We start from the raw sequence: 57,671 nt of genomic DNA on the forward strand, positions 1-57,671 counted from the left end.
GAAAGCTTATCTCTTTGCTTTTGCCGCCAATAGGGTATATCCTGATAAGATTGATATATTTAACATGTACAAAAAAGTACTCTTTACCAAAAAACAGACTGGAAAACAAGCCGTATATCATAGCCTTTTGGCACGGAAAACTTTTGATGCAGCCGTTTATCTACAATAAATTAAGAGATAAGCCTAAAGTTGCAACTATGATAAGTGAACACTTCGATGGAGAGATCATAGCAAAAGTCATAAGTTATTTTCATTTTGAATCCATCAGGGGAAGCAGTAAAAAAGGTGCCGTAAAAGTTTTAAAAGAGGCATTTAAAAAGGTAAACGAAGGGTATGACATAGCTATCACACCTGATGGTCCAAGAGGTCCAAGGTATAGTATAGCTGACGGTATAGTCGCCATTGCACAAAAAAAAGATATGAAGATAGTGGCATGCAACTTTTATGCGGATAAGTTTTGGAGACTTAAGAGTTGGGATGGTTTTTTGATACCTAAACCTTTTTCAAAAATTTGTCTTTATGCGCAGGAGCCGTTTTCTATAGAAGGGTTGGAAAAAGAAGATGCCAAAGAGAGGATAAAATCAGCCTTGATGGCAAAAGAGGAGAGTTTATGCTGAAAAAAGTTTTATATATCGTGCTTTTTGTCATTTTTTCTTTTTTGATTATTTATTTCTTCTTATTCAATGACTCATATAAAAAATCGCTTCAGGCAAGAGTTTACTTTGGTTTGGGAGAATATGACAAAGCTTACACTCTCTCCAATGAGGCTTATCTCAAAGATCCTTACAACAGAATGGCTCTAACCATACTAAATGCAAGTAAAGCATCCTTAAAATATGAAAAATACATAAAAGAGGCAAAAAAGTATCTTTCGGATATCAAAAAAATCAGTAGTAAAAAAAGTATAACACCGGGTGAACTTGCAAAGATAAAACTCATATGTGAAGTTATGATGGGTCAGTATGAAAAATTAAAACCTATAGTGATAGATGACGGTGATCTTGTAGAGCATTCCACCAAAGAGTATAAAAAATTTAAGAAAATATATGAAGAGCTTTTTAAAAAATAATATCGAGAAATTTTTACGGTACAAAAAAAAGATAAAAGGCTTTAGTGAGCACTCGTTAACAACCTACAGGTTGAATCTTCTAGAAGCTGTAGAGATAATGGAAATTGAAAATATAAATGATGAGATGATTTTGCAAATGATGCCATACAGGATAAAAATCGCAAATAACAATAAAAAAACCATAGCGAAAAAGATAAGCATAGTAAGAAGTTTTGTAAAATTTTTAAAAGAGAGTGGATATAAAATAAAGCTCTTAAATGATGAGAGTGTAAAAACTCCAAAAACGCTTCCCAAACCGGTCGATTTTATACATATAAAGGAGGCTTTGAAATTTGCCGATGAAGAAGAGGAACTTATCGTGCTTTTACTGTATGGGTTTGGTCTTAGGATTTCAGAACTTTCAAATTTGAAGATAAAAGATATCAAAAATGAGTGGATAAGAGTTGTCGGTAAAGGAGATAAAACCAGAAATATACCTGTTCTGCCGATTGTAAAAAGTAAAATCAACTCATTTTTGGAAAAAAATAGAAGAAATATCTATATATTTGAAAAAAATGGAAAAAGATTAAGCGAAAATAGTTTAAGATATAAGATAAATAAAATTTTTAAAAGAGTGGGATTGAAAGTGACCCCACATCAGTTACGTCACTCATATGCCAGCGATATACTCAACTCCGGCGGGAGGATAACGGATGTCAGCAGGCTTTTAGGGCATAGTTCACTTTCAACAACCGAAATATATACAAAATTAGATAGTGAGTATAAGTTAAAAAATTACAAAATGGCTCACCCGCTGTCAATGAAGGAGACTGTTTGATGAATATGTCAAAAGTGATACAAAAAAGATTTTCCAATGTCTTCATAGCGGTTTTGGCTGAGAAAAATGAGTATGTCCTTAGGTATATCGTAGTTAAAAATGAAAAAATCCTGATAAATGAAGATAAAAGATTTCCTATGGATGAGGATAAAAGACTCTCTTCAGATATAAAAGAGTTCCTAACTTCGCTTGAAAAAAATTATAAATTCGTATATATCGCCTATCTCTTGGATGCTTCAGGGCAAAACTGTCTGCCGACTTGTAAAGAAGAAGAGTTTACAAAATACAATATAGATAAAAACAAAATCATAAAAGTCTGTATTGAAGAAAAATGGATGATATACGCTTTAAAAAGTGATATAAAATGGATAAAAGAGTTGTTTGAAGAGAGTGGGGTGGATTTTATATATTCGCCGTTTTTGGTGCTAAATAACTTTATACACAACAAAAAACAAAAAACAAAAAATAATCTGTTTCTTTTATATACGGAAAATTTCATCACTCTTATGATATTTGACGGTGATAAAGTGGTATTTAGTGCATTTTTTAAAATACCTTACAAAGAGTTTGAATTTTCCAGTGAAGAAGATGAACCAAAACCCGAAGAGAGCGATACCGTTATAGAAGGCATAGAACTTGACAATATAGAAAGTGAAGATGAAGAGTTTGATGGATTTGTAGATATTACAAAGCTAGAAGATGACAGTGAACCAGAAGATGATATCCTAGAAAGCGCAAAAGAAGAGGTTGCATCATCTACACTCGAAGACCTCGAGCTTTATGGAAGAGAAGTCGTTATATTCAAGTTTATCAGTTCCGCTATAGAAGAGTACTATAAAAATGATATATACGAGAGTGAATTTTTGGAAGAAATTATCATTTATAATGATTCTAATATAAGTAATGATATAATAACTATGATAGAGAACGATTTGTTTTTGGATGTGGAACTACATTCGATAGATGTTAAAGAGGAGATGATCAATATGTCGATTAAAGAGGCAAATCTTTGAGTTACAGTTTTATAGCGCCTAGAAAAAAAGAGCTTATAGACAATATATCAAAAATGTGGCTTGCTTTTATAGTTGTGGTCGTGGTCATACTCTCTGGTTTTGATCTGCTTATAAAATTAAAGATCCATTCACTTAAAAACCAAACTAACAGTTATATAACAAAAACAAAACAGTCCCGTACAATTTCAAAAAAACTTCAATCCAATATAGTTTTTCTTACCAAAGAAAAATCAGTTGCCGAGGAGATTTACGCTTCAAATACCATACTTAAAGATAGCATAAAAAATCTTTTTGATCTAGTGCCTGATCAGATAACTCTAAAAAAAGTTATCATGAAAAAAGATTCTCTTACTCTTTACGGCATCTCGCCATCCAAAGATACATTCAATTTTCTGCTTGGCTCACCTTTGAAGTCGATATTTCAAAGCAGCAATACTATATTTTATCTAAACAGTGACGGTTGGTATAGATTTGTAAGCAGCAACAAGATAATAAACGAAGAGGATAGGCTTTAAAAGTGAAAAATATAGGAATTTTGAAACTTTTGACTTTTTTGTTTATATTTGTCTTTGTGGTTTTTTTGGTAGTTTTTGTGTTTATAGTACCAAGCATCAAAGAGTTAAGAAATGCAAAGATAACAAATGCAAAAGCGTACAACAGATACAGCTATGCCATAAATGAGCAAAGATCAAAAGAGAGAGAATTAAAAAAGCTAAAACATGACAACCTGAAGATCATAAGAGCATTTGAAGCAAAATTCAAAGAGGGTGATTTTTTAAAATTTTCGAAAAAATACTTCAAGCAGGTTTCATTGAGTAAAGAAAAAAGTAAAGTTTATAAAAAAGACTTCGTTGTTTATGATTTTCATACGGTTTCAAAGATAACTGAGCCAACGGTTTTTTATAAATTCTTAACCGATATCAACAGATATGACAACATCATCCAAACAGATTTTCCTATACAGATGCAAGCAGTACAGGATGATATCAATACAACTTTCAAACTCAAAGTTTATAAACTAAAAAGTTCCAAATCAAACTGATTTTTATAGATATATCCTCTTATTTTGGGAGGGATTTTTTTTACCCTGCATTTTTCTTTAAATTTTTTATCCATAGTAATTTGTATGTATGGCGATATGTAGATAAAACCGTTTTTAAAAACTATGGCAAATCTGTCGCTGATGACCACATCTTTTTTTTCGATGATTTCATCTTTTTGTTTTTTTGAAAGAAGATATCCAAGCTCTTTTAAAACATTGTCTATGCTTCTTATGTTTTTTATATCATTTTTCATATCTTCAACTATATAAAGTTCCTTAAAATTTTTATATATTTTCATAGTAAAAAGTTGATTTTTATCGGTTTGAAGATATTGAAAGCTTTTTAAGATTCCACTTTTGTACTCTCTTAAAAGAGTATTGCTGAAGTTTTTCCTAAAATAGTTTCTTCTATATCTTGTATCAATATTTGTTTCATCTATGAAATACGCTATGTCATTGTAATTTAAAAAATTTAAAATTTCATCTCTTGATATGTTTATAAGAGGTCTTATGAGTGTATAATCTTTTCTCTCTCTTATCTCATCAAATCCCAAAAGCTCAACTAATCCGGCACCTTTGGTAAATTGCATCAAAAACCACTCTAGTTTATCATTTAACTGGTGGGCAGTGATGAGGTGAGTGTAATGCTCTTTTTTTATGATTTCTTTAAAAAAATCATATCTAAAAACTCTTGCGTTATGCTCAAAGTTATTTTGAGGAAGTTTGGCTTTTTTGTGATAAAGCTTTTTTTTATACCTTTTTGCCAACTCTTTGGCATATTTTTCTTCTTGCTTTGACTGCTCTCTTAACTGATAGTCAACCATTATCATATCGAACTCTATCTTATATGATAAAAGTATAAAAAAGAGAGCAGATGAGTCAACTCCGCCGGAAAATGCAAGAAGATTTTTCCCTTTTTTTAACTCTTCTAAACTCTCTTTTGATATATCAGGCAGGTTTTTTAACGGTTGCAAGCAGTTTGTCTCCTACCAATTCATTTACATATGCAATATAGAGTTTGTCACTTTGTAAGCTTACTTCGCTGTCATTTATGAGTATTTCTCCATCTATTTCCGGTGCCCAAACAAGTTCCCTTGCTCCAAAGAAAAACTCTCCTTCACTACTTTCGCCTGTTGTTATGACTTCTATATCTTTCCCTGCTTTTTGTTTAAGACTTTTTATGGTTTTTTCTTCTACGATTTTATTTAATTCTTCAATTCTTTTATCTATAATATCTTGAGATATTTTATCTTTCATTTTAAATGCAAATGTATCCTCTTCATCAGAGTAGCTAAAAAGTGTAACCCTGTCAAAATCAAACTCTTTTAAGAACTCTTTTAACTCTAAAAAATCTTCTTCGCTTTCTCCTGGATGTCCGACTATGATGGAAGTTCTTAGAAAGCTATCTTTGGCTTCTCTCATCTTATAAAGCTGCTCTTTTATCCTTTTGGCATTTGCTCCTCTTTTCATAATCTTTAGCATTCTATCACTTATATGTTGGATAGGCATTTCGAAATAGTTATGGAAAACTTTTGAGTCGATTATCCTTTGGATAAGATCATCGCTTGTGGTAGTTGGATATAGGTAAAGTATCCTTGCACTTTTAACACCCTTGATCTTTTCAACTTCATCTATGAGCTTGATAAGCCCCTCTTTTTCTCCAAAATCTCTTAGGTAAGAGCTGCTGTCTTGAGATATAAAGCTAAAGTCGAAAAAACCATCTTTGGTCAATTTTTCAACTTCATCTATGATACTTTGCAAAGGTCTTGATTTGAGTTTTCCTTTAAACCCTGGTATCGCACAAAAGCTACAGCTTTGATTGCATCCTTCGCTTAGTTTGATATAAGCATGGGCTTTACTTCCTGTTACTACTCTCTCTTCAGTAGTGATAAGGTATGTTTCACTTGAAAATTTAGAGTGTTTCTCTTTTATGATTTCATCGATTTTGTCATAGTCTCCGACTCCAGTAAAAAGATCTACCTCTTTTAACTCCTTTTGAAGTTCATCTTTGTATCTTTGGGTTAAACATCCGCTGACAACCAAAAGAGAATCCTCTTTTCTTTTTGAATGCAGCTCAAAGATTGTATCCAAACTCTCCTCTTTTGCCGCATCTATAAAGCCACAAGTGTTGACTATCAAGACATCGGCTACAGATGCATCATCAGTTATCTCATAATCTTTTAACTTTCCAAGCATAACTTCACTGTCAACTAGGTTCTTGGTACACCCAAGACTAACTAAATGTAATTTTTTTCTCATATTTCTACTTTATTTTCGGAGGTTTGATGATCCTGCCCAAAAAGGCATACTCTCCGCCAAGTCTTGCGATGGGTTTGTATGTTGTCCTCAAGCTCTCATCTATACAGTTATCATCTACATACTCTTTTTTGATCTCAAGTATCAAAGGGATGGTTTTGCTCCCTTTCAAGTTAACTTCTTTGTAAAGTTCACAAAAAAAAGCCAAAGGGGTATTCTTGATGATAGGTGGAAAATCATCAACTATGCTTTTGGTTTCTATATCAAAGATTTTTGCTTCACTCTGAGAAGAGGGTAATTCTTTGGAGCTAAAATGCATAGGTTCAAGAAGAGTTTCATCGGCTATACAAAGAGTACATTTTTTACTCTCTCTTATATTTTTGAGGGTATCTTTTGGCGAGCCGTCACTTTTGTGCCCTATGGATACTATCACTGTGGGAGGGTTTGAAGATAATCCTGTAAAGTAACTAAAAGGAGCGATGTTCAACACACCATTGTTACCCTCTGTGACTATCCAAGCGATCGGTCTTGGTATGATACCCCCGGCCATAAGTTTATACCTATCTTTAGGTTCTATTTTTTCATAATCGATCAACATAATATTTGCCTTAATTTTTAATTTTTTACTTTTAATTTATCATTAAACTTCTATATTGTCTATAAGTCTTGTAAGCCCTACATATGCGGCAACTAAAATCCTGCTGTTTCCCGGTTCTACAGTATCGATTTTATTAAATTCTCTATCTGTTATCTCGATATATTCGATTTTTAATTTGTCCAATGTTTTTTCTATGAGGGATTTTATCTCATCGCAATTTCGCTCACCTTTTGCTATAAGTTTCGCGGCTTTTTTAAGTGCATATGAGATAAGCAGGGCGTCACTATGTTCTTTGTCATCAAGGTAGGCATTTCTGCTACTAAGAGCCAAGCCGTTATCTTCACGAACTATGTCACACTCTTTTATATCAACCCTTAAAAACAGTTCTTTAACCATTTTTTTTATAAGATAAAGTTGTTGTGCATCTTTTTTGCCAAAGTAGGCATTGTCGGCTTTGGTGATATTTAAAAGTTTTAAAACCACTTGCAAGACACCGTTGAAGTGGCCAGGTCTGTGGTACCCTTCCAAAATATAGCCTTTGATCTTCGGTGCCGATATGAGCGGCTCATCTTCAAAGTATATCTCATTAACCGTCGGTAAAAAAAGTATATCCACTCCGGCCGTTTGACATATCTTTTTATCCGCTTCAGTTTTTTTGGGATATTTTTCAAAGTCCTCACCTTCTAAGAACTGGGTAGGGTTAACAAATATGGAAACTATGGTCATGTCGTTTTCTTTTACACTTCTTTGTATCAAAGATAAATGACCCTCATGCAATGCACCCATAGTGGGTACAAAACCGATGGTTTTATCATTTATAGTATCTATATATTTTATCAAATTATTAGTTTTTGTAAATATTTGCATCGATATACAATTCCTTAAGCCGTTTTTTTGTAAAATATTAGTTATTATTATACCAAAATAAACTGAGACAGGAGTATTTTTGGACAATTATGAATACAATGAACTTTTAAAAAAACTACAAATCAAGATAGAAAATATCCAGAAGATAATAGAACCCGAAAAATTACAAAAAAGAATAAAAGAGATAGAATCCCTGGAAAAATCCCCCGAGTTTTGGAGTGATGCGAAAAAAGCCGGAGAACTTCAAAAGGAGAAGAACAGCAAAAAATCAATCCTTGAAAAATTTCAAAATGCCAAAAATGCACTTGATGATGCAAAAGATCTGTTACAGATGGCAGATGAAGAGGGTGATGAAGAGACAAAAGAGATGCTTTTTGAAGATGCGCCAAAACTTGAGGAGCTTATAACCAAACTTGAGATAACCATGATGTTAAGCGGCAAAGATGATGAGAAAAATGCCATCATCTCCATACACCCGGGTGCCGGTGGGACTGAGAGTCAAGATTGGGCAAGTATGATATACAGGATGTATCTAAGATGGGCTGAGAGAGAAGGGTACAAAGTAGAACTACTTGACTACCAAGAAGCCGATGAAGCCGGCATAAAGGATGTAAGTTTTATCATCAAGGGTGAAAATGCTTACGGGTATCTGAAAGTAGAAAACGGCATACATAGACTTGTCCGTATAAGCCCGTTTGACAGTAACGCAAAAAGACATACTTCGTTTTGTTCTGTTATGGTAAGCCCGGAGATAGATGATGATATCAATATAACCATAGAAGATAAAGATATAAGAGTGGATACATACAGAGCCAGCGGAGCAGGCGGTCAGCATGTCAACAAAACAGACTCGGCTATAAGAATCACACACATACCAACCGGTATAGTAGTACAATGCCAAAATGATAGAAGCCAGCACAAAAACAGAGCAACTGCGGAAAAAATGCTAAAATCAAGACTTTATGAGTTGGAGTTGATGAAACAGGAAGCCGAGAAAAACGGAGTGGAAAAGAGTGAGATAGGGTGGGGACACCAGATAAGAAGTTATGTTTTAGCTCCTTACAGACAGGTAAAAGATAACAGAAGCAACAAAGCCTACTCAAATGTAGATGCCATACTTGACGGGGATATCACAAAAGTCATGGAAGATGTACTTATATCAACTAAAAGCTAAATAAACTAAAGGAGAATCATGCAGTACACTATAGATGCGGTGCTGACTCAGCTTGGGTACAGTATCAATGAGAGTGTCAAAGCTCAAATGAAAAATATCATAGAAAATACCAAGAATTTTATGGATATTCAAAAACATATCATTCAGCTAAATGATGCACTAAAGCCTTTTCAGGCTTATATCGCTATGTCAAACTCTAACAGTTACTTAAAAATCAAAAACGAATCTCCAGGAGAGAGTTTGAAAAAAGTTGATGAAATGATAAAAGAGTGGGCAAAAAAATATAAGATCAGTTTGAAAAAAGTTGACGGAAAAGAGACTTACTATATACTTGGTAAGGATTAAACCTTTCTTCTAACTGTTATCTTTTTTGGAGTAAATAGTTCGGTTGCTTTTTTGATGAACGGGTCTTCGAGGATATTTTCCTCTTTTGATTCGTTATCTTTATTTTCAAGATGAGATGCTACACAGGAGGAGGGAACTCCTTCCTCTTTTGGAGCCGATTGTTTTACTTCTGTGTTTAATTCATCGTTTTTTTTTGAGCAGGGTTGCATGGAGATAGTACAGTTTATGCCGTATATCTCTTTGACAAAGTGTTTTATGACCCCTGAAGCAACTCTTAGAGTTTTTTTACATTCACCTTCCGCACAGCTTTCAAGTATCAATTTATCACTTTCGTAATTTATAAAACTAACACTCTCTTCAAAACATTTTCCGGTATCATAATTTCTATCATACAAAGATGAGATGAGCCTTTGCCATTTGTCATCTTTTGTGATTTTTTCTTCTTTTTGAATGGTTTTATCTTCTGTTTTTTTGTTTGAATCTTCAAATTCTGGCTGTTTAACCTCCTCTTTTTGAGGAGATATTTCAGATATATTCATATCTTTTTCGATTGTATTTATAAGCTCGTCTATGGTTTTAATCTTTGTAGCTTCAAGCAGTTTGAAAAAGAGCAAAGACAAAACGAAACCGCTGTCTGCATTTAAAAAGAGAAGATTTTTCGCATCACTTAATATCCTAAAAAATCTATCATATAAAATGGTGGAAAACCTTACATCGTTTTCAAAAAACGAGTTTTTCAAGTATGCTATCATCTCATCTATGACAACTTCACTTTCATAATTTTCAAGTTCTTTTATAACGGATAACAGCTCTTTTTTATCATTTTTAAAAATTATCTCAAAAAGATTGTCAAGAAACTGAGGATCGATGAGTCCCAACATATCCGCTACACTCTTGGTATCTATATAACCTTTCGCATAAATGATAGCTTGATCCAAAAGGGTTAAAGTATCTCTTAAAGATCCGTTTCCTGATCGACTTAGCATATCAAGTGCTTCGCTTTCGTATTTTATGTTTTCGTTATTTAAGATAAATTCCAAGTGATGCTTTATATCTTTGGTAGCGATCCTTTTAAACCTGAAATGCTGAGTTCTTGAGAGTATGGTTGCAGGAAGTTTCAAAGGATCTGTTGTAGCAAGTATAAATTTTATATACTCCGGTGGCTCCTCAAGTGTTTTTAAAAGAGCATTAAATGCCTCACGGGTCAGCATATGAACTTCATCTATGATAAATATCTTGTATCTTGCCATATTCGGCTTGTATTTGGTTTGCTCTATCAAGTCTCTTATATCATCAATTTTTCTGCTGCTTGCAGCATCCATCTCTATGATATCGATATGTCTGTTTTCATTGGTAGCTATGCAGTTTTCGCAAGTTTCGCAAGGGACGGCTGTTGGTCCCTCATCGCACACCAAAGCTTTAGCAAAGATTCTTGCAGTTGAAGTTTTTCCGCTTCCTCTAAGTCCCGAAAAAAGATAAGCATGGGATAATCTTTTGGAAGTTAAAGCCCCTGTCAATACTTGTGTTATAGAGTCTTGACCGATTAATTCTTCGAAAGATTTCGGACGATATTTAAGTGCTAAAACTTCTGACATATGACCTCTTGATAATATTTTTACTATTTTATCCTAATGTTACTTAAAAACTTAACCACTCTTTGGCAACTTCTTTCAAGTGAGCAGGATTTTCTGTGGCATAGTAAGATATGTTGGTATTTTTATATGTTTTTTGCAGTTTAAAATTCTCTTTTAGATACTCTACTATAGCTTCTCCTGAGTGTATAAGCAGAGTCTTTGGAAAATTCTTTTTGTACTCTTTTTTTAAAAGCGGGAAGTGAGTACATCCCATGATAAGAGCATCGATTTGTTTCAATTCTTTAAAGTAGTGTTTCATAGTTACATCAACTATCTCACCGCTGTAAATCTTTTCTTCAACGATCGGTACAAAAAGAGGAGTGGCTTTTTCTATGATATTTTTATATCCCAAATTTTGAAGTAAATTTTTATATTTTTTACTGTTTATGGTAGCTTTTGTTCCTGTTATCAAGATGGAGCTGTTTTTATCTTTTAGTCTGTTTTGAAGAGCTTTTACTCCAGGCTCGATGACACCTACAACAGGAAAAGGTGCAACTTCTTTTAAGTCCGCTATCGCATAAGCGCTTACACTGTTGCATGCCACGATAAGAAGGTCTATGTCAAAGTTTTTGAAAAATTCAAGTGCTTCAAGCGCATATCTTATGATGGTATTTTTATCTTTTGGACCGTATGGAACACGAGCGGTATCACCATAGTAAATGATCTCTTTGAAAAGATTTTCTTGTAAAATACTTTTAACGACGCTAAGTCCTCCAACGCCGCTGTCAAAAACTCCGACTTTTTTCAAAAAATTACCTTGTAATTTTACTCATTATCTAATCAGTCGTTCATTATGGATAGAAACTCTTTGTTGTCCTTTGTTTTTAAAAGTTTTGAGTAAAGAAATTTTAAAGCTTCTATCTCTTCCATTTGGCTTATAGCCGTTCTTAGTGCCCAAATCTTTGGAAGATCATCTTTGTCAACCAAAAGTTCTTCTTTTCTAGTACCTGATTTGACTATGTCAATGGCAGGGTAAATTCTTCTATCTGAGATATGTCTGTCAAGGATGATTTCACTGTTTCCAGTACCTTTGAACTCTTCAAAGATAACTTCATCCATTCTTGAGCCGGTATCTATGAGTGCGGTTGATATGATGGTAAGACTTCCTCCGCCCTCTATGTTCCTGGCAGCTCCAAAAAATCTTTTTGGTTTATGAAGAGCATTTGCATCAACTCCACCGCTTAAAACTTTACCACTGCTTGGAGTGACGGTATTGTAAGCTCTTGCAAGTCTTGTGATGGAATCAAGTAAAATAACTACATCTTTTCCTATCTCCACTCTTCTTTTTGCTTTTTCTATAACAAGTTCGGCTACTCTTACATGGTTATTTGCTGAAAGATCGAAGGTAGAGCTGTAAACATCACCTTTTACACTTCTTTTCATATCGGTAACTTCTTCGGGTCTTTCATCAACCAAAAGGACTATCAGTTCAACTTCAGGATGATTGTATGTGATGCCGTGGGCTAGTTCTTTTAAAAGTTCCGTCTTGCCACTTCTTGGAGGTGCTACTACAAGAGCTCTTTGACCTTTTCCTATAGGGATAAAAAGATCAAGCACTCTGCCGGTAAGTTTTAGCGGGTCATACTCGAGTTTTAACTTTTGGGTTGGATAAAGAGGGGTTAGATTTTCAAAAAGAGGTCTGTTTCTACTCTCTTTCATAGGAAGATAGTTTATGGCTTCTATCTTTAAAAGTGCATAGTATCTTTCTTGGTCTTTTGGCGGTCTAACCTGTCCTGTTACCACATCTCCTGTTCTAAGAGCGAACTTTTTAACTTGAGTGGCACTGACATAAGCATCATTTTGGCTGTCGCTTAGATTTTCATCGACCGCTCTTAAAAAACCGTATCCTTCATGTGTGATTTCAAGAATCCCGGTAAAGAGTATGTATCCTCCTTTGCTTGTCTGGGATTTTAGTATTTCGAACATCAAATCCTGTCTTTTGAACTGATTTGGATTTTCTATGCCCAGATTTTGTGCGATTTCTATAAGTTCTTCTATATTTTTTTTACGAAGCTCCTCTATCCTGTAGCCTTCAACGGGTATGTGGGTTCTTTTGCCATTATATTTTTTGCCATTATTGTTGGCACTGTTTGCAGATTTTGTCTGCGTATTTTGTTTAGAATTGTCTGAAGTGTTCATTCTACCTTCTTTTGTTTATTTGGATTTGTGTAGTTTTAAGCGGTAAGTACTGGTGCTAAAATTTTGATGAGTGTATTTTATAATAAGTTGGAGATTTTGTCAAATCCCGTTATTTTTTATAAAGCGGGTACAGTTCCGATTCTTCAACCTCTATTCTCGATTTGAGAATTCTGCCTATCGCTTCAAGCTCACTTTTAAACAGTCCTAGATATTGATCGTTAAATTCTATATTTTCATATTTTTTCAAAAAAGCAAATACATCTTTATATATCTCTTCGGCTGATTTTGACATATCTTCTATAAATTCCTCGTGCTCGCTGTCTTTATAATAATTTTTCAGATAAAGATAGAGTTGTATTTTTTCACTGTAATTGTGAATTTCAAGATTTACCTTAAAAGCTTTCAGGTACTGCTTTAGAGTTTTATATTTTTTGCTTTGTGCCGCTTTTGCAATTTTACTGAATTCATTTATCAAGTTTTCATGATCTTTGTGTAAATTCTTCATAAGGTCTTCATTGTAAGGAACTCCTACATTTTTCGATAAATGTACAGTATCGGCATTTTTATCATTAGTATCAGTTTTTCCAAAAATTTTTTTTAAAAAACTCACTGTAAAAACTCCTTCTCAAATTTTTATTACATAGTATACTATTTTAATTCTTAAATTACTTTGTTATGACTTTATTATGACTATGTTTGCTTAATTTCAGCAAAAATATCCTATAATGCAAAGCTCAATTATCTGTTTAAGGAATATTTTGGCCAAAGTTGTCTGTGATCACTGCAAGCTTGAATTTGATGAAAAAGTTATGATAAAAGATGAAGTAAACGGTGAAGTAAAATACTTTTGCTGCAAAGGCTGCCAGGGGATTTATCATCTTTTAAGAAGTGAAGGTTTGGATGATTTTTATGATAAAGTCGGCAACAACAAGCTCGAACCTCCTAAAGATATCCATGATGATTTGCACAGGTTTGATCTAGAGGGTTTTAAGAAAAAGTATATCACAGATAAAAATGGACTTTGCGAGATAAATCTTATCATAGAGGGTATCCACTGCTCGGCCTGTGTGTGGCTGAATGAAAAAGTTTTGCACCAAACAGAAGGTATTATAGAAGCGAGCATAAACTATACAAACAATAAAGCCAAAATCGTGTGGGATCCTGATACCATAAAACTTTCCCACATCATAGCTAAGATACGCAGCATAGGATATAACGCCTATCCTTATGATCCAAAGATCCAAGAAGAGCAGGCAAATAAAGCAAGAAGGGATTACTACTCAAGGCTTTTGGTGGCTGTGTTTGCGACCATGAATATCATGTGGATAGCTATAGCCCAATATACCGGTTATTTTACCGGTATGAGAAGTGACATGAAAAATGTCTTGAATATTGCAGAATTCATACTTGCAACACCTACGCTTTTTTACACAGGATGGGTTTATTTCAAAGGTGCTTACTTCGGACTTAAAAACAGATTTGTCAATATGGATGTACTTGTCGCGACCGGAGCTAGTTTGGCTTATATCTACTCTATTTATGCCATGATAACCAAAAACGGTGAAGTTTACTTTGATTCGGTTACTATGATCATCACTTTTGTATTTGTCGGCAAATACTTAGAAGTCTTAAGTAAAAAAAGTGCGATAGACAGCATGGATAGTATGCTTGGCACTATTCCGACTGAAGTGCTAATCGTAAAGGATAATGAAAAAGTTTTAGTAGCTGTTGAAGAGGTAAAACCAAATGATATAGTGGAAGTAAAACCGGGAGATAAGATAGTCCTTGACGGTATCATAGTTTCAGGTGAGGGAAGCTTCGATCTTTCGAGTTTAACCGGTGAAAGTGTACCTGTTTATAAAAAAGAGGGTGATGAGATCATAAGCGGCTCGGTCAGTCTCGATAGTGTTATAAGATATAAAGTTACGAAAGAGTACAGTAAATCAATGCTTTCAAGCATTGCGACTTTACTTGAAGAGTCGATATCCAAAAAACCGCATATAGAAAAATTGGCTGATAAAATTTCAGGGTATTTTTCACTCGCTATTTTATCTTTTTCCGTACTTACTTTTGTATTTTGGTATCTTTTTCTTGGAAGCGGCTTTGAGAGGGCTTTGATAGTATCCATATCAGTCATAGTCATAGCATGTCCGTGTGCTTTGGGACTTGCTACTCCTATGGCTACACTTATAGGTATAGGTGTGGCAACCAAAAAAGGGATACTTTTCAAAGAAGCCGGTTTTTTAGAGAGTATGGCAAAAAGTAATACACTGGTACTTGATAAAACCGGTACTATAACCGAAGGCAAACCAAAAGTTGTAAACTATGAAAAGATTGAAGAGTTCGATCTGAATTTACTCTACTCTTTGGTTAAGACTTCAAAACACCCTGTAAGTAAAGCCATAGCCCGTTTTTTAGAAAACAGATATGATGATCTAAAAGAGTTGGATTTAAAAGAGAGAAAAAATATCGAAGCAAGAGGCATAAGTGCATTTTATCAAGATCAAAAACTTATAGGCGGAAACAAGCGACTAATGATAGAAAATGAGATAAAATATGAAAAAAATTACGAGAACACTGTATTTGTTTTTGCTGTCAATGACCATATAAAAGCTGTGTTTGAGCTAAAAGATACACCAAAAGAGGGCGCTAAAGAAGCTTTGAAAGAGATAAGAAAAAGAGGTATCAAAACTATCATGCTAACGGGCGACAATGAAAAAGTAGCAAAAAAAATAGCTCATGAAATGGGCATAGATGAAGTGTATCACTCTCTTTTTCCAAAAGATAAAGCTGATATCATAGAAAAACTTCACAAAGAGGGCAAGATCGTCATAATGGCGGGGGACGGTATCAACGATGTGTTAGCTCTTGGTCTCAGCGATATAGCTGTTAGCATGGGAAGCGGAGCTGAAGTGAGTGTGGAAGTGAGTGATGTGGTTTTGCTCAATGATGATATAAGAGCATTAAGTGATGCCATAAAAATCAGTAAAAGAGTTTATCTTAGTATCAAAGAAAACTTGATGTTGTCGGTCTTGTACAATGCCATAACCATACCTTTGGCGATGGCAGGGTATGTGATACCGCTCGTGGCAGCACTTAGTATGTCACTTAGTTCTCTATTGGTTGTAGGCAATTCATACAGGATAAAAAGGGGTATAAAGTGAGTAGCGGTATAGTAGCTATAATGATAGGGGTTTCGACTTTTTTGGGAGCTCTTGGTCTGTGGGCACTTTTGTGGGGATTAAGAACAGGGCAGTTTGACGATCAAAAAAAATTTTTGGATGGAGCCAAGTTCGATGGTGAAGATGAGTTAAATGATGCTGTTAATCTAGAAAAAAGAAAAAAGAAGATAAAGAAAGAAAAGGAGCAAAAAAGATATGCTCCTCCAGATTGATTACTTAAGACCTGCTATATAATCAGCTACAGCTTTGATTTGATCAGCGCTGTAAGAAGCTACTTGACCTTTCATAACACCTTTCATAGGACCACCGAATGTTCCGGCTTTGTAACCCTCAAGTGCTTTAACTATCTCGTCAGCTTTCATGCCTTTTACAACTTTAGATACGCCAAGTGCTTTTTTACTAAAATCCGCACCGTGACAACCTGCGCATTTTGCAGTCAAAGCTTTTCCGTCAGCAGCCATCAAAGATAGTGCACCTGCAGTTACTAGTGTAGCAATTACTAATTTTTTCATATACTCTCCTTAAATTTTGTCTCGTTATTATATCTATTTTTTCTTTATAAAAGCTTATTTTTAAAGTAAGCTTTTATATCTTAATGGTAGTAGATATATTTTTTTACTATAATAACAAAACTTTTTTCTCTAGGAGCTTTATGAAAATTTTAAATACTCTTTTTATGATAGTAGTACTGGGTTTTGTCTCCTTGAATGCGAAAGAGAGTTACTGTAAAGAACCGGGTTATTTGGACTTTCAAAACGATAAAAACATAAGTGAATCAGCTCTTCTTGAAATTATCAAAAAAAATCCGAAAGATATGGAGTGTCTTGTAAAACTTGTAAATATATACTTAAAAAAAGGAAAAATTGATAAAGGTTTCGAGCTTTTAGTTAAAGCGAACCTCATAGATCCAGACTACATAAAACAAAGAAAAATACATCAGATACTCGGAATAGCCCTTTATATGACTAACTTGAAAAAGAAAGCCATAAAGAACAATACTACAACATCATGGAATGCCCTCGGTACAGCATACTATAAAATGGGTGTTTTTAGTGAATCCATAAAAGCATACGGTAAAAGTTTGAAAATAGATCCAAACCAAATATCTCCTAGACTTACTTTGGCTCTAGATCTTTCTAGAACTAATCAGGCTTACAGGGCGTTGGAAGAATTGAACAAAGTCATATCCTTGGATAAAGATAACTTTTATGCATACTATTATGCCGGAAAAATACTGAAATACCAGATAAAAGATACAAAAAAAGCCAACAGATATCTGCAAAAAGCAAAAGCATTGTGCAAAGAACAAAAAGAGAGTTTTGGCAAAAACATATATAAAGAGTATATAAAAGATTTGGAAAGTGAAACAAAAAAGTAAAGCTGTTTTTTTTGACAGAGACGGTGTGATAAATATAGACAAATCCTACCTTTACAAGATAGAGGATTTTGAGTTTTGTGAAGGTGTGCTTGATCTCATGAAACACCTTCAGAGCCTTGGATATAAACTTTTTGTGGTAACCAATCAGTCGGGTATTTCAAGAGGTTATTATGCTAAAGAGGATTTTGAAAAGTTAACTTCCTGGATGCTAAAAGAATTTGAAAAAAGAGATATCAATATAGAAAAAGTTTACTACTGCCCTCATGCACCTGAAGATAAGTGTGAATGTAGAAAACCAAAGCCAAAGATGATAAAAGATGCTATAAATTCTTATGATATAGATCCGGTATCTTCATGGATGATAGGAGACAAACTTTCTGATATGCAAGCAGCTAACAATGCAGGTATAGAAAATACTATCTTTTTTTCACCTAAAAATAAGAAAAACCTACAAGCCAAATACAGTGTCAAGTCACTTTATGATATAATAAAAATTATAATAGACTAGTATTTAAGGTATTTCGATGATATACAATGATGTGGATTTTAATGACAAATTTATACTTATAACCGGAGGTGCGGGCTTCATAGGAAGCAACCTTGCATTTTATTTTCAAGAAAACTTTCCAAAAGCCAATGTAATTGTTTTTGATAAATTCAGAAACGAAGAGACTTTTGGTAACGGCAACCTCAAAAGCTTCGGTCATTTTAAAAACCTGCTTGGTTTTAAAGGCACGGTTATAAGTGGTGATATAACGGATAAAGATGATATGGCAAAGTTGAGAGATTTTAAATTTGATTATATTTTTCATGAAGCTGCCATAAGTGACACAACAGTAGCCAATCAAAAGATCATGATAGATACCAATGTAAACGCTTTTGTTGATTTGCTTGAAATGGCAAAAGAGATGAAAGCTGTTATGGTCTATGCAAGTTCTGCCGCTACTTACGGTGACAGTGATAAGTTTAGCATAGGCTATGAAAAACCAAACAATGTATATGGTTTTAGCAAACTTATGATGGACAATATAGCAAAAGAGTACATGAAAAATAATGATATATCCATAGTCGGGCTGAGATACTTCAATGTTTATGGTGAAAGAGAATTTTTCAAAAATAAAACCGCATCCATGGTGCTTCAGTTTGGCTTACAGCTTCTAAAAGGTGAAAATGCCAAGCTTTTTGTAAAAAGTGACGAGATAAAAAGAGACTTTATATACATAGAAGATGTTATTCAGGCAAATATAAAAGCCTGCAAGCCTAAAAAAAGCGGTATTTACAATGTAGGAACCGGTAAAGCAAGAAGTTTTCAGGATATAGTTGACATCCTAAAAAAAGAGCTTGACATAAGAAGAGAAGATATATACATACCAAATCCTTACGAAAAACAGTATCAGTTTTTTACCGAGGCTGATATAAGTTTAAGTCGTGAACTTTTAGAGTATGAGCCCAGATTTTCTCTTGAAGAGGGTATAAGGTCATACATCCCCGAAATTAAAAGAATATTTGAAAAAGAGTTGTAATGTCAGTAGGAATACCACATATATTGGTTGTCGGTGATTTGATGTGTGATCACTATCTGTTTGGAAAAGTTGAGAGGATTTCCCCTGAAGCTCCAGTGCAAGTTGTAGAAATCGAGAGTGAAAAAAAGCTTCTCGGTGGTGCCGGTAATGTCATAAACAATCTGCTATCTCTTGGCGCAAAAGTAAGTGTCGGAAGTGTCATAGGCGATGATGAAAACGGAAAATGGGTTAAACAGAGGCTTGAGAGTAAAGATGTTAACCTTGATCTTTTGATAACTGAATCAGGCAGACATACTTCAAAAAAAACGAGGATCATATCTTCAAATCAACAAATGATAAGGTTTGACAAAGAGAGTAAAAATGATATATCAAAAGAGAGTGAAGAGAAATTGCTTTCATCTTTGAGGGATGATTATGACTTGATTTTATTGTCCGATTATGCAAAAGGGGTTTTGAGTGACTCCCTGACAAAAAAGATCATAGCATATGCTAGCATAAAAAATATACCTGTTTTTATAGATCCAAAAGGCAGTAACTACTCCAAATACTCAGGCGCTACACTTATAACACCGAACAAAAAAGAAGCTGAATTAGCAACCGGTATAAAGATAAACGATGATGAATCACTCAAAAAAACAGGGTTTATGCTAAAAGAGAAATATGACTTGAAAAGTGTCATCATAACTCTCAGTGAAAATGGTATGGCTATATTTGAAGAAGATATGAGCAAGATTCCAACTGTAGCAAAAGAGGTATATGATGTAACAGGTGCGGGAGATACGGTGCTGGCATCTTTGGGATATGCCCTGACTAAAGGAAACACTCTGCAAGAAGCTGCAAGATTTGCCAATTATGCAGCCGGAGTGGTTGTGGGAAAAGTTGGAAGTGCTACCGCAACCTTGAGTGAAATAGAAGAGTATAAAAAGTCACTCCATCAAGAGAGTACCGAAGACTTCATAAAAGATTTCAAATCGATAGAAAACCTGGTAAACTCCCTAAAAGAAAAAGGCAAAAAGATAGTTTTTACAAACGGATGTTTTGATATCTTGCACTTAGGTCATGTCAAATACCTTGAAGTCGCCAAAAAAATGGGTGATGTTTTGATAGTCGGGCTAAACAGTGACGAATCGGTAAAAAGACTAAAAGGCGAAGAGAGACCGATAAATCAGCAGTTTGACAGAGCATATCTTCTTGCGGCACTTGAATGTGTGGATTATGTAGTGATATTTGAAGAAGATACACCATATGAGCTTATCAAGATAGTAAAACCGGATATTCTCGTAAAAGGCGGGGACTACAGGTATAAAAATGTAGTAGGAAGCGATATAGCAAAAGAGGTGAGATTTGTTGATTTTGTTGAAGGAAAAAGTACTACAGGGATTATAAAAAAGATAGGAAACGAAAAATGATACAGATGATAAACAGTGAGATAGACGGACATATAAAAACAGTACAAAAAACGGTGGAAAATTTACAAAGTTATATCTATACCGCCTGCATCATAGCTACCGAAGCACTTCAAAGAGGCAACAAGATGCTGATATTTGGAAATGGTGGAAGTGCGGCGGATGCCCAGCATATAGCAGCTGAACTATCTGGCAGGTATAAAAGCGAAAGAAGAGGACTTCCAGGGATTGCTCTGACAACCGACACTTCAGCTCTCACTGCCATAGGGAATGATTTTGGCTATGAGAAGATTTTTGAAAGGCAGGTCGAAGCTTTGGCAAATGAAGGGGATGTACTACTTGGCATCTCTACAAGCGGTAACAGTGACAATGTTTTAAGAGGTCTGTTTCTTGGCAGAAAGATGGGTTGCAAAACCATAGGCTTAAGTGGAAAAGATGGTGGCAATATGAGTAAATTTTGTGATGTAAACATCATAATACCTTCAAATGATACCCCAAGGATTCAAGAGATGCACATTATGATAGGACACATCATTTGCCAAGCAATCGATGATGCTTTATCGTAGATAAGACATCTTTGTAAGTTATCTCTTTCATACAGTTGTGATGTTTTAGAGGGCATACTCTTTTCATGCAAGGACTGCATTTCAAATCTTTAGACAGTATTATGGCTTTTGGATGTTTCCATGGAGATGTTTCTTTATAATTTGTAGGTCCGAATATTGCAACCGTGGGGACTTTATAAGCTGCAGCTATGTGCATGGGGCCGCTGTCATTTGTGATAAAAAGATCTACCCCCGCAACTTTTTGTATGAGTTCATTTATGTCTGTTTTTCCGGCAAGGTTTATGTAATTTTTCGTATTGAGATTGTCTTCTATCTCTTTTGCGATGTCGATTTCATTTGGACCGCCGAAAATGATAACTTTAAATCCATATTTTTTAGAGAGTTCATTTGCAACTTTTGCAAACTCTTTTGGATACCATCTTTTTGCACTTCCATATGTAGCACCAGGGTTGAGTCCTACTGTTTTATCGGGAAAATCAAACGGTTTATGATAAAGTTTCAGGTCTTTTGGCTCAACATTTAAAAATTTTGCATACTTTTCGACTTGATGTCCGGTATATAGTTTTTTATCATATTGGATTTTTTTATCGGCTTTTAAAAAATAAAGCAAAATCTTACTCATAGATGAACTGCGAAAACTTACAGCCATATCGAAATGTTCTAAAGCCCCGGTATTTTTATAAAGCCAATATATTCTTGAATATGACTTTTTGCTTTCATCATATATAGTTTTTATGCAATTAGGATGAGTTTTTAAAGCTTCAAGAGATACCTTCGATCCAAACAAAGTCAGTTTTGCATTAGGATATCTTTCTATAAGCCCTTCTATAGCCGGAGTGGTCATGATAGTATCACCTAACCAAGTAGGTAACTCAATGAAGATATTCATTTATAACCTTCATAGTCTCTTTTGCATTTTTTTCGATAGTAAAGTCCTGAACGATTTGATAATTTCTCTCTTTTTCAAATTCTAGTTTTTCTTTATTGTTTATCAACTCATCTATCTTGTCAATTATTGAAAAATCATTTGATGATTTCATTATGAATTTACTGTCCAATATTTCACCCCCACCACAATACTTTGTTGTGATCACAGCATTTTTAAAATTCATAGCTTCCAAGATCACATTTCCGAAAGGTTCATATTTTGTAGGAAACAAAAAAATATCACTTATGGTGTAAAAATCTTTAACATCTGTCCTTGGACCTGTAAATATAACTTTATCAAAGATATTTAAATCCATGGCTAATTTTTTGTAATATGCCATTTTTTTTTCTTTTCCGACTATAAAGGCTTGATAATTTTGTTTTGGTAATTTAGATAAAATATATAAAAACTCTTTTACACCCTTCCTTTCATATCCGCTTCCCACAAATAAAAAAAGAGGTGTATTTGGCTTTATATCAAACTCTTTGGAAATTTTAAGATATGATGATTCATAGTTATATTTTTGTAATTTTATACCGTTGTATATAACTTTTATTTTATCTGGATTGATATGATATGTTGAGATTATATCATTTTTTACCATATTGGAAATAGCTATGATTTTTTTAGAAGTTTCAAACATTTTTTTTTCTATATGAAGATACATCCTATCTAAAAGTCTCTCTTTTTTTCTACCGGATATCTTCATATATACTTTGTGTACACCATCGCCGGCTCTATAGATATCCGGACAAGTTACCCTCTCTAAAGAAAAGTAGAATTTATCTTTTTTAAAGATACATACTTGGATATTAAAAAGCAAAGCTCTTGCCCAAGAAGGTAAAAATTTTGGAAAAATTGAATTTATCATAACGGTATTTATATTTTTTGAAAGCAATTCCTGATAAAGTCTTCCAAGGTAGTTTTCCGCCCCGCCAAATTTGGTTTTATTGGCTCTAATTAGATATATTTTTTTCATAGTGCAATTTATAGTGTAAGCCTAATATTATCCCATATAGTGGAAAAAAAAGTTTTGTTTCGCTATCTCCGAAAAAACTTCCAAACATCATAGAGCTGATAAAACCGACAGTGCCCAGCAAAGTAAAAACAGCAAAAACTTTATATGTAGTTATATGTGCAAATTTAAAAACATTGTAGGAAATTTTAAGTTGAAAGTATAACAAATATAAAAACAACAATAATCCAAAAATACCCAAGGCATATAAGATCCCGATGAATTCATTATGTGTCTGGGCATACACGACTACCGGTATATTTTGCGGCTGGTTTTTGAAATTGATTTTTATACTTTTACCAAATAAGAACCTACCGTATTCCTGTGGTACAAAAGGATCTTCCAACCTGTAAAGTATGGCTGATTTCCACATGCTTAGTCTTGTATATGTACTATATTCCATATTTATCTTTTTAAACTCACTCGGTGGATATTTCATAATATTTTCAACATTTTTAACAATATGCTGAATATTGTACCTTTGTGAAAGATTTGATGACTGCCAATAAAATAAGCCAAGTATCACTAAAACAATAGATATGGCAGAGAGTTTTAATTTTCTACTATTTGTAAAAAATAAAAAATTTGTTAATAATATAAAAATAGTTGCTACGAAAGTTGCCCTTGTTTGGTTTGCAATGATGGATGTGATAGAAATAACAAGAAAAACAAAAGCTATCTTTTTGTATTTAGAAAAAAATAATGCAATGCCGGAGGATAACATGTATGAAGCCCAGATTCCAAATCTTTCCCCGCCACCCGAGTCCAAGAGTCCACCTGTTCTATATGGCCATCCCCCATGAGTGTACCATATAAATATATTTATCATAGAGTGGACAAATAAAATAGTGAAGATTATAAAGATAATTTTTTTAAACTTTTCTACTTTGATAAAAAGTGTATAATAAAAAAATATAAACAGCATAAAAAAACTAACAATTATCTCACTTTTTATCTCTTTCAAACTCTCCTTGATATCGGGAGTATTAAACAATGAAATAATGGCTAAAATAAATATTGATGCAAAAACAAATATAATTTTTTTATACTTTTTGATAGCACTAAAATCAATTTTCCTGTAATACTTTATAAGAAAGAATAATATAAAAAGCGAGAGAGATATTGATTGGACGGCAGCAAAGTGAGATATAGGCAAAGAAAAGAAATATACGGTTAAAAAAAACAGATCGATATTTTCCTTAAAAATCTGTTTCATAATCTCTCTTTGATAAATACAGCAGGGATACCGGCATATATCCCGTATGCTTTACAGTTTTTGGTTACAACGCTACCGTATGCGATTACTGCACCGTTATGGATTTGTACACCACTCATAACCCCAACTCTGCTAAAAAGCATAACATTATCACCTATAACTGTTTTTTGAAATATTTCTTTTGAATGATTTACCAGTATATCTTTTTTAGAAATATCATGGTAGTGAGAAAAGATATCATTCTCCCTTCCTATATGCGTATCATTGCCTATAATAACCTCTCCGCTTCCGTCTATTTTTGAGTTGTTCAGTATATTGCTATTTGAACCTATTTGGATATTTCCAATCAATATACAATTTTCTTTTATTGTAGTCCCTGACTTTATAAATAGCTGAGATTTTTTATTTGTTTTTACATTTCTGTATATTCTTATATCTTTTTCTATATGCATATTTGGCATTATATTCAATAATTTGGCTCTCAATTTTGTTATAAATTTGAACCAACTGCTTATTATTAGTTTATCAGGGAGTTTTGAAGACAACAAATATAAAAGGTATCCAATTTCATTTATCATTTTTGCTCCTCGATAGATAAACACTGCTTATAAACATCATTTACGCTTATCATTTCCATTGCCTTGTTGCTTCTTTGTTTTTTTGGCTTATTATTTACAAATTCCCCGTTTTTCTTAATAACATGGTGTAAATGTCGATCTTGGTATGGTCCGGTATAGTTTGGATTGGAAGGTGAATATAGACAAATGGTGGGTATTTTAAGTGCGATAGCCAAATGCATGGTTCCCGTATCCGGTGTTATGACATACTTTAAATTTTTTACAGCATAAGGTAATTCTTCAATTGTGGTTTTTCCACATAGATTGACTATATCATTGCTCTTACATTCTTTTATAATTTTTTCTGCTATGAAACTTTCCTCTTCAATCCCTATGATAGCGATATTTTTGCCATCTTTTAAAAGTAGTTTGGCAAGCTGTACAAACCTGTCTGTAGGCCATGCTCTGTATAACTCTGATGCTCCAACTTGAAATCCGATATAATCTTTTAAAAATTGAAATTTTTTTATCAATTTTGGATTTTCATATGTCGGTAGTTCCATTGTCGTATCTATATGTTGACCTCCGATTTTTCTTACCAAATCAACCCTCTCTTCTATGATGTGCTTTTCTTCTTTTTTAAAATCATAAGAAAGATATTTTTTTAACGGTGAATTGTTTGTATGCTTGAGTATGTATTCACATCCGCTGTATATGGCAAGTTGTACATCTTGCGGTCCGTTACCATGAAATATAAGAGCTATTTGAGGTTTGAACTTTTTGATTTTTCCAATTGTGTGAAAAAACTTTTTCCAACCCCCATAAAAAGGTATGATTTGATCTATGTATTTAAAATCTTCAACCATAGGAATATAGTTTTTATGTATAAGTGCTATTATCTTTGAATCGGGAAATGATTTTTTAAGAGACTTTATAGCCGGGGTTGAAAGTAGAAGATCTCCTAAAGCTGTATTAGAAATAACTAAAAAAGTTGAAGGGATATTTTTCAATTCATCTATATTTTTCAACTGTTTTGGGTGATTTGCAAGATAATATTTTAGATATATTTTGTAAAACAGATCATTGATTTTTATCCTCATATGTTCTCCAAAATTTTTTTAGCTATCTTGCTGTTATCTATATCTTCAGCGATATGACTATCATGTTGTAAAACAAGATCTTTGTAACCCCACGGATGCCATCTGTTTATATTGGAAACACCAAACAAGGCTATGGTTTTTACTCCAAGGGCGGGTGCTATATGCATCGCTCCGCCTTCAAGAGTTATAAACATTCTTGATTTGGAGATGACTTGTGCCAAGTCATCCATAGAACTTGTGGGTATGTATTTGATGTTTTTCTTTCTTGATAACTCTTTTGCCATCTCTATATCCTGGGGCTCAGCCGTAATATAAAAATCTATATTTATATTATCAAAAACAGTCTTTAATTTTTTTAAGCTCATTTTATTATTTTTCATTCTTGCGGATATGTGAAACAAAACTATATCATTGTAACTCTTGAAATTATCTGTTTTTTTATTATCCAAAAAATATATCGTTTTTTCTTCATTGTGAAATACATTAAGGGCTTTTACGCATTCAAAACAAAATTCTACCTCATGCATATTTGAATGAAAAGGCACATAAATATTGAAATTATCATTTCCTTTTTTGTTTTTGACTCCTATTTTGTATTTTGCATTAGTGATGTTGCTGAACAGTTCGGCAGATTTGCTGTAACCGCTTCTGAAAACTATGACTATATCATAATTTTCTTTTTTGATTTGCCATAGGATTTTTAGTTTTCCAAGGGCTGCTTTTATTTTTTCGGATATTTTCTTTTTATGCTTTGGCTTTGTGTAGCAGTATATTTTATCGACAAAAGGATTTTTGTATATGGCGCTGTAATTGTAACTGTTCACTACTATATCTATCTGGTTGTTAGGGTATTTTTTCCTAAGCGCTTCGATAGCGGGAGTTGTGCAAACCAGATCACCCAGGTTGTCATTTCTTACCAGTAGTATCTTTTTGCCCGTAGCATCAATCATTATGTAAAACTTTATCGTAGATTTTTATTATCTTTTCTGCCATGACTCTTTTTGAAAAATTATTTACCATGTAGTCTCTAGGCATACTTTTAAGTTCGTTTGAGAGATAGTATTCTATCGCTTCGGCAATCTTATAGATATCGTTAACTTTCACCAGTTTAAAGTTATCGTCCCTGTGCAGATCTTTTATGCTGCCGGCATTTGTGGCCACTACCTTTTTATTCATCATAAGTGCTTGCATGATGGTTTGAGATACACCCTCATTTGAGTCGGATGTCGAGACGACTATGTCCAGTGCGCAAAGTAGTTTTTCCGGATTGTTGACATGCCCTAAAAAAATGATGCTTTGTTCCAGCCCCAAGCTTCTAGCCAGCTCTTCCATTTGCCTTTTTTTAGGCCCGTCTCCAGCTATATAAAATTTTAAATCATTATGTTTTTGCAGCAGTTTTTTTGCCGTTTGTATAAAAATATCATGCCTTTTAAATCTTCTTATGACGGCAATGATACCGATGGCAATTTTATCTTTGTCTATTGAAAATTCTCTTTTACACTCATTACTATCATATTTGTCAGGATTGAACAGATCCTCATCTATTCCGGTGGGAACGGACATGATCCTCTCAGGGTTTATCCTGTTGTTTTCGATCATATCTTCTTTTACACTTTCTCCGGTCGTTATGACAAAATCAGCCATTTCATTTACAAAGTTAAGTCTCGAGGGGTTTATGGGATTGGAAAGATGCCTTGTTCTTATAAATTTTATCCCTGACAATTTGGCGGCAAAACCGCCTGTCCAACTATCTTTTCCGCTATGGGTATTGATGATGTCTATGTGATTGTCTTTGATTATTTTTTTAAGTGAGAGTATGGTTTTTATATCAAAACTTCCGTTAAAAGGAAGAGTGAAAACTTTTATATTATTTTCCAAAGCTTTTTCTTTTATCTTTGCATGTTCTCTGCAAGCCAAAAATACCTCAACTCCTTTTTCTCTGACTGAGAGCATTTCATTTATGATTCTTATCTCTTGTCCACCCCAGCCGTCGCTCCACTCTGTATGTAAAACCTTTATATTATCCATTTCCCAACTTTTTAACTTATGTTGTGCTTTGCGTAACATAAGTTATTAATATATTTTTTTATATTTTCCATTTCCAAGTTTATCAAACAGTCACTTATCTTCGTACCGTTACATCCGTCTTTCCCGCACGGTACGCACTCCCAATCTCTTTGTATGACTGTATGTTTGCCCATACTTCTTATGCCTCTTCTTGTTTTATATCCGCTTTCAAGCATATCATTATCCCAAGGTCCCCAGTGATCGGCACCGCTTGGTCCGAAAAATGCCAAAACAGGAGTATCGTTTGCGGCACTTATATGCATGATGGCGGTATCGACTCCTATGAAAAACTTTGCTTTAGAGTTTAGATACGCTGTCTCTTTGAGACTTAATTTGCCCGAAAGATTCAAAGGTGTGCTTTTGCATAAACTTATGATAGATGATATTTTATCCAATTCCTGCTTAACGGGAGCAGAAGTCAATACAACTTCATATTCTAACTCATTTTTGCAATAGTCTATTATCTTCGCTACAGTAGCATCGTCGAGGCATTTAAAAAGCCATCTTGAAACGGGATGGACATGTATAAACTCTTTTTTTGGAAGTAGGGCATCTACTTTTTTTTCATCGTTTTTACTCCAGAAAAGCTCAACCTTTTTATCTCGTATAGGGATATCAAGCACTCTTAAAACATCAAGATTTGTCTCTATAGTGTGTCTGAGCCCTTGTGGAGGAAGGTTTATATCAAATACATTTTTCAAGAGTTTGTTCTTGGAAGTTTTATATCCGATTTTTTTCTTCGCTTTGCTTATCATGGAGAGTTGTGCTCCTCTGTCACCTTCTGTGAGATTGATGATGAGGTCATATCTTTGTTTTCTTATGCTTAGAGCAAATTTTATCTCACTAAAGACCCTTTTGATGCCTTTTTGGGATTTGACCCGTTCTCTATCGTATATGATGATGTCGTTGATATTTGGATTTAGTGTTATCATTTCCTCAGTACCCTTGTTCAACGCAACATCTATCAAAGCATCCGGATACGCTCTTTTTAGATTCGATAAAAGAGGAGTTATCAAAAGCACATCCCCAATATTTCTAAATTTCATTACCAAAATTTTCATTTGATATACTTCCAAAATGTATACTGCCCATACAGCTTTGCTATAACAAAACCTCTCCAACCATCCAAAAATCCTCTTTTTAAAAAGTAGATCTTGAAAAATGTCCAGTATGGGTTTATAACGGCTTTTAGTCTGTTTTGTTTTGCATTAAGAGAAGAGTATCTGTTTTGTTTTGCTATGAAATCATCTATATTGTCATAAGCATAGTGGATCATATGATTTTTCAAGATTCCTACATTACCTTTTATGACTAATTTCTCATGTACCTCATCATCACTGAATGTTCCATAACCTTTTTTAAAAAGTCTTATAGTATAGTCGGGGTACAATCCGCAATGCTTTATCGGTTTTCCAAAAAAGTAGTTTAGTCTTGCAACTTTATATCCGTTGATAGAAGTTTTACTATCCACCGTAGATAAGATTTCATCCTGTAATTCTTTTGTTATCACTTCATCACTGTCAAGTACAAATATCCACTCGTTTTTACACTCTTTTATGGCAAACTGCTTTTGCTTTCCAAATCCCATCCACTCTTTTTGTATCACTTTGCATCCAAGACTCTTGCAGATGTCCACGGTGCTATCATTTGAGCCGCTGTCGATCACTACCACCTCATCGGCAAATAAAGCGGATTTTATGGATGTTTCTATGGTTTTTTGTGCATCTTTGGTGATCATAGCTATGGATAACTTACTCATTTGTATATCTCTTCATACTGATTTTTCCATTTTTTATGAAACCAAAACCACTCATCAGGCTTCTTTTTCACGGCTTTTTCTATGGCATCTGATTGTTTTTGGGTCAATTCTACTATATCCTTTTGTATATCATCGCTTTTTACGGGTGATATTTTATCATAAAAGGTTATCTTGTAATTTTTGTAGTCATCCGTAGTTATAAAAAGAGGTATGATTACGGCATTGAATTTTCTTGCAAGCAGTGCGGTGCTGTGAGTTTGTCTAGCTTTTTTACCGAAAAAGTTCACAAGCACTCCTTCGCTTTCCGCTGTGTTCTGATCTACCAAGAGGCCTAGTATCCTGCCTTTTAAAAGAGCTTTTATCATCCCCTTCATAGCGCCGTTTTTATCTAAAAGCTCTATATCGAACTGTTCTCGGTTCTTTTTGAGTATTTTGTTTAGGTATTTACCGTCCAATGTTCTTCCTATGGCAGTAGCACTCCCGAAAAATGCTCCGATACTAAGTGCTATAAGCTCCCAGTTCCCATAGTGTGCCGTTATGAGTATGACTCTCTCTTTCTTTTTTAGGGCATCTTCTAGTACCTCTTCATTCTCAAAGGTTACTTTCTTTTTCAACTTTTCTCTTGATATTCCTTGATTTTCTATAAAATCAGCCAAAAAATAGACAAGGTTTTTATAACATTTTTTAACGATTCTGTTTTTTTCTTCTTCATCCATCGTTTTGCCATACGCAAAGTCAAGATTCGTTTTTATGATCTTTCTATGTTTCGTATCAAATATATAAATGACCCAGGCTGTAAAATCAAGCAGAGGATGAAGTACCAGATCAGGCGTATACTTGACTATAAATTGAAACATATAAAATGCATACAGATAGATTCTATCCATTCAAAAGCCTTTTCGCTTTTTGTATGATCTTCTTTTCATCTATGGACTTGATGCATGTATCTTCTTTGTCAAGTTTCAAAGGATTGATCTTTTTATTGCAGTCAATTGTAAGGTTTATATCGGTTTTAAGAGTGTTTCTAAAGCTTGGAGTAGGTCCAAATATGGTAATACTTGGTTTATTTAGTGCCCATGCCATATGAGTAGGGCCGCTGTCGCTTCCTATGGTAAGATCACTTTTTGATATAAGAGCCTTCAGTTCATCCAAACTCATTTTGGGTAGGATTGTAGTATTTGAAGAATTTTCTTTTATAAAAATGGCACTCTCTTTTTCCTTCTCGTTTCCCCAGGAGAGTAGAAAATTTGCATCTATATTTTTTGCAATATTTAAAAATTTCTCTTTGGGGTAGATTTTACTTTGCCAGCTTGAGCCCATTATCAAAACTATATTTTTTTTGGTATCGCTAATGTAGGGATTTATGCTTTCTTCACTCTTTTTTGAGTAGTACAGTGAAGGTTTTTTGGTAAAGAGCATATCTTTATCCACATTTATTTTAAGAGATTTTTTTACAAGTTCGAAGTTCCTAAATATGACATTTTCTTCATATGGTATGAAATATTTCTTATAATACAAAAAAGAAGCAGCTCTTTCTCTTATGGAATTTTTATCGAACCCGTAACTTTTACCCAGAATTTTAGATATCAAGGCACTTTTTATAAGCCCCTGCAAGTCTATGACCATATCATAACCGTTTTTATACACAAATATCTTTTTTATCTCTTTTAATTTCTGTTTTTCTTTCAATTTTAGGGAAATTATGTTGTCAATATATGGGTTGAATTGTAAAATTTCACTAAACCTTTCATCGATAAACCAATCTATACTCATACTTTTTGTATGATCTTTTATGAGTTGGGGTAAAAAAGAAGCATGGATGATATCACCGAGTGCAGAGAGTTTTACTATGGCTAATCTCACCTTTACCCTTTTTTAGATATAATTATATCGAACAGTAGTTTAAAACCAAATAATCAAAGGCAGAATCTATGACTAAACAATTCATTTTAAATTATTTAAAAGAGCATAAAAAAGAGATGAAAAATGAGTATGGATTGGTTAAAATAGGGCTATTTGGAAGCTATGCAAGAGGAGAAGAGAGAGAAAACAGTGATATAGATTTAGCTATTGAGTTAAGATGCAAAAACAGTTTTAGAAGTTTTTTTGCTCTTAAAAATAGATTGGAAAAAAAATTTGGCAAAAAAGTAGATATGGGTATAGAAAGTAGTTTAAAACCGATAGCCAAAAAATATATAGACAAAGAAATCATATATGTCTAAAAGAACACTAGATTTATATATTTTTGATATATTAGATAGTGCAGATGCTATAAAAAGTTTTATAAAAGATTTAACATATGATGATTTTTTAAAAGATAGAAAAACTTATAGTGCTACAATAAGAGAGTATATTGTAATAGGGGAGGCCATCTCTTCCATATTGACACTCCTTGAAGAAAAAATACCTGACTATCCTTGGAGAAATATAAAAGATTTTAGAAATTTTATTGTTCATGAATATTTTGGAGTTGATGCTAAAATAGTCTGGGATTTGACCATATATGAGTTAGATCAAATGGTTGATAATATAAAAAAATTAAAAGAGTAAAACATGATATGTATATTTGACTGCGAAACGATACCTGATGTCGTTTTGGCTAGAAGCAAATTTGGAATTGACGGGGATGATTTTGAAGTAAGCAAAAAGGCTTTTGAAATTCAAGAAGAAAAAAGCGGATACTCTTTTTTGCCTCTTCCTTTTCATCAAGTTGTCGCTATTTCCGCCGTTATAGCGGATGATTTTGGTAAGTTTGACAAAGTCAGCTCCATTCACGGTGAAAATGAAAAAGAGATGATAGAAAACTTTTTAAACTTTATAAACAAAAAAGAGCCCAAACTCGTCAGCTTTAACGGAAGATCTTTCGATATCCCTATGCTGATGGTTAGAGCGATGAAATATAATCTTTCATGCCCTGCTTATTTTGAAAAAGAAAATAGAGAGTTGAACAAAAGCAAATGGGACAATTACCGCTCTCGTTATAGTGACAGATTTCACGTGGATTTGATGGATCATATAGGAGAGTTTGGAGCTGTAAGAGGTTTGAAACTAGATACGCTTTGTAAGATGGCGGGACTTCCCGGGAAGTACGATGTACATGGGGATGAAGTAACCGAGCTATACTATAACCAAGAGATCAAAAAGATAAAAGAGTATTGTGAAAGTGATGTTTTAAATACTTACTGGCTGTATCTAAAATATGAACTTTTAAAAGGCAATCTTACTCAAGATGACTATGTGATGAACCTTGATAATTTTCAAGAGAGATTAGATGCCGATAAATCATATACGAAAATATTTAAAGATTATATAAAAAATGAGATGGAAGGATTGGGTAAATGAATATAACAGTAGTTGGCACCGGATATGTCGGGTTGGTTACGGGTACCTGTTTTGCGGAAATGGGCAACAGTGTGGTATGCGTGGATATCGACAAGGATAAGATAGAAGGATTGAAAAAAGGTATTATCCCCATATATGAACCGGGTCTTGAGAGGATGGTGCTTAAAAATCATGATAACGAATCCTTGAAATTTACAACTGATATAAAAGATGCCTTAAAAAATGCACAGATCGTTTTTATAGCAGTCGGTACGCCCATGAGTGAAGATGGAAGTGCGGATCTTCAGTATGTCTTGGCGGTTGCGAAAGATATCGGAAAATATATGGAAAATTACCTTGTCATTGTAGATAAGTCAACCGTACCGGTCGGAACCGCAGATAAAGTAAAAAATGTCATAAAAAATGAGTTGAAAGAAAGAGGGGCGGATATATCTTTTGATGTGGTCAGTAACCCTGAGTTTTTGAAAGAGGGAGCGGCAATCGCTGACTTTATGAAGCCCGATCGCGTGGTTGTCGGGGCGGATTCTAAAAAGGCTATGGATCTACTAAAAGAGTTATACAGACCATTCACTCTAAATCATGAAAGATTTATCGCTATGGATACCAAAAGTGCGGAACTTACGAAGTATGCCGCAAATGCCATGCTTGCAACCAAGATATCTTTCATGAATGAAATGAGCCAGATAGCCTATAGAGTAGGAGCCGATATAAATATGGTCCGTCACGGCATAGGAAGTGACAGCAGGATAGGATACAGTTTCATTTATCCAGGGTGCGGATATGGAGGAAGTTGTTTCCCAAAAGATGTAAATGCGCTCAACAAGATAGCTTTGGATGTAGGCTATGAGCCAAAGATCATACCCGCAGTTGAAGAAGTAAATAAAACACAAAAAATGCTTTTGGTGGATATGATAGAAAAAAGATATGGAAAAGATTTGAGGGATATGACTTTTGGCATATGGGGGCTTAGTTTCAAACCGGAAACCGATGATATGAGAGAAGCACCGTCCATAGTGGTGATAAAAGAGCTTTTAAAAAGAGGGGCGAAGATAAAAGCTTATGACCCACAGGCTATGAACGATGCCAAGAATTTTTGGCTTAAAGGTATGGAGATAGAGTATGTCAAAAGCAAATATGACGCTTTAAATGATGCAGATGCGGCGTTGTTGATAACAGAATGGAAAGAGTTTAGAAGTCCTGATTTTGAAGAGATGAAAAAAAGACTTAACAATCCGGTGATATTTGACGGAAGAAATCAGTATAACAAGGAAACATTGAAGGAGTTTGGTTTTGAATATCATCAAATCGGAGTCGCTTAAATGCAAAAGATAGCCATCATAGACTACAACATGGGTAACCTAAGCAGCGTAAAAAATGCTTTTTTGAAGTTGGGATGTGAAGCGGATATCATAAACACTCCTGATGTCCTAAAAAATTATGACAAGATCATACTTCCCGGAGTAGGTGCTTTTGGGGATGCAATGATTCATTTGAAAGAATTTGAAATGGACCTTGCCATAAAAGAGTTTGCAAAGAGCGGAAAGCCTCTTCTTGGGATTTGTCTTGGTATGCAGCTTTTGTTTGACAGGAGTGAAGAGTTTGGATCACATATAGGTTTGGGTTTGATCCCCGGAGATATAAAGTATTTTGACAGTAGCAAGTTTGAAAAAAGACTTAAAATTCCTCATATGGGATGGAATAAACTCTTTATCCAAAAGCAAACTCCTCTTTTTGAGGGGCTTGATGAGTCGTTTTATCTTTATTTTGTTCACTCTTACCATGCTGTTGCGGATGAGAAGTATATCATAGGAAAGACTCTTTACGGGTATGAGTTTGCAAGTGCTGTACAAAAAGAGAATGTTTATGGATTTCAGCCACACCCTGAAAAAAGTCACGATGACGGACTTAAGATCATACAAAATTTTATAAGGTTGTAGAGATGGATATATTACCGGCGATTGATCTAAAAGACGGCAAAGCCGTTAGACTTAAAAAAGGATTGATGGATAGTGCCAAGATTTACAGTGATGAGCCGTGGATGGTGGCAAAAGAGTTTGAAAAGTTAGGAAGCAAGTGGGTCCATTTGGTTGACTTGAACGGTGCTTTCAAAGGTGAGCCTGCAAACTTGGAACAAATTAAAAAGATAAGAGAAAATTGTGATCTTTCTATAGAAGTGGGCGGCGGCATAAGAGATGAAGAGACTATAAAAATGTATATGGATTTGGGAGTTGAGAGGGTGATACTAGGCTCTATCGCTCTAAAAGACCCTGCTTTTGTAAAAGAGATGGCAAAAATGTATCCCATAGTTGTAGGTATCGATGCAAAAGACGGCATGGTCGCCGTTGAGGGGTGGGCAGAAGTCAGCTCCATAAAAGCGACCGATTTGGCAAAAGAGTTTGCCAAAGCCGGAGTTAAGGCCATAATTTGCACCGATATCAGTAAAGACGGGATGTTAAGCGGGGTGAACATATCTTTTACCGAGGAGATCGCCGACTCTTGTGGCATAGATACTATCGCCAGCGGTGGAGTGAAAGATATAAAAGATATAAAAAAATGTAAACAAAGCGGTAAGATAGCCGGAGTCATAGTCGGAAAGGCGTATTACGAGGGTAAGGTTGATTTAAAAGAGGCATTTAAAGTAATCTAAAACTAAAAAAAGATAAAATTAGTAAAATTTTACTGCAACAAGTAATATAATGAAAAGGAAAAAAATTGAAACTTTTAGTAGTAGATGACAGTTCGACTATGAGAAGAATTATCAAAAATACTCTTGCAAGAATTGGCCACAAGGATGTATTGGAAGCTGAAAACGGCAAGGAAGCTTGGCAGGTTATGCAGGAAAACAGTGATATTGATGTATTGATAACTGACTGGAATATGCCTGAAATGAACGGCCTTGAACTTGTCAAGAAAGTAAGGTCTGAGAGTAAGTATGAAGATATGCCTATCATCATGGTAACGACTGAAGGTGGAAAAAAAGAGGTTATAACCGCACTTAAAGCCGGAGTCAACAATTATATAGTAAAACCTTTTACACCGCAAGTTTTAAAAGAGAAGCTTGAAGATGTACTGGGCTGATGTATGCAACAAGAGTATTATGAACTTCAGGTAATTCCTACTGACAAGATAGATATATTTACCGATTTTATTTTTGAGTTTGGTATAGAAGCCATAGAGACAAAGAAAGATACGCTTATAATACGAAGTGAGGAGCCGCTTGAAGAGCTGGAATGGGGTGTTTTTGAATTTGCAAAAAAATTATCCGAAATTTTTAACGAAAAAATAGAAGTCAAATCAGAACTTACAAGAAGAGAGAATGAAGACTGGATAAGCAAATATAAAAACTCTATCACTCCTGTAAAAGTAGGAAAGTTTTATATACATCCCGCGTGGGAAAAAGAGAAAGAAGGCTTGATCAACATACTCATAGATCCGGCACTAAGCTTTGGTACCGGTCATCATGAAACTACAAGTTCCTGTTTGGAACTTATGGATAAAACAGTTAGTCAGGGTGATGAATTTTTGGATGTCGGATGTGGTAGTGGGATACTTTCCATCGCTGCATCCAAACTTGGTGCAAAGGTGGATCTTTGTGACAGTGACGAGTTGAGCGTTGATAGCGCCAAGAGAAATTTTGAGCTAAATAAAACCGGATATAATGATATCTGGATTGGCTCGGCAAACAATACGGATAAAACCTATGAGATCGTAGTAGCCAATATCGTTGCGGATGTTTTGATAATGATAAACAAAGACTTGAAAAAGAGAGTAAAAAAAGAGGGTAGTTTGATACTTTCAGGTATTTTAGATAAATATTTGGATAGTGTTTTAGCCAAATTTGACGAATTTGAATTGATAGAAGTAATAAAAAAGAAAGAGTGGAGAACTCTACAACTAAGAAAGAGGTAATCAGTGGCAAAAAAAGATAATAAGAACAAAAAAAACAATAATTTTTTCAGTGACAATCCATTGTTGGTATTTGCGATATTTTCTATCGTGATCATACTTGTATTTAAAAGTTTTGTAAATCCCTCAAACGGAATGAATGGGATGCAAGAAGGTGCTTTTGCTACTTCTCAAAGAGTGATTACTAAAAATGTGAATTACTCTCAAATCAAAGAATTGATAAAATCAAAAGAAGTACAGCAAGTAGCTATAGGACAGACAATCATAAAAGCGATATCAAAAAATGGCGGTGAAAAAGTTATATATATCGCCAAAAAAGTCGGAGATGATCCTACTTTGATACCTCTTTTGGAAAAAAACAAAGTTGCCTATACGGCTTTTAACGAAACAAACTGGTTTAGCGAACTACTGTTTTCATGGATACTTCCTATATTTATATTTTTTGGTATATGGATGTTTTTGGCAAATAGAATGCAAAAAAATATCGGCGGTGGTATACTTGGCATGGGAAGCAGCAAAAAACTTGTCAATTCAGAAAAACCAAATACAAAATTTTCCGATGTTGCCGGAGTTGAAGAGGCAAAAGATGAAGTAAAAGAGATAGTTGATTTTTTAATGCATCCGGATCGTTACCTTAGGCTTGGCGCCAAAATCCCAAAAGGTGTACTTTTAGTAGGACCTCCAGGTACGGGTAAAACACTTTTGGCCAAAGCGGTTGCAGGCGAAGCGAATGTTCCATTTTTCTCGGTTTCAGGCTCTTCTTTTATAGAAATGTTCGTTGGAGTGGGTGCCAGTAGGGTAAGAGACCTTTTTGAGGGAGCTAAAAAAGAAGCTCCTTCTATAGTATTTATAGATGAGATAGATGCTATAGGAAAAAGTAGAGCAGCCGCTGGAAACCTTGGAGGAAATGATGAAAGAGAGCAAACTCTAAATCAACTTTTAGCCGAAATGGACGGTTTTGACAGTGATAATGCCCCGGTTATCGTACTTGCGGCAACTAACAGACCCGAAGTTTTGGACCCTGCGCTTTTAAGACCCGGTAGATTTGACAGGCAAGTACTTGTCGATAAACCCGACTTCAAAGGTAGAGTTGCTATACTAAAAGTACATATAAAAGGTATAAAACTATCAAAAGATATAGACCTTGAAGAGATAGGCAGACTTACAGCAGGGCTTGCCGGAGCAGACTTGGCAAATATCATTAACGAAGCTGCACTGTTAGCCGGTAGGAACAACCAAAACGAAGTAAAACAGAAAGATTTGATCGAAGCTGTTGAAAGAGCTATAGCCGGACTTGAAAAGAAAAGCAGACGCATAAATGCAAAAGAGAAAAAGATAGTAGCTTATCATGAAAGTGGACATGCACTTATAGCTGAAACTACAAAAGGAGCAAAAAAAGTCTCCAAAGTTTCTATCATACCAAGAGGTTTGGCTGCACTTGGTTATACGCTAAATACACCTGAAGAGAACAAATACCTTATGCAAAAGCATGAACTTATAGCCGAGGTAGATACGCTACTTGGCGGAAGAGCGGCTGAACAGGTATTTATCAAGGAGATTTCAACCGGAGCCGGTAATGACCTGGAAAGAGCAACCGATATCATAAAGGCTATGGTAAGCATGTATGGAATGAGTGAAGTAGCTGGTCTTATGGTGCTTGAAAAACAGCAAAACAGATTTATCCCGGGGGCTTCAAGTAAAGACTACAGTGAAAAGATGGCAGAGCATTTGGATGAATATGTAAAAACCATGCTAGATGAAAGATATAAAAAAGTAGTAGGAACACTTGAAGAGTATAGTGAAGCTATAGAAAATATCGTTAAAGAACTTTTTGAAAAAGAAACTATTGAGGGTGAAGTTGTAAGAAAGATCATAAAAGAGTTTGAAGAGAAAAACGGTATAGTAAGAGAAGAAGATGAAAAAAGTGATATCCAAGCGGCTGAAAACGGCTTGAAAGAAAATAAAGAAAAAAAGAGTGAAGAAGATAAAAAAGAGCCAAATGGCAAGCAGGACGATGAGGATAAAAAAGAGTAACGATAATGCTGTGTAGAAAAACAGAGATCATCGCAAAAGAAGGATGGGGATATATAGGATTTTTGATATTTTTATTTATCCTGTCTCTTCTTTTGGATCTTACTTTTTTGTCGTTTCTATTTTTTATAGCTATACTTTTTGTCTCTTTTGTTTTTAGAAATCCTGAAAGGATACCGTATGAAGTTGATGAACTTTCCATCTTTTCTCCCATAGACGGTAAAGTCATTTATATAGGTAAGGTAAAAGAGGATAAATACTTCAAAAAAGATATGCTTCTTGTTTCCATAAAAAGTTCACTTTGTGATGTAAGCATCTTAAGAAACCCACTCGATCTTGATATCAAAAAAGTCCATACCATTCACGGATTGACTCTTGATGTAAAAAATGAAAAAGCAAAATTACTCAATGAGAGGGTTGAGATCATAGGAAGTTCTTTAAAAGGTGATATTTTACTTACATCCATACTTGGTAAATGTTCAAAGAAAATCTACAGATTTTGCGAGAATTTCAAAAAGGTTAGAAAAGGTGATAGATATCTTTTTTTAAACGAAGGATTGATCGATCTTTATCTACCTCTTGAATGCAGGATAAAAGTAGTTGAAGGTGAAAAAGTCAAAGCCGTAGAGACGGTTTTAGGATACTTTTTAGATGAAAAACAGCAGTAAGCATCACCTGGTCTATATAATCCCCAATCTTTTTACGGCAGCTAGTGCATTTGTAGGAGTTCTAAGTATCATAGCATCTTCCAGGGGAGAGTTTGAAAAAGCGGTTTATCTTATACTTTTGTCTTTGATATTCGACGGACTTGACGGAAGGGTGGCAAGGCTAACAAAAACTACTTCTAAGTTTGGTGCCGAGTTTGATTCGTTGGCTGATTTGGTGGCATTTGGAATGGCTCCCGCGATGCTGTTTTACTTTGACATAGGTATGCACTATGCAAAAGTGGGTTCGCTTTTGACCTCTTTGTATGTACTTTTCGGTGCTTTAAGACTAGCAAGGTTTAATGTAACGAGTCCTTCAAGCGAGCCATCAGTTTTCATAGGGGTTCCCATCCCAACCGCAGCCGTGTTTATAAGTATTTGGATACTTTTTTTTGAAAAATACCATATCTTAAAAGATCGATTTTCCTTTGTTTTGTTGGTTTTTATAGCCATAGTATCGGTACTTATGGTCAGTAACATCAGATATCCTAGTTTCAAAAAGATAAATTTACCAAAAACTGATATAAAAAGAGTTTTAATAATTTTGATAATCCTATTCTCTTTTATATATCTCTATCTTATAGAATCTTTGACATTTTTATTTACTGCTTATATACTTTATGGTTTAGCTAGAGGATATAAAAATTTTATCAAACGAAAAAAAATTGCAAAAAAAGATAAAATTTAGTATAATCATAAAAATATTCAAAGGAGAGTTGATGAATGACAGTGTCATTGGCACGGTAAAAGCCATAAAATTTTTACCTAAAATCGAGATAAAAAACTCTCTCCTGCTGCTTTAACTCTAATACTTCACACTTTTTCCAATCAATAAATTAAAACAAAATAGATAAGGATATACAATGAAAACAAAAATTATAAAAATATTTGATACCACTTTGAGAGACGGAGAGCAAAGCCCAGGAGCTTCGATGAATACCGAGGAGAAGATACAAATAGCACTTCAACTTCAAAAACTTGGAGTCGATATCATTGAAGCGGGATTTGCGGCAGCCAGTAGTGGGGATAGTGATGCTATAAGAAGAATAAGTGAACAGATAGAAAAAAGCACTGTTTGTTCGCTTGCCAGAGCTTTGCCAAAAGATATAGAAGCGGCGGCAAAGTCGATAGAGCCCGCAAAGCATAAGAGAATACATACTTTCATAGCAACCAGCCCAATTCATATGGAGTACAAACTTAAAATGACTCCGGATAAAGTTATACAAAAAGCAGTTGAAGCAGTAGAGTATGCCAAAACTTTTGTAGATGATGTTGAGTTTAGTTGTGAAGATGCCGGAAGAAGTGATATAGGTTTTTTAAAAGAGATACTTGATGCCGTTATAAAAGCAGGAGCTAGCACTCTAAATATACCTGATACCGTAGGATACAGAATGCCAAACGAAATGGGCGCTATGATAAAAGAGTTGTATGATTTTGTTGGAGATAAAGCTATACTTTCGGTTCATTGTCATAACGACTTGGGACTTGCTCTTGCAAACTCTTTGGCTTCTATAGAAAATGGAGCCGGGCAGGTAGAGTGCACCATAAACGGTCTAGGCGAAAGAGCCGGAAATGCCGCACTTGAAGAGATAGTCATGGTTTTAAAAACTAGAAACGATATCTTCTCGGAGTACAAAACCAATATCAATACAAAAGAGATATATCCTACAAGTAGACTCGTTGCAAATATCACAGGTATCATTCCTCAACCTAACAAAGCGATAGTCGGTAAAAATGCCTTTGCTCATGAAAGTGGCATTCATCAAGACGGTGTTTTAAAACATAAAGAGACATATGAGATAATGAGATCAGAAGATATAGGCTTGAACCACAACTCTTTGATACTTGGTAAACACTCCGGCAGACATGCCTTTAAAAAGAGGGTTGAGGAGCTAGGATACAGCATCAGCGACAAAGAGCTTGATGAAGCGTTTATCAAGTTTAAAGATTTGGCAGACAAGAAAAAAGAGATGTTCGATGATGATATTAGAGCCATAGTTACAAGTGAAATCACAAAAATAGAAGAGATTTATGAGCTTGTGGGTATGCAGCTTAGCGACTGTAGCGGTGGCGTTCCAACCGCAGCCATATCTATAAGATATAAAGACGAGATCATAAAAGATGCAGCCATAGGTGATGGAACCATAGATGCACTGTTTAAAACAGTTGACAGGATAAGCGGGATTGCCGGTGAATTGGTTGATTATAAAGTCGATGCCGTTACCAAAGGAAAAGATGCGCTTGCAAGAGTTGTGGTAAAAGTAAAATTTGAAGACAGTAAGATGCCAGTTATGGGGCACGGTCTTAGTATAGATACCATGAAAGCCAGTGCAAAAGCTTATGTCGGAGCATTAAACAGTTATCTATCCATGAAAAAGTAATCTAATCTGAAGGAGTCATGATCTTTAGTATAACTTGATCTGTCTCCTTCATTCCACTACTGGCAAGTAAGCCTATATTTTTTATAGTCTCTTCTATATCATCTGCTACTATTCCTTCTCCTCCGTGTAGAGCTTTGTTTGATAGTGCGAGCATTGCCGAATCAAAAGCACTGTAAACCCCCGTGGCGATTTTCATAGCGCATGATGCCTTGGCTCCGTCACAAATAACGCCTGAAATATTCCCCAAAGAGTTTGTTATAGCCATGGCAACGGTTTTATAGTCACCTCCTTGAAGATAAGCCAATGCCCCACTTACCGCACTTGTCGCGCAAATAACCCCGCAAAAAGCAGAGAGTCTTCCTATGCTTGACTTTAAGTGAATGGTGGCAAGATGAGAAAAGAAAAGTGCTCTTATGAGTTTTTCTTTCTGGATATTTTGATCTTTGCAGTATCTTATCACAGGCAAAGAAGCCGCCATGCCCTGGTTGCCACTCCCGCTTGTTGTCATCACCGGAAGTGAACAACCGCTCATCCTGGCATCTCCTCCTGCTGATGCGAAACTGGCACATCTGTTTCTTTGATCATTGCCATACAAACCTTTTTGGATATTTTTGTTGATCATGCAGCCTATATTTACTCCATACTCTCCGTCAAGCCCTGCTTGTGCGATGGTACTGTTTTTTTCTATGACTTGCTCGAACAGGTCTTCTATAAGGTGTAAATCTATGGAGTTTGCCATTTCATATATGCCTTTGATGCTTAATTTTTCCCTGTCTTCTTCATCGGAGCTGAACTCTATATCGTTACAAGTTTGCAAAAGCAGGCTTTTCCCGTTTTTTTCTATCTTTGTTATGTTTGTATGCAAATGTTTTATCTCTACCATGGCGGATTGGTTTTTAGCATAAACTACAGCTTTTGCATAAAGCGGGATATCTGTTTTTTCATGTATGACTTTTATACGGTTTTGTTTCAAGTATTGCGATACATCATCAAGTTCATCCTCTTTGACATTGGATATGACCATCAACTCCTTTGAAGCATCACCTTTTAACGCTCCCATGGCACATGCGGCTTCTATGCCAACCATTGCGTTACTGTTCGGGATTGATACAGATTTGACATTTTTTATCATATTGCCTGAAACATATATATCTATCTTCTCAGGAATAGCACCTAAAACTTGAACGGCTTTTGCACATACATAAGCAAGTGCTATGGGCTCAGTGCACCCTTGAGCGGGAACTATCTCTTCTTTTAGGATTTTTAAAACTCTTTGGGTATTCATGGTTATCCTATCTTTTTTGAATTTATAACTGATGTTACGCACCATATATAGTTTTAGATGTTTTTTGCAACATTTCATTACGAGGCAGAAAGTTGAAGAGCCACTTCCTGTAACTTGAAACTTTCTAACGCCGTAAGGGAGTGTTACAAAAAGCACCCAAAGGGCAAGACAATAAGGCATTATCTGCTGTGTTAGATTTTCTCACCTTAACTACGGTTAGGCTTTCGAAAATCTGCCTTGCATATAACGCCTTCTTGTCTTGTCTAAAATTATATATGGTGCGTAACATCAGTTAATTATAACATTATTTATCTATTTTTTAAAAAAATTGCTCTATACTTATAATAGTTTTAAAAAAAGGAAAAAATATGAAATATCCCGATTTTCCGAAAGATTGCCGGTCAATGCTTTGCAAATATTTAACAAGAGATGTTTTTGAAGAATTAAAAGATAAAGTGACACCAGAGGGTTTTACCCTGCAAAAAGCTATCAACTCAGGATTGCAAAATATAGATAGCTCCATAGGGGTTTATGCGGGAGACAAAGAGTCTTATCAAGTTTTTGCTCCTCTTTTTGATCCAATCATCAAAGAGTATCACGGATTTGACAAGGATGCAAAACATACAAGTGATTTTGATCCGGACAAACTTGACATCACCGATCCTGATCCGGCAAATGAATACATCCTTTCTACCAGGATAAGAGTAGGTCGAAACCTAGATGGCTTTCCTTTGGGGACAATCATCACAAAAAAGCAAAGAGATGAAGTGGAATATATCGTTTCAACTTCTTTAAAATCTTTTAAAGATGATTTGGAGGGGCACTATTATCCTTTAAAAGGAATGTCAAAAGAGATACAAAATACTCTTATAAAAGATCACTTTTTATTTAAAGAGGGTGACAGGTTTTTGGAAGCTGCCGGACTTAATCGGGATTGGCCTGAAGGCAGAGGGATTTTTCATAATATTGATAAAACATTTCTAGTATGGATAAATGAGGAGGATGAGCTTAGGATCATCTCCATGCAAAAAGGCGGGGATATAAAAAAGGTTTTTACCAGACTTTTCAAAGGTGTAAAACTGCTTGAAAAGAGTATGAGATTTTTGAAAAGCGATCATTTGGGATATATAACATCCTGTCCGACCAACCTGGGAACTGCCATGAGAGCAAGTGTGCATATAAAACTTCCAAAGTTATCGAAAGATATGGAAAGTTTCAAAGCCATAACGGACAAAAATCATCTGCAGATAAGAGGAGTGCATGGTGAACACTCAAAAAGTGAAGGCGGTATTTATGATATAAGCAACAAAAGAAGATTAGGTATCGGCGAAGTAGAGTGCGTGAGAGATTTGTACGACGGTGTTAAAGAGTTGATAAAAAGAGAAAAAGAAATGTAACTAGGAGAAAGGCATGTCCAAAGAAGATGATACCGCGAAGATAGATGAAGAGAGTATAGTTGATGAAAAGACAGGAGGATGTTCGATAGAAGAGAAGATCGACTACAAAGGATATATAAAGAGGTGCCTAAACAGCAATATACAGTTAAAATTCGACCTTTTGGTTATCTCGCATTTCTTTGGCAGGTGGATACCATTTGCTATAGCCGTCGGTCTCATAACGGGTTCTATCGCCGCTCTTATGGATGTATTGATCATCAATATAAACAGATTTCTTACTACAAATATCATACTGATACTCATTTATCCTTTGCTGGTTTCAGTTATGGTCGGTTTTTTGGCTTCAAAAGACAACTCCATTGCAGGAGCCGGCATAGGGTATTCGGTTTTGCATTTAAAATCAAAAACGTATCTAAAATTGAAATCCATTTTGTATAAATTTATCCTTGCGGTATTTACACTTTCAGGCGGTTTTATAGCCGGCCGTGAAGGACCTTCATTTTTCCTTGGAGTCGGTATAGGTGAATGGGTAGGCAAGTCATATGGTCTTGGGAAAGGCTATAAAAATGTACTTGGCCTTATAGGTGGAGGTGCATTTACAGGTGCTCTTCTAAAAGCTCCCCTAGGTAGCAGTATCTTCGCGATGGAATTGGAAAATATGTATGACTTTGACTATCGTCCTTTTGCTCCCATGATAGTTGCTTCGATCATCAGTTATCTTACATTTTCATTTTTCAGAGGGACACATCCGTTTATCTTGCTAAGTGATAAACCCGAATGGACATTGATGAGCATACCTTATATCATCATAATGGGATTCGTTATATCACTTATAACATATGTATATACCTTTTTATTTCATTTCAGTATCGATATATCCAAGATAATCAGTACATTTAAAAGACCTATCATAGGTACACTTGTAGCTATACCTTTTTTGGTAGGACTTTACCTTGTAACAAGTGATATAGATATGCTCTCAGCCCCGGCACATATGAGTATAGTATCAAAACTGGCACAGGTTCCGTTTCCTATATATGTAGATATAAGTATCATCATTTTTACACTTATGATAACAAGTCTCACCATAGGGTTTGGGATACCGGGAGGCCTGGTTTTGCCAAATCTGATCATAGGTGCGGCAACCGGCAATATCTTTGGCCATATGTTCCCGGATGAAATGGTTATGTTCACACTTGCAGGTATGGGTTCAGCCTTGTCGGCTGCGGCAAAAACTCCTTTGGCTGCGATAGTGATGATAACAGAGATGAGTCATGCCGATGTTGTCATACCAATGACTTCGGCCGTTATAACCAGTTATATAACAAGTTTTGGATTTAGTTTGTATCTTGGGCAAGAAAATGCATTGAGACCCTTGCTTAAAAGAAGAGGAGTCAAAAAAACTAATAGTTGATAACCTGACCCCTTTTGTTTAACATTAAACTTATAAATTATTAAATTTAAAAGCTTAAAGTTGTAAAATGATGATAAATAAAATTCTTAAAGGGGTTATCTATGAGTAAAAAATTTGCAACGATTGACGGAAATGAAGCGGTTGCAAGAGTCGCCCACAAGGTTAACGAGGTTATATCTATATATCCTATCACTCCTTCTTCACCTATGGCAGAGCTTAGTGATGTATACAGCTCCAAAGGTGAAAAAAATATCTTTGGTACGGTTCCACTTATAATGGAGATGCAAAGTGAGGGAGGTGCCAGTGCTACAGCTCACGGAGCTATACAGGCCGGTTCACTAACTACTACTTTTACATCTTCTCAAGGTCTCTTGCTTATGATCCCCACCATGTACAAAATCGCAGGAGAATTGACTCCTACAGTTTTTAATGTTGCCGCAAGATCTTTGGCAGCCCAGGCACTCTCTATCTTTGGAGATCACCAAGATGTCATGGCTGTTAGGCAGACGGGTTTTGCACTTCTTAGTTCAAATTCAGTTCAAGAGGCTCATGACTTCGCTCTTATAGCTCAAGCCTCAACTTTAAGATCCAGAGTACCTTTTGTACACTTTTTTGACGGATTTAGAACTTCACATGAAGTAAATAAGATAGAGCTAATCGATGAAGAGACCATGAAGAAGATGATCGATATGGATTTGGTTAGAGCAAACAGAGAGAGAGCTTTAAAACCTGACAATCCTTTCATAAGAGGAACTTCTCAAAACCCCGATGTTTACTTCCAGGGAAGAGAGACGGTCAATCCATACTATCAAAAAGTTCCTTCTATTGTACAGGATGAGATGGATAGGTTTGCCAAGTTAACAGGAAGAGAGTATAAAGTTTACGAGTATCACGGTGCAAAAGACGCTACCGAGGTCATAGTACTTATGGGTTCAGCTGCTGAAGCTACGGAAGAGACGGTAGAGTATCTTGTAAGCCAAGGCGAAAAAGTCGGAGTTTTGAAAGTAAGACTCTTTTCTCCTTTTGATGCAAAACTTTTTGCCGCATCACTTCCAAAAACCGTTAAAAAAATCGCAGTTTTAGATAGAACAAAAGAGCCCGGAGCTGTTGGAGAACCTCTTTATATGAGTGTTATAACAGCCCTTAGCGAAATGAACGAGATGGATGAACTCGGTTTTGAAGTACCAAAAATTGTCGGTGGAAGATACGGCCTTTCTTCAAAAGAGTTCACCCCTTCCATGATAAAAGCGGTTTTTGACGAGTTGAAAAAAGATAAACCGAAAAATCACTTTACAGTCGGTATAAACGATGATGTGACCAAAACCAGTATCAAATGGGACGATGATTTCGAACTTGATGACAAAGAAACTTTTAAAGCTGTATTTTTCGGTCTTGGAAGTGACGGAACGGTAGGCGCCAATAAAAACTCCATCAAGATCATAGGAACTGAAACCGACAATTACGCTCAGGGTTACTTTGTATATGACTCTAAAAAAGCGGGCTCTGTAACAACTTCATTTTTGAGATTTGGTCCAAAACCGATAAAATCGACATATCTTATCAAAGAGGCTGATTTTGTAGCTTGTCATCAGGCAGTGTTTTTGGAAAAGTTTGAGATACTAAAATATGCCAAAAAAGGAGCGACATTCCTTTTGAATACGCCTTTTGGTGTAGATGAAGCCTGGGACAGACTTCCTAAAAAAGTCCAAGAAGAGATACTTGATAAAGAGTTGAAAGTTTATATCATAGACGGATACAGTGTCGCAAGAAAGAGCAACATGGGTGCAAGGATCAATACCGTTATGCAAACTTGCTTCTTTGCGATTTCCGGAATCCTTCCAAAAGATGATGCCATAGCCAAGATAAAAGATGCCATCCAAAAAACATACGGTAAAAAAGGCGAAAAAATCGTACAGATGAATTTCCAGGCAGTTGACAATACTTTGGCAAATCTTTATGAGTTGAAAGTACCAGACAAGGTTACAAGCGATATTCCGTTGCAGCCTGTTATAAAAGGTGACAATATGCCTGAATTCGTTCAGAAGATCACCAGAAAACTGATAGAAGGCAAAGGTGACGAACTGCCGGTCAGTGCCATACCGGCTGATGGAACATGGCCAAGCGGTACAACCCAGTATGAAAAAAGAAATGTCGGGCTTGAAGTTCCCGTATGGGATCCAAATACTTGTATCCAGTGTAATGAGTGTGTTTTGGTTTGTCCGCATGCGGTTATAAGATCCAAGATAGTTGATGAGAGTGATCTTAAAGATGCTCCTGAGGGCTTTAAAGTTGCAAAAGCAAAAGGTAGGGATTTTGATGATAGTAAAAAATTTACTATACAAGTTGCTGTTGAGGATTGTACCGGATGTACACTTTGTGTTGAAGTATGTCCTGCCAAAAACAAATCAAACGCAAGTTTGAAAGCTATCAATATGCATGAGCAACTTCCTCTAAGAGAAGAGGGTGCCAAAAACTGGGATGCATTTTTGAAACTTCCCGAGTTTGACAGAAGCAAGTTAAATCACTCTAAGATGAAAGATTCTCAGCTTCTTCAGCCATTGTTCGAATTTAGCGGTGCATGTCCCGGATGTGGTGAAACACCATATATAAAACTTGCAAGTCAACTTTTTGGTGATAGGATGTTAGTAGCCAATGCTACAGGATGCTCCTCTATATACGGTGGAAACTTGCCTACAACTCCGTGGACAAAAAACAAAGACGGCAGAGGTCCCGCCTGGGTCAATTCACTTTTTGAAGACAATGCCGAGTTTGGCTTGGGACTTAGACTTACAGTCGATAAGCACCAAGAACAGGCAAGAGATCTTTTAAAAAGTATGGCAGACAAGCTTGATGGAGACTTGGTAGCTGATATATTAAATGCAAGGCAAGTAGAAGAAGAGGAGATATACGCCCAAAGGGATAGAGTTGGTGAGCTTAAAAAAGAGTTGGAAATAATAGGAAGTGAAGAAGCCAAAACTTTGCTTGGACTTGCTGATTATCTTGTTAAAAAATCAGTATGGATCATAGGTGGTGACGGATGGGCTTATGATATAGGATACGGTGGACTTGATCATGTTCTTTCAACCGGTAAAAATGTCAATATACTTGTCCTTGATACTCAGGTTTACTCCAATACAGGAGGCCAGCAGTCAAAAGCTACACTAACAGGAGCAACCGCTAAGTTTGCAGCAAGCGGAAAGGCTGCTATGCCAAAAGATTTAGCCTTGATGGCTATAGCTTATGAAAATGTATATGTTGCAAGAGTGGCTATGGGAGCGAACGATAAACAAGTGGTCAAAGCATTTATGGAAGCTGAAAAATATGACGGACCTTCTATCATCATAGCTTATTCTCACTGTGTAGCCCATGGATATGATCTAAGATATGGTATGCAACATCAAAAGTTAGCGGTAGACAGTGGTTTGTGGCCTACTTTTAGATATAACCCCGAAGCTTTAAAAGAGGGCAAAAATCCTATGACTCTTGACTATAAGGGTCCTAAAATCCCTGTAAAAGACTTCATGTACACTGAAACGAGATTTAAAATGGTTGAAAAGATAAGCAGTGAACATGCAAAAGAATATCTACATACCGCACAGTACCATGCTGAACAAATGTATAAAAAGTATCAAGCCATCGCCAATACAGAATTTATAAAAGAGGGGGAGTAAAATGTCACTTGAAACTACATACTTAGGACTAACTTTAAAAAATCCTATCATTGCCGGTGCATCATATATCACCGGCTCCATTGACAGGATAAAAAAACTAGAGGATAATGGCATAGGTGCGGTAGTGATGCACTCTATATTTGAAGAGCAGATAAATCACGAAGCTCATGAACTTGACTTCTTTCTTTTTCAAGGAAGTGCAAGTTACGCCGAAGCTATGGAATATTTTGCGGATTTGGATAATTTTGACAATATCGAGAGTGAAGATTACCTAAAAGAGATAAGTGAGATAAAAAAGAGTGTGGATATCCCTGTTATCGCCAGTTTAAACGGAGTCAGCAGTGGCGGATGGATGAAGTTTGCATCAAAACTTGAAGAAGCAGGAGCTGATGCACTGGAATTAAATATCATATATATCCCAACCGATCCGAAACTTGACGGAAGAGATATAGAGCAGATATATCTTGATGATGTAAAAACAGTAAGAGAAAATGTCAAGATACCGATTTCACTTAAAATGAGTCCGTTTTTCTCAGCCCCTTTAAATATGGCTCAAAAATTTGTGGAAGCCGGAGTGAACGCTCTGGTACTTTTTGACAGACAGGCAAGTGTAGATATAGATATAGAAAATCTTGAAACAAAAAGGAAGATCACCCTTACCGATTCTTCGGCTTTGAGTGAAGCGTTGAGGTGGACTGGTATCATGTTCGACAGGGTCGATACCTACCTTTGTACTTCCGGGGGAGTCCATACTTATCAAGATGTACTCAAATCCGTCATGAGTGGAGCCGATGCGGTACAAATGGTATCAGCCATCATAAAAAACGGCGAAGAGTATGTATCAAAACTCTTAGAGGATTTGACTCTTTGGATGAGAGAAGAGGAGTATGAATCCATAAGACAGATGAGAGGAAGTCTTTCTTTGAAAAATACACCAAATCCTGCCGCTTATGAAAGAGCCAACTATATGAGGGCTTTGCAGGAATTTCAAAAATAGCTACATAAGCCAAACAGTGAATAAGTCCGTCATTTGGCGGGCTTATTCAAAAAACAGAACCTTCGGAGCCCATTTTCTAGATAGCAGATTGAGAGGTTTTCCTATATAATATCCCTGAGCCATATCTATGCCGCTGTTTTTCAAAATGGCAAGTATCTCTTTGTTTTCGACAAATTCCGCAATGGTTTTTATCTTCAGTGATTTGCAAATCTGTATAATATCGTGAACGATGGGTGGAATGTCTTTGTCGGATGAGATTTTAGAGATGATGGAGCCATCTATCTTTATATAATCCGGCTTCATGTTGACTATATAATCAAGCCCTGCGCTTCCGTTGCCGAAGCTATCAACTGCTATCTTTATGCCGTACAGTTTCAATTTTCTTATCCTGGCGCTTAGGGTTTTAAAATCATCTATATATCTGTTTTCATATATCTCTATAGTCAGTTTGTCGGCATTTTCTCTGTTTAGTTTTATGATATGCTCCACAAGGTCAAAAAGAGTATCATTTAAAAAATCATCTATGTTTAGATTGATACTTACTTTAACATTGTGTATTTTTATCATTTGAAAAGATTGAGAAAGGATATTTTTCGTTAATTCTATGTATGAAGGTGTTCTTTGTATGATAGGCAGGAACTGTGCAGGCAGATACATGCTTCCCTCCTCATCTATGATTCTTGCCAAAGCTTCATACTCTATGATCTTTCCTGTTTTTATATCGAGAATAGGCTGGAAAAAAGCTTTCAGTCTTCCCTCCTTCAAAGCTTTTAGTATTTGGTTTAAAAGAAGGATATTGTCCTCTTCATTTTTTTCGTTGAGGATTACGACTTTGTTCCTGCCTGTTCTTTTAGCTTCATAGAGCATTTCATCGGCACTTTTGATGGCATCCTCGATGGATTTGTTTCTAAAAGGGGTGGGGTTCACTCCTATGGAAACCGAAACCGATATATTTATATCCCCGACTCTTATGGGCATTGATGAGATGGTTTTTAAGATCCTTTGGCATATCTCTTTTGTAGTTCTTATGCTGTTTTGCTTGTTTAAAACGATCAAAAACTCTTCTCCACCGTATCTTATGACTTCATCAAAAGTTCTTGTAACACTAAGCAGTCTTTTGGATATCGATTCCAAAACTATATCCCCTGTTTTATGACCATATGTGTCATTTATCTTTTTAAAAAAATCCACATCTACCATGAGGATGGCACACTGTTTGAGATCGAGTTTGGGTGATATCTGTTTTAAATATCTCCTGTTGTAAAGATGAGTAAGAGGATCTATGTTACTTTTGTCTTTTTGTCTGAAGTACAAATATGCCTGAAAAAAACTAAAAAGTAGTATAAGCACTAAAATCATGGAAGTAATAAGCAGAGTTTTTTGGAGAGGTTTTATAACTGAAAAGAGTGTATCGTATTCGCCAATGGAGATATCAAAAACAAGTATAACTTTTTCTTTGGATGAATATTTTACGGGGTAGATATATGTAAGCCACAGTCCCGTAACTTTATTTTGTATGGTATAAACTGGTTTTTGGGTTTTTAATGCCTTGTTCCAGATGCTGGACATTGGTACAAATCTCTGCTTGAACTCTCCTCTTTGTGATATATTTTGAGATCCGTCCGCCAAATATCTCGGCAAGCCTTTTTTGTCTGTATAGACCATATATACATATCTGTATCTTTTGTTGGAAAAGAGTGAAAGTGTACTGTTTAGTTTTTTTCTCAAATCCGGATTGCGCTCGGCATTTTGGATGATATCGTTTTTTGTAAGCTTTAGGACCCTGTTTCGGATATTTTTTGCAAAACTTCTTACATGGTTTATCTCTATCTTTTTTATCTCTTTGGTCTCGTTTTGTATGATCTTGTTTGAAAGATAGTAGAGTCCTGTTATGATTATGGCAAGTCCGGTCAGAACCAAAAGATAAAATTTTATATAGTTTTTTCTTTTCACTGAAAAATCTCCTTTTTACCGAAAAAAACTCCGGTAAAAATTCCTCTCACCTAAGCTTTTGTCCTTATGGACATAAGTGAAACCTCTATATTGTTCATCTGTTTTTGTGATTTTAGCTGAAAACAATAAACATTTCAACTCTAATCCAGATATTTTAGATAAGACTTTGGTAAGCGCATATTTCTTTTTTGTATAATTTTAGAATTTATAAGCATATTGGGTCTTCCTTTTTGCCAAAAAAAGGCACCAAAATCAATATCGCTGTTTTGTTTGTAATCCTTGTATCTTGTGCTGATTATATTGGCTTCTTTATCTTTACACATTTTTTTTATCTTTCTTGAATTTTTGGTGATGATGATATCAGCTTTATAACATTTATCGACTCTGTGTATATTTTTTGCCGTTTTTAGAATATCCAAAAAAGAAGGATCATCTATGTATATCTTTATACTTTTCTTATTTGTTAGAAGATGAGCGATACTGAGTATGATCTGTGCTTTTATCTCAGAGAGAGTAATGCTGTACAAAGATATGGCAGCTAAAAAAAATACTATTAACTTTTTCAAAACTGATACTCCACACCTATCCAAACTCTTCTATCTATGACGTTTACATTGTTTATGGTATTTGTAACACCCATAAGAGGATTTATAGAGATATAGTCTGATTTTAAAGCTTCATTTAGTAAATTTTCACCTTTGATGTAAAAGTTCAACTTTCTGGAATATCTGTACGTTACCGTACTGTTTAGATTCCAGCCGTTTTGTTCGATACTGCTCCAATGCTTATATAAAAGTTCATTATAAAAGTCAAATTTTCCGTAAGTATTGGATGATGCAACGGAAACACCATAGTATTTTGATCCGTTACTCATGCTTTCTCCCTGATGATGCGTTATATCGCTCCAGTAGTTGAAGATAAGTTTGTTTTCTATATCAAAATTATATATATCCCTCAAAGAAAATGCATCGAAATACACTTTTTTATCACTGTTTTTAAAACTTGTACCGTCAAACAGCAGTTTATCTTTTGCATGAGTATGGCTAAGAAGCAATGAGACTAGATTGTTTTCATTTTTATACGAGAGCTGCGTAGCAAGTGCTATATCTTTTTCTTTTTTTGGATCACTTGTTTGATGATAAAAGACTCTGTTTTGCCACAGGGTCTGCATGGTGGGACTCGATGATCCTATGAAGATAAAACTTTTACTTGTCCAATGCTTATTGTGATATATATATCCGATACGACCGGACAGAAGATTGTAATTGCTTATCTCTTTGTTTTCATACTTTTTGTCATATTTCAAAGATAGTGTCAAAAGATTTGATTTGTCAAATTGATATCTGTTTTCCGCCATCAAAGATAGTGTTAACTCTTTGTTGTACTGCAGAGCATCTTTCAAGCTTATGTTTCCAAGATCAAAGTTTGAAAAGTCAAAGGATTTATAACGGCTTTGCAAACCTATGGTAAATTTGTTTTTTTCTTTGGAAAAGCTCTTGAACAATGCGGCATCACTTACTCTCTCTTTCATTTTGATATGAAGTGAATCATAAAGATAAGGCGGAGACGGAAACGGAAGAGGCATAAAACCCAGTATGGTTTTGGAGATATCGGTATGGTCGGTTTGATCCTGAGAAAAGTTTATATATGCCTTTAAGGAGCTCTTTTTATAGTAAAGACCGGCGTAAAAATAGTCAAAATCAGTACCGTTTTGCTTTGGGTCTATATTTAAACTATTGCCCATGAAATTATCCATGCTTCCACTGCTTGCTTGCATCTCGAACCTAAGGTCGTCTTTTTTAACAATCCCGTAGAGGTTGGTCATATTTTTATTTTTAGAGAGTGAAGTATCGTTGTAGTTTATACTCGCTCTTTTTAAATCCCTGTTATTTATATAAACCATGTACGAGAAATTTTCCCGGCTTTTAGCGGAAAATCCGTATATCTCTTTTGTTCCGTAACTTCCCAGGGCTCCTCCGATGAGACTTGTCTCTTCTCTGCTTGGCTCTTTAGTATAGCATTTTATGGTAAACCATGCCGGCTGTATCCCGAATTCCTGAGAAGGCACCCCCATGTAAACTTCTATGTGATCTATGAAGCCTATGCTCATTTGTCCAAAAAGCTTCAGGGCATTTCCATTGTAAGGAGTTACTAGTTCTCTGTCGTTGATATACACTTTGATACCGTTAGCTTGCTCAGGTTGATAAGGATAATAAAACGGAGAAGTAAGTCCTCCGTTATCTTCATTGTATCTTATAAAAGGGATCTTATCTATGATCTCTTTTAGGCTTTTTATCTGCATCCTATCAAGATCTTTTCTGGTATAAACTATCAAAAATCCCGCACTCTCTTTTTTCGTCTGGTTTGAAAGATCAGCAGCCTGCTCATAATGACCCAAAAGATTGTCTATGGATAAATTATCAGCAAAAAGAACGGTAGATACCAGTATCCATGAAGTTATCAACAATCTTACAGCATACATATATTTATTTTATCCTTTTTTATTTATATTATATACTTTATCTCATTAAAATTCGTTAAAGTATCATTAGCCTAAAAACCGGGTTATATACAATCCCGCTATCATAAAGCCCAAAGTCACTATGAAGAACTGTGCTACTTTCCATCCGAGTTTGAAACCACCCAGGTAAAGTACGATGCCGAGTTTTACTATGGAATTTGTTACCGAAGCTATGACTATACCGTACATTGAAGCACTTTCAACTAATTTTCCGTCTTTTGCAAGCTGACTTAAAGAGAGTGTTATGGCATCTACATCAGTAAGCCCCGAAAAAAATGATACTACATACACCCCAAGATTGCCATAGTGGGTCTGAACAAGTGCTATGGCACCGTATATGACACCAAAAAGGATACCAAAATTTATAGCCTCTTTTAATTGAAGCGGATTTTTCGACATTGCCGGATTGTCAAAGTTTATCTCTGCCGAGACGGAGTGTTTGTAAAGATAGTAGCTATATAACAGTCCACTTATGGCTGCAGCCATATAAGCAAGAGTAAGCTTCCATGCAAGTGAAGGATATATAACAAAAGCTTCGAAAAGTACTCTAAGATACATGATGGTACAAGCTATGGCAACTCCTCCGGCATAATTGTTTATGAGAGTGAACTGTTTTTGAAAAAGCTGGGATAAAGAGATGGAAACTGCCGTGGATGAGATAAGACCTCCTGCGGCTCCGGTTAAAAATACACCGTGTTTTTGCCCCAAAACTTTGATAGCCACATACCCTACAAATGAAATTCCAGCGATGATAACCGCCATAAGCCAAGTTTTGTAAGGATTGAAAAGATGATAAGGTCCTATCATTTTATCTGGAAGTATAGGTAAAACTATGAAACTCATGGCAAGTAAAAGAGTAACGGCATGTATATCTGTTTGACTTATATGTTTTTCAAGCTCTTTCAGTCTTGGTTTTATCTCTAAAACTATGATAACGACAACAGCTATGAATATAGCGTAATTTTTCAGTCCAAGCCATATCATTAGACCTAAAAAATATGTTATAAGAGCCGCGATCTGAGTTGTCATCCCCCAGTGCTTGTTGTCTAAAACTTTAAAGATGTACGAAGCGAGTATCATAGTCGAGAGTATGATGACCACAGTTATGGCAAATCCCGGGATTTGTTTGTTTATCCATCCTGAGAGATATCCTAAAAGCGCTATAAAAGAAAATGTCCTGCTTCCTGCAAAATAGTCCGTTTCGTTTTTGTATATATGTACCAGTGAACGCTGCATGCCTATGGCAAACCCCAAAACCAAAACGGTTATGATGGATTTTATGATCTCGTTATCCATTTGATACCCCCTTTTTAAGCACCCACCACTCGATGGATTTTGAAATTTTAGCAGAGGTTTTCATCAACTCTTTTTTCCATTTTGCCACCAAAACGGAAAAAGTCAAAGGAACTATGATGGTCGAGAGTGAAGAAGCCGCAACAAGTGCGGTAAAAAGTTGAACATCTATGAGATGTGCATCCAAAAGCAGTTTTGCCACTATGATTTCAGTAGTTAATCTTGCGTTTAATCCTATACCGATGGTCCAAGCTTCTTTTACGGTTATCTTTTTCATAGGCACCATCAAAAAGATACCTATCAGTTTTCCGGCAAAAGCCGCTATAAAAAGCAAGACGGCAAGTTCGGGAGCTTTTATCATGCCGTTTAGATCGGCACTCATGCCCACCCACAAGAAAAACATTACTCCAAAAAAACCGTAGCTTATGGCTCTTACGGATTTGGTAGCTTGCACTCCCATCTCTTTTGCATTGTTGAAAATGGGACGCATGAGTATACCCGCGGTTATAGCGCCCACTACCAGCCCAAGATCAGAATACTCCGCAAAACCCCCGAGGATAAATAAAACCACTATCGTTAGAACGATAAGATTGCTTACTTTGTTTTGAGTCCATTTTGCAACTCTTTTTAAAACGAATTTGTAGATAAACCAAGCAGCTACTATAAATATCCCCACATGTAAGAATATATCCGTTATCTCTTTGGTATCATTTATATGATGACCGGTTCTTATACTTATCCAAACCGATACGAATGCTACCAAAAAGACTTCTATGACATCATCGAGTACTCCTGCCCCTATGATGTAGTTTCCGACTTTTGTTTTTATGAGGTTGAATTCATCAAGTATGGGAACTATGACCGCTTCGGCTGTGGGCATACGGGTCAATCCTATGACAAAAGCTATGATCCATCCATATCCTAGCCATATCATGATGCCAAATCCAAGGATAAAAGGTACTATGGTATTTAAAACGGTAGCAAGTACTATATTGCCGCTTTGGCTTTTCATCTCTTTTACATCTATCTGCAAGCCTATGAAAAAAAGTAGAAAAAGCACTCCAAGATCTGAGAGAACCGAAAAGATTTCTCCGTTCGTGCCTTTTGTGAGCATATCACCTACGG

General features: G+C 35.4%; 58 protein-coding genes (2 of these 58 cut by a window edge). 32 read left to right on the forward strand and 26 right to left on the reverse strand.

The features are described from left to right. The 6 genes in view from ACZ47B_RS00330 to ACZ47B_RS00355 are tightly spaced (at most 2 nt apart) and all read left to right on the forward strand, a layout consistent with a single transcriptional unit that may run on beyond the window. Positions 1-617 carry the 3' portion of a lysophospholipid acyltransferase family protein gene (locus ACZ47B_RS00330; protein WP_464894685.1) on the forward strand. It extends 19 nt beyond the left edge of the window, so the window shows 617 of its 636 coding nt (coding positions 20-636); its start codon lies beyond the left edge, outside the window; it ends in the stop codon at positions 615-617. After that, on the forward strand, positions 611-1,069 hold the full coding sequence (locus ACZ47B_RS00335; protein ID WP_464894686.1) for a hypothetical protein: 459 nt from the start codon (positions 611-613) through the stop codon (positions 1,067-1,069). The genes ACZ47B_RS00330 and ACZ47B_RS00335 overlap by 7 nt, the downstream gene beginning before the upstream one ends. Beyond that, complete coding sequence (locus ACZ47B_RS00340; protein WP_464894687.1) at positions 1,047-1,886, forward strand: tyrosine-type recombinase/integrase; 840 nt, start codon at positions 1,047-1,049, stop codon at positions 1,884-1,886. The genes ACZ47B_RS00335 and ACZ47B_RS00340 overlap by 23 nt, the downstream gene beginning before the upstream one ends. Next, positions 1,886-2,899 carry a hypothetical protein gene (locus tag ACZ47B_RS00345; RefSeq protein WP_464894688.1) on the forward strand — a complete coding sequence of 338 codons (1,014 nt, stop codon included), beginning with the start codon at positions 1,886-1,888 and terminating at the stop codon, positions 2,897-2,899. Before ACZ47B_RS00340 ends, ACZ47B_RS00345 begins: the two co-directional genes overlap by 1 nt. After that, positions 2,896-3,414 (forward strand): hypothetical protein, encoded by a 519-nt coding sequence (locus ACZ47B_RS00350; RefSeq protein WP_464894689.1) that lies wholly within the window; start codon positions 2,896-2,898, stop codon positions 3,412-3,414. The genes ACZ47B_RS00345 and ACZ47B_RS00350 overlap by 4 nt, the downstream gene beginning before the upstream one ends. Before the next feature lie 2 nt (positions 3,415-3,416). After that, positions 3,417-3,941 (forward strand): hypothetical protein, encoded by a 525-nt coding sequence (locus tag ACZ47B_RS00355; RefSeq protein WP_464894690.1) that lies wholly within the window; start codon positions 3,417-3,419, stop codon positions 3,939-3,941. Here ACZ47B_RS00355 and tilS read toward each other — a convergent pair. From tilS to panC, 4 genes are read right to left on the reverse strand one after another with little or no spacing between them, the layout of a single operon-like run. Then, positions 3,911-4,915 (reverse strand): tRNA lysidine(34) synthetase TilS, encoded by a 1,005-nt coding sequence (tilS, locus tag ACZ47B_RS00360; protein ID WP_464894691.1) that lies wholly within the window; start codon positions 4,913-4,915, stop codon positions 3,911-3,913. The genes ACZ47B_RS00355 and tilS overlap by 31 nt on opposite strands. Next, positions 4,890-6,200, reverse strand: a complete 1,311-nt coding sequence (gene rimO / locus ACZ47B_RS00365; protein ID WP_464894692.1) for a 30S ribosomal protein S12 methylthiotransferase RimO — start codon at positions 6,198-6,200, stop codon at positions 4,890-4,892. The genes tilS and rimO overlap by 26 nt, the downstream gene beginning before the upstream one ends. Before the next feature lie 4 nt (positions 6,201-6,204). Continuing rightward, a complete protein-coding gene (locus tag ACZ47B_RS00370) occupies positions 6,205-6,795 on the reverse strand; it encodes a flavin reductase family protein (protein ID WP_464894693.1) in 591 nt (196 codons plus the stop codon). A 42-nt stretch (positions 6,796-6,837) separates the two neighbouring features. After that, positions 6,838-7,662 (reverse strand): pantoate--beta-alanine ligase, encoded by an 825-nt coding sequence (gene panC, locus ACZ47B_RS00375; RefSeq protein WP_464894694.1) that lies wholly within the window; start codon positions 7,660-7,662, stop codon positions 6,838-6,840. 79 nt (positions 7,663-7,741) lie between these two features. Between panC and prfB the strand changes: the two genes are divergently transcribed. Beyond that, positions 7,742-8,836, forward strand: coding sequence for a peptide chain release factor 2 (prfB, locus tag ACZ47B_RS00380; RefSeq protein WP_464894695.1), 1,095 nt, complete (start codon positions 7,742-7,744; stop codon positions 8,834-8,836). An 18-nt stretch (positions 8,837-8,854) separates the two neighbouring features. Beyond that, complete coding sequence (locus ACZ47B_RS00385; protein WP_464894696.1) at positions 8,855-9,181, forward strand: hypothetical protein; 327 nt, start codon at positions 8,855-8,857, stop codon at positions 9,179-9,181. On the opposite strand, the gene ACZ47B_RS00390 is transcribed toward ACZ47B_RS00385, so the two are convergent. From ACZ47B_RS00390 to ACZ47B_RS00405, 4 genes are all read right to left on the reverse strand, one after another. Then, positions 9,178-10,776 (reverse strand): DNA polymerase III subunit gamma/tau, encoded by a 1,599-nt coding sequence (locus ACZ47B_RS00390; RefSeq protein ID WP_464894697.1) that lies wholly within the window; start codon positions 10,774-10,776, stop codon positions 9,178-9,180. The two genes, ACZ47B_RS00385 and ACZ47B_RS00390, sit on opposite strands and share 4 nt — an antisense overlap. Positions 10,777-10,819: 43 nt before the next feature. Continuing rightward, the gene (gene murI / locus ACZ47B_RS00395; protein WP_464894698.1) at positions 10,820-11,563 is read right to left on the reverse strand and encodes a glutamate racemase; all 744 of its coding nucleotides are present in this window, start codon (positions 11,561-11,563) and stop codon (positions 10,820-10,822) included. A gap of 32 nt (positions 11,564-11,595) precedes the next feature. Then, on the reverse strand, positions 11,596-12,954 hold the full coding sequence (rho, locus tag ACZ47B_RS00400; RefSeq protein WP_464894699.1) for a transcription termination factor Rho: 1,359 nt from the start codon (positions 12,952-12,954) through the stop codon (positions 11,596-11,598). A gap of 109 nt (positions 12,955-13,063) precedes the next feature. Continuing rightward, on the reverse strand, positions 13,064-13,564 hold the full coding sequence (locus ACZ47B_RS00405) for a hemerythrin domain-containing protein (protein ID WP_464894700.1): 501 nt from the start codon (positions 13,562-13,564) through the stop codon (positions 13,064-13,066). Between the two features lie 148 nt (positions 13,565-13,712). Here ACZ47B_RS00405 and ACZ47B_RS00410 point away from each other — a divergent pair, with 148 nt between their 5' ends. Together ACZ47B_RS00410 and ccoS are read left to right on the forward strand one after the other, a co-directional pair. Then, positions 13,713-16,118, forward strand: a complete 2,406-nt coding sequence (locus tag ACZ47B_RS00410; protein ID WP_464894701.1) for a heavy metal translocating P-type ATPase — start codon at positions 13,713-13,715, stop codon at positions 16,116-16,118. Next, positions 16,115-16,348 carry a cbb3-type cytochrome oxidase assembly protein CcoS gene (gene ccoS / locus ACZ47B_RS00415; protein WP_464894702.1) on the forward strand — a complete coding sequence of 78 codons (234 nt, stop codon included), beginning with the start codon at positions 16,115-16,117 and terminating at the stop codon, positions 16,346-16,348. Before ACZ47B_RS00410 ends, ccoS begins: the two co-directional genes overlap by 4 nt. Here the strand turns inward: ccoS and ACZ47B_RS00420 are convergent, their stop codons facing one another. Then, positions 16,349-16,648 carry a c-type cytochrome gene (locus ACZ47B_RS00420; protein WP_464894703.1) on the reverse strand — a complete coding sequence of 100 codons (300 nt, stop codon included), beginning with the start codon at positions 16,646-16,648 and terminating at the stop codon, positions 16,349-16,351. It lies immediately after the preceding gene. A gap of 140 nt (positions 16,649-16,788) precedes the next feature. On the opposite strand from ACZ47B_RS00420, the gene ACZ47B_RS00425 reads away from it, so the two are divergent. From ACZ47B_RS00425 to gmhA, 5 genes are read left to right on the forward strand one after another with little or no spacing between them, the layout of a single operon-like run. Then, positions 16,789-17,514, forward strand: a complete 726-nt coding sequence (locus ACZ47B_RS00425) for a tetratricopeptide repeat protein (RefSeq protein ID WP_464894704.1) — start codon at positions 16,789-16,791, stop codon at positions 17,512-17,514. After that, positions 17,498-18,022 (forward strand): D-glycero-beta-D-manno-heptose 1,7-bisphosphate 7-phosphatase, encoded by a 525-nt coding sequence (gmhB, locus tag ACZ47B_RS00430; protein ID WP_464894705.1) that lies wholly within the window; start codon positions 17,498-17,500, stop codon positions 18,020-18,022. Before ACZ47B_RS00425 ends, gmhB begins: the two co-directional genes overlap by 17 nt. Before the next feature lie 16 nt (positions 18,023-18,038). After that, positions 18,039-19,037 (forward strand): ADP-glyceromanno-heptose 6-epimerase, encoded by a 999-nt coding sequence (gene rfaD / locus ACZ47B_RS00435; RefSeq protein ID WP_464894706.1) that lies wholly within the window; start codon positions 18,039-18,041, stop codon positions 19,035-19,037. Next, the gene (gene rfaE1 / locus ACZ47B_RS00440) at positions 19,037-20,446 is read left to right on the forward strand and encodes a D-glycero-beta-D-manno-heptose-7-phosphate kinase (RefSeq protein WP_464894707.1); all 1,410 of its coding nucleotides are present in this window, start codon (positions 19,037-19,039) and stop codon (positions 20,444-20,446) included. Before rfaD ends, rfaE1 begins: the two co-directional genes overlap by 1 nt. Then, a complete protein-coding gene (gene gmhA, locus ACZ47B_RS00445; protein ID WP_464894708.1) occupies positions 20,443-21,009 on the forward strand; it encodes a D-sedoheptulose 7-phosphate isomerase in 567 nt (188 codons plus the stop codon). The genes rfaE1 and gmhA overlap by 4 nt, the downstream gene beginning before the upstream one ends. Here the strand turns inward: gmhA and waaF are convergent. From waaF to waaC, 11 genes are all read right to left on the reverse strand, one after another. Further along, on the reverse strand, positions 20,975-21,898 hold the full coding sequence (gene waaF, locus ACZ47B_RS00450) for a lipopolysaccharide heptosyltransferase II (protein WP_464894709.1): 924 nt from the start codon (positions 21,896-21,898) through the stop codon (positions 20,975-20,977). The genes gmhA and waaF overlap by 35 nt on opposite strands. After that, the gene (locus ACZ47B_RS00455; RefSeq protein ID WP_464894710.1) at positions 21,882-22,916 is read right to left on the reverse strand and encodes a glycosyltransferase family 4 protein; all 1,035 of its coding nucleotides are present in this window, start codon (positions 22,914-22,916) and stop codon (positions 21,882-21,884) included. Before ACZ47B_RS00455 ends, waaF begins: the two co-directional genes overlap by 17 nt. Further along, on the reverse strand, positions 22,894-23,781 hold the full coding sequence (locus ACZ47B_RS00460; protein WP_464894711.1) for an O-antigen ligase family protein: 888 nt from the start codon (positions 23,779-23,781) through the stop codon (positions 22,894-22,896). Before ACZ47B_RS00460 ends, ACZ47B_RS00455 begins: the two co-directional genes overlap by 23 nt. A gap of 383 nt (positions 23,782-24,164) precedes the next feature. After that, a complete protein-coding gene (locus ACZ47B_RS00465) occupies positions 24,165-24,746 on the reverse strand; it encodes an acyltransferase (protein ID WP_464894712.1) in 582 nt (193 codons plus the stop codon). Next, positions 24,743-25,825, reverse strand: a complete 1,083-nt coding sequence (locus tag ACZ47B_RS00470; protein WP_464894713.1) for a glycosyltransferase family 9 protein — start codon at positions 25,823-25,825, stop codon at positions 24,743-24,745. The genes ACZ47B_RS00465 and ACZ47B_RS00470 overlap by 4 nt, the downstream gene beginning before the upstream one ends. Next, positions 25,822-26,775, reverse strand: coding sequence for a glycosyltransferase family 9 protein (locus ACZ47B_RS00475; RefSeq protein WP_464894714.1), 954 nt, complete (start codon positions 26,773-26,775; stop codon positions 25,822-25,824). The genes ACZ47B_RS00470 and ACZ47B_RS00475 overlap by 4 nt, the downstream gene beginning before the upstream one ends. Next, positions 26,768-27,853, reverse strand: coding sequence for a glycosyltransferase family 4 protein (locus ACZ47B_RS00480; RefSeq protein WP_464894715.1), 1,086 nt, complete (start codon positions 27,851-27,853; stop codon positions 26,768-26,770). Before ACZ47B_RS00480 ends, ACZ47B_RS00475 begins: the two co-directional genes overlap by 8 nt. 11 nt (positions 27,854-27,864) lie before the next feature. Beyond that, positions 27,865-28,953 (reverse strand): putative lipopolysaccharide heptosyltransferase III, encoded by a 1,089-nt coding sequence (rfaQ, locus tag ACZ47B_RS00485; RefSeq protein ID WP_464894716.1) that lies wholly within the window; start codon positions 28,951-28,953, stop codon positions 27,865-27,867. Beyond that, positions 28,950-29,651, reverse strand: coding sequence for a glycosyltransferase family 2 protein (locus tag ACZ47B_RS00490; protein WP_464894717.1), 702 nt, complete (start codon positions 29,649-29,651; stop codon positions 28,950-28,952). The genes rfaQ and ACZ47B_RS00490 overlap by 4 nt, the downstream gene beginning before the upstream one ends. Next, positions 29,648-30,538 (reverse strand): lipid A biosynthesis lauroyl acyltransferase, encoded by an 891-nt coding sequence (locus ACZ47B_RS00495; RefSeq protein ID WP_464894718.1) that lies wholly within the window; start codon positions 30,536-30,538, stop codon positions 29,648-29,650. Before ACZ47B_RS00495 ends, ACZ47B_RS00490 begins: the two co-directional genes overlap by 4 nt. Continuing rightward, on the reverse strand, positions 30,531-31,514 hold the full coding sequence (waaC, locus tag ACZ47B_RS00500) for a lipopolysaccharide heptosyltransferase I (protein WP_464894719.1): 984 nt from the start codon (positions 31,512-31,514) through the stop codon (positions 30,531-30,533). Before waaC ends, ACZ47B_RS00495 begins: the two co-directional genes overlap by 8 nt. A gap of 68 nt (positions 31,515-31,582) precedes the next feature. Here waaC and ACZ47B_RS00505 point away from each other — a divergent pair, with 68 nt between their 5' ends. The 13 genes from ACZ47B_RS00505 to ACZ47B_RS00565 all read left to right on the forward strand — a co-directional run bounded on the left by ACZ47B_RS00505 (position 31,583) and on the right by ACZ47B_RS00565 (position 42,015). Continuing rightward, positions 31,583-31,873, forward strand: coding sequence for a nucleotidyltransferase family protein (locus ACZ47B_RS00505; protein ID WP_464894720.1), 291 nt, complete (start codon positions 31,583-31,585; stop codon positions 31,871-31,873). Then, on the forward strand, positions 31,866-32,201 hold the full coding sequence (locus tag ACZ47B_RS00510; RefSeq protein ID WP_464894721.1) for a HepT-like ribonuclease domain-containing protein: 336 nt from the start codon (positions 31,866-31,868) through the stop codon (positions 32,199-32,201). Before ACZ47B_RS00505 ends, ACZ47B_RS00510 begins: the two co-directional genes overlap by 8 nt. 3 nt (positions 32,202-32,204) lie before the next feature. Continuing rightward, positions 32,205-32,993: a 3'-5' exonuclease gene (locus tag ACZ47B_RS00515; protein WP_464894722.1), complete on the forward strand. Its 789-nt coding sequence runs from the start codon at positions 32,205-32,207 to the stop codon at positions 32,991-32,993. After that, complete coding sequence (locus tag ACZ47B_RS00520; RefSeq protein WP_464894723.1) at positions 32,990-34,312, forward strand: UDP-glucose dehydrogenase family protein; 1,323 nt, start codon at positions 32,990-32,992, stop codon at positions 34,310-34,312. Before ACZ47B_RS00515 ends, ACZ47B_RS00520 begins: the two co-directional genes overlap by 4 nt. Beyond that, complete coding sequence (hisH, locus tag ACZ47B_RS00525; RefSeq protein WP_464894724.1) at positions 34,313-34,930, forward strand: imidazole glycerol phosphate synthase subunit HisH; 618 nt, start codon at positions 34,313-34,315, stop codon at positions 34,928-34,930. A gap of 2 nt (positions 34,931-34,932) precedes the next feature. Next, positions 34,933-35,640 (forward strand): 1-(5-phosphoribosyl)-5-[(5-phosphoribosylamino)methylideneamino]imidazole-4-carboxamide isomerase, encoded by a 708-nt coding sequence (gene hisA, locus ACZ47B_RS00530; RefSeq protein ID WP_464894725.1) that lies wholly within the window; start codon positions 34,933-34,935, stop codon positions 35,638-35,640. A 65-nt stretch (positions 35,641-35,705) separates the two neighbouring features. Beyond that, entirely contained in the window at positions 35,706-36,071 is a 366-nt protein-coding gene (locus tag ACZ47B_RS00535; protein WP_464894726.1) for a chemotaxis response regulator CheY, read from the forward strand. Between the two features lie 3 nt (positions 36,072-36,074). Further along, positions 36,075-36,902 (forward strand): 50S ribosomal protein L11 methyltransferase, encoded by an 828-nt coding sequence (locus ACZ47B_RS00540; RefSeq protein WP_464894727.1) that lies wholly within the window; start codon positions 36,075-36,077, stop codon positions 36,900-36,902. Between the two features lie 3 nt (positions 36,903-36,905). Further along, positions 36,906-38,933, forward strand: a complete 2,028-nt coding sequence (gene ftsH, locus ACZ47B_RS00545; protein WP_464894728.1) for an ATP-dependent zinc metalloprotease FtsH — start codon at positions 36,906-36,908, stop codon at positions 38,931-38,933. 5 nt (positions 38,934-38,938) lie between these two features. After that, positions 38,939-39,598 carry a phosphatidylserine decarboxylase gene (locus ACZ47B_RS00550; protein ID WP_464894729.1) on the forward strand — a complete coding sequence of 220 codons (660 nt, stop codon included), beginning with the start codon at positions 38,939-38,941 and terminating at the stop codon, positions 39,596-39,598. Then, complete coding sequence (pssA, locus tag ACZ47B_RS00555; RefSeq protein ID WP_464894730.1) at positions 39,582-40,322, forward strand: CDP-diacylglycerol--serine O-phosphatidyltransferase; 741 nt, start codon at positions 39,582-39,584, stop codon at positions 40,320-40,322. The genes ACZ47B_RS00550 and pssA overlap by 17 nt, the downstream gene beginning before the upstream one ends. Further along, positions 40,300-40,437, forward strand: coding sequence for a hypothetical protein (locus tag ACZ47B_RS00560; protein ID WP_464894731.1), 138 nt, complete (start codon positions 40,300-40,302; stop codon positions 40,435-40,437). The genes pssA and ACZ47B_RS00560 overlap by 23 nt, the downstream gene beginning before the upstream one ends. A gap of 60 nt (positions 40,438-40,497) precedes the next feature. After that, a complete protein-coding gene (locus tag ACZ47B_RS00565; RefSeq protein WP_464894732.1) occupies positions 40,498-42,015 on the forward strand; it encodes a 2-isopropylmalate synthase in 1,518 nt (505 codons plus the stop codon). A 1-nt stretch (position 42,016) separates the two neighbouring features. Here ACZ47B_RS00565 and ACZ47B_RS00570 read toward each other — a convergent pair whose 3' ends face one another. Then, the gene (locus tag ACZ47B_RS00570; protein WP_464894733.1) at positions 42,017-43,300 is read right to left on the reverse strand and encodes an L-cysteine desulfidase family protein; all 1,284 of its coding nucleotides are present in this window, start codon (positions 43,298-43,300) and stop codon (positions 42,017-42,019) included. 368 nt (positions 43,301-43,668) lie between these two features. Between ACZ47B_RS00570 and ACZ47B_RS00575 the strand changes: the two genes are divergently transcribed. From ACZ47B_RS00575 to ACZ47B_RS00590, 4 genes are all read left to right on the forward strand, one after another. After that, the gene (locus ACZ47B_RS00575) at positions 43,669-44,697 is read left to right on the forward strand and encodes a phosphagen kinase (protein WP_464894734.1); all 1,029 of its coding nucleotides are present in this window, start codon (positions 43,669-43,671) and stop codon (positions 44,695-44,697) included. 13 nt (positions 44,698-44,710) lie between these two features. After that, complete coding sequence (locus ACZ47B_RS00580; RefSeq protein ID WP_464894735.1) at positions 44,711-46,111, forward strand: chloride channel protein; 1,401 nt, start codon at positions 44,711-44,713, stop codon at positions 46,109-46,111. A 101-nt stretch (positions 46,112-46,212) separates the two neighbouring features. Then, on the forward strand, positions 46,213-49,782 hold the full coding sequence (gene nifJ, locus ACZ47B_RS00585) for a pyruvate:ferredoxin (flavodoxin) oxidoreductase (RefSeq protein ID WP_464894736.1): 3,570 nt from the start codon (positions 46,213-46,215) through the stop codon (positions 49,780-49,782). Position 49,783: 1 nt separating this feature from the next. After that, positions 49,784-50,779: a dihydroorotate dehydrogenase-like protein gene (locus ACZ47B_RS00590; RefSeq protein WP_464894737.1), complete on the forward strand. Its 996-nt coding sequence runs from the start codon at positions 49,784-49,786 to the stop codon at positions 50,777-50,779. A 42-nt stretch (positions 50,780-50,821) separates the two neighbouring features. Here ACZ47B_RS00590 and ACZ47B_RS00595 read toward each other — a convergent pair whose 3' ends face one another. The 5 genes from ACZ47B_RS00595 to ACZ47B_RS00615 all read right to left on the reverse strand — a co-directional run. Next, positions 50,822-52,732, reverse strand: coding sequence for a putative bifunctional diguanylate cyclase/phosphodiesterase (locus ACZ47B_RS00595; protein ID WP_464894738.1), 1,911 nt, complete (start codon positions 52,730-52,732; stop codon positions 50,822-50,824). 140 nt (positions 52,733-52,872) lie between these two features. Next, a complete protein-coding gene (locus ACZ47B_RS00600; RefSeq protein WP_464894739.1) occupies positions 52,873-53,298 on the reverse strand; it encodes a hypothetical protein in 426 nt (141 codons plus the stop codon). Continuing rightward, complete coding sequence (locus ACZ47B_RS00605; RefSeq protein WP_464894740.1) at positions 53,295-55,214, reverse strand: TonB-dependent receptor; 1,920 nt, start codon at positions 55,212-55,214, stop codon at positions 53,295-53,297. The genes ACZ47B_RS00600 and ACZ47B_RS00605 overlap by 4 nt, the downstream gene beginning before the upstream one ends. Positions 55,215-55,280: 66 nt before the next feature. Next, positions 55,281-56,549, reverse strand: coding sequence for an MgtC/SapB family protein (locus ACZ47B_RS00610; protein ID WP_464894741.1), 1,269 nt, complete (start codon positions 56,547-56,549; stop codon positions 55,281-55,283). Beyond that, positions 56,542-57,671, reverse strand: partial view of a cation:proton antiporter gene (locus ACZ47B_RS00615; protein ID WP_464894742.1) — the 3' portion only. The gene runs 145 nt beyond the window's last position; only the last 1,130 of its 1,275 coding nucleotides appear in the window; its start codon lies off the right edge, out of view — the gene reads right to left on this strand; it ends in the stop codon at positions 56,542-56,544. The genes ACZ47B_RS00610 and ACZ47B_RS00615 overlap by 8 nt, the downstream gene beginning before the upstream one ends.

The sequence above is a fragment of the Thiofractor thiocamini genome (assembly GCF_055384375.1).

What these genes read in the sequence shown, in the direction of transcription:
- ACZ47B_RS00335 (WP_464894686.1), top strand. Translation starts at nt 611, where the DNA reads ATGCTGAAAAAAGTTTTATATATCGTGCTTTTTGTCATTTTTTCTTTT.
- ACZ47B_RS00340 (WP_464894687.1), top strand. Translation starts at nt 1,047, where the DNA reads ATGAAGAGCTTTTTAAAAAATAATATCGAGAAATTTTTACGGTACAAA.
- ACZ47B_RS00345 (WP_464894688.1), top strand. Translation starts at nt 1,886, where the DNA reads ATGAATATGTCAAAAGTGATACAAAAAAGATTTTCCAATGTCTTCATA.
- rimO (WP_464894692.1), bottom strand. Translation starts at nt 6,200, where the DNA reads ATGAGAAAAAAATTACATTTAGTTAGTCTTGGGTGTACCAAGAACCTA.
- ACZ47B_RS00370 (WP_464894693.1), bottom strand. Translation starts at nt 6,795, where the DNA reads ATGTTGATCGATTATGAAAAAATAGAACCTAAAGATAGGTATAAACTT.
- panC (WP_464894694.1), bottom strand. Translation starts at nt 7,662, where the DNA reads ATGCAAATATTTACAAAAACTAATAATTTGATAAAATATATAGATACT.
- ACZ47B_RS00385 (WP_464894696.1), top strand. Translation starts at nt 8,855, where the DNA reads ATGCAGTACACTATAGATGCGGTGCTGACTCAGCTTGGGTACAGTATC.
- ACZ47B_RS00390 (WP_464894697.1), bottom strand. Translation starts at nt 10,776, where the DNA reads ATGTCAGAAGTTTTAGCACTTAAATATCGTCCGAAATCTTTCGAAGAA.
- rho (WP_464894699.1), bottom strand. Translation starts at nt 12,954, where the DNA reads ATGAACACTTCAGACAATTCTAAACAAAATACGCAGACAAAATCTGCA.
- ACZ47B_RS00420 (WP_464894703.1), bottom strand. Translation starts at nt 16,648, where the DNA reads ATGAAAAAATTAGTAATTGCTACACTAGTAACTGCAGGTGCACTATCT.
- ACZ47B_RS00425 (WP_464894704.1), top strand. Translation starts at nt 16,789, where the DNA reads ATGAAAATTTTAAATACTCTTTTTATGATAGTAGTACTGGGTTTTGTC.
- rfaD (WP_464894706.1), top strand. Translation starts at nt 18,039, where the DNA reads ATGATATACAATGATGTGGATTTTAATGACAAATTTATACTTATAACC.
- rfaE1 (WP_464894707.1), top strand. Translation starts at nt 19,037, where the DNA reads ATGTCAGTAGGAATACCACATATATTGGTTGTCGGTGATTTGATGTGT.
- gmhA (WP_464894708.1), top strand. Translation starts at nt 20,443, where the DNA reads ATGATACAGATGATAAACAGTGAGATAGACGGACATATAAAAACAGTA.
- waaF (WP_464894709.1), bottom strand. Translation starts at nt 21,898, where the DNA reads ATGAATATCTTCATTGAGTTACCTACTTGGTTAGGTGATACTATCATG.
- ACZ47B_RS00455 (WP_464894710.1), bottom strand. Translation starts at nt 22,916, where the DNA reads ATGAAAAAAATATATCTAATTAGAGCCAATAAAACCAAATTTGGCGGG.
- ACZ47B_RS00460 (WP_464894711.1), bottom strand. Translation starts at nt 23,781, where the DNA reads ATGATAAATATATTTATATGGTACACTCATGGGGGATGGCCATATAGA.
- ACZ47B_RS00465 (WP_464894712.1), bottom strand. Translation starts at nt 24,746, where the DNA reads ATGATAAATGAAATTGGATACCTTTTATATTTGTTGTCTTCAAAACTC.
- ACZ47B_RS00470 (WP_464894713.1), bottom strand. Translation starts at nt 25,825, where the DNA reads ATGAGGATAAAAATCAATGATCTGTTTTACAAAATATATCTAAAATAT.
- ACZ47B_RS00475 (WP_464894714.1), bottom strand. Translation starts at nt 26,775, where the DNA reads ATGATTGATGCTACGGGCAAAAAGATACTACTGGTAAGAAATGACAAC.
- ACZ47B_RS00480 (WP_464894715.1), bottom strand. Translation starts at nt 27,853, where the DNA reads ATGGATAATATAAAGGTTTTACATACAGAGTGGAGCGACGGCTGGGGT.
- rfaQ (WP_464894716.1), bottom strand. Translation starts at nt 28,953, where the DNA reads ATGAAAATTTTGGTAATGAAATTTAGAAATATTGGGGATGTGCTTTTG.
- ACZ47B_RS00490 (WP_464894717.1), bottom strand. Translation starts at nt 29,651, where the DNA reads ATGAGTAAGTTATCCATAGCTATGATCACCAAAGATGCACAAAAAACC.
- ACZ47B_RS00495 (WP_464894718.1), bottom strand. Translation starts at nt 30,538, where the DNA reads ATGGATAGAATCTATCTGTATGCATTTTATATGTTTCAATTTATAGTC.
- ACZ47B_RS00505 (WP_464894720.1), top strand. Translation starts at nt 31,583, where the DNA reads ATGACTAAACAATTCATTTTAAATTATTTAAAAGAGCATAAAAAAGAG.
- ACZ47B_RS00510 (WP_464894721.1), top strand. Translation starts at nt 31,866, where the DNA reads ATGTCTAAAAGAACACTAGATTTATATATTTTTGATATATTAGATAGT.
- ACZ47B_RS00515 (WP_464894722.1), top strand. Translation starts at nt 32,205, where the DNA reads ATGATATGTATATTTGACTGCGAAACGATACCTGATGTCGTTTTGGCT.
- ACZ47B_RS00520 (WP_464894723.1), top strand. Translation starts at nt 32,990, where the DNA reads ATGAATATAACAGTAGTTGGCACCGGATATGTCGGGTTGGTTACGGGT.
- hisH (WP_464894724.1), top strand. Translation starts at nt 34,313, where the DNA reads ATGCAAAAGATAGCCATCATAGACTACAACATGGGTAACCTAAGCAGC.
- hisA (WP_464894725.1), top strand. Translation starts at nt 34,933, where the DNA reads ATGGATATATTACCGGCGATTGATCTAAAAGACGGCAAAGCCGTTAGA.
- ACZ47B_RS00540 (WP_464894727.1), top strand. Translation starts at nt 36,075, where the DNA reads ATGCAACAAGAGTATTATGAACTTCAGGTAATTCCTACTGACAAGATA.
- ACZ47B_RS00550 (WP_464894729.1), top strand. Translation starts at nt 38,939, where the DNA reads ATGCTGTGTAGAAAAACAGAGATCATCGCAAAAGAAGGATGGGGATAT.
- pssA (WP_464894730.1), top strand. Translation starts at nt 39,582, where the DNA reads ATGAAAAACAGCAGTAAGCATCACCTGGTCTATATAATCCCCAATCTT.
- ACZ47B_RS00565 (WP_464894732.1), top strand. Translation starts at nt 40,498, where the DNA reads ATGAAAACAAAAATTATAAAAATATTTGATACCACTTTGAGAGACGGA.
- ACZ47B_RS00570 (WP_464894733.1), bottom strand. Translation starts at nt 43,300, where the DNA reads ATGAATACCCAAAGAGTTTTAAAAATCCTAAAAGAAGAGATAGTTCCC.
- ACZ47B_RS00575 (WP_464894734.1), top strand. Translation starts at nt 43,669, where the DNA reads ATGAAATATCCCGATTTTCCGAAAGATTGCCGGTCAATGCTTTGCAAA.
- ACZ47B_RS00580 (WP_464894735.1), top strand. Translation starts at nt 44,711, where the DNA reads ATGTCCAAAGAAGATGATACCGCGAAGATAGATGAAGAGAGTATAGTT.
- nifJ (WP_464894736.1), top strand. Translation starts at nt 46,213, where the DNA reads ATGAGTAAAAAATTTGCAACGATTGACGGAAATGAAGCGGTTGCAAGA.
- ACZ47B_RS00590 (WP_464894737.1), top strand. Translation starts at nt 49,784, where the DNA reads ATGTCACTTGAAACTACATACTTAGGACTAACTTTAAAAAATCCTATC.
- ACZ47B_RS00605 (WP_464894740.1), bottom strand. Translation starts at nt 55,214, where the DNA reads ATGTATGCTGTAAGATTGTTGATAACTTCATGGATACTGGTATCTACC.
- ACZ47B_RS00610 (WP_464894741.1), bottom strand. Translation starts at nt 56,549, where the DNA reads ATGGATAACGAGATCATAAAATCCATCATAACCGTTTTGGTTTTGGGG.